The organism is uncultured Fibrella sp. (genome assembly GCF_964250085.1).
Lineage (GTDB): Bacteria > Bacteroidota > Bacteroidia > Cytophagales > Spirosomataceae > Fibrella.
Window position 1 is genome coordinate 922,747 of record NZ_CAXUEC010000001.1, and the last position, 57,671, is coordinate 980,417.

The window sequence follows — 57,671 nt, forward strand, 5'->3', positions numbered from 1 at the left end:
CCGATTTTACGCCGCCCTACGAAGGCGAACCCGAACGCGGTGGCTGGTATATGCAACTTCAGGAGCTGGGCTACAACTACCGCCTCACCGATATGCAGGCTGCGCTCGGCCTGAGTCAGCTAAAACGTGCCGATCAGATGCTGGATCGTCGCCGTGAAATTGCGGCCCGTTACAACGCTGCTTTTGCTGGCACCCCGGTGCAAATCATTGTACCGCCAAAAACGGTGGGGCACGCGTACCACCTGTATGTGGTGCAGGTCGATGATCGGAAAGGGCTTTACGACTATCTACGGGCTAAAAACATCTTTGCGCAGGTGCATTATATTCCGGTGCATACCATGCCGTATTACCAAGAGCAAGGCAATAAGCCGGGCGATTATCCGCTGGCCGAGCGTTACTACAGCCGCTGCCTGAGCCTGCCGATGTACCCCACGCTCACCGACGAGGAACAGCAATACGTAATCGACGAAGTGCTGACGTTTGTGGGCCAATGAAACGGTGGCTGCTCTGGATAGCCGGTGCTATTCCGGTGCTATACTACGTCGGCACGGTGCTGTGGTACGCGTATGATTTTCCGTACATGGATGATTACCCCGTAGTGGTCGACTTCCTGAACCGGCTGCCGGGTGCAGGTACGTTCAGCGAAAAAGCGGCCCTTTTACTCGAACAGAATAATTTTCACCGGCTGGTGCTGGCAAAGTTAATCGCCTGGCTCCATGTTGCACTAACGGGCTCGGTCGATTTTCGGGTTATGCAGTACGTTGGTCTGCTGGCCTTGCTGGGTACGTCCTGGCTGCTGTATCGTAGTGCCGAGTCGCCTGCTTCAGTCGTTAAACCCGCGCATTACCGGTTCACGACCGAAGCTGGCGCTTCGGTGCTGCAATTGCCCGTTTTCTTTCTGCTTTTCCAGTTTCAGGGTTGGAACATTGCGTTCTGGAGCATCGTGGCGGCCTCGAACGTGACGGCTCCGGCGCTGGCGCTGCTGGCCTTTTATCTGGCCAACCGTCGCCGCGAAGGGTGGGCCATTGTGGTAGCGCTCGTCGCGCTGTTTACGAACGGAAATGGCATTCTGGTGCTACCACTATTGGTAGTATGCTGGCTGTTGCAACAACGCTGGCGTTGGGCACTGGGAACATTGCTGATCACGATTCCGGCACTGCTTTACTATTTCCACGATTACCAAAATCCGGCCGGACCATCGCTAATGCAGCTTTTTAGTCCGGCTAAACTACCGCATCTGCTGGCGCTCGACACGGCTTTTCTCGGGGCGATTGTCTACCATCCGGCCGTGGCCTGGTTGCCCATTGTGTTGGGAAGCGTTACGGTGATCTGGGCAACGTACCTGGTCTGGATTCGCTACGACCGGATAAACCCGACATTGTTCTGGTTGCTCATCTTCCTGCACCTGACGGGACTGATGCTGGCCGTGAACCGGATTCAGAATGATACCAGCATCGTGTTTGCGTCGCGCTACCGCAATATCACGGCCCTGCACATGGCCGCAACGTACCTGAGCGCGCTCGACGTGCTGATTCGACGCGACCTGCGCTGGCGGAGTGTTCACCTGACCAACTGGTTTGCCGGACTTGTTCTGGTGGGAACGGTGGGGCTATGGGCGGTGTCGAACGTAACGTACCTGAGTAAGATCGAGCGATTTCGGGAATTGAAACAGACGGATAACCTGCTCTGGCAACGCTACGGGCAAATTCGCGCCTGTGCCCCGCAATACCAGCCTGCATCCAGATTAAGCGAACTGGCAAGCCGGGGTATCTTCCGGCCAGAACCCGTCTCGCTGGCTGCGTTTGATAGCAAACTGGTAACGGTTGCCGCCGTAGCTACGCCCGGCGACTCGCTGGCCTACGGAATTGATCTACGGCGGCTCGACCAGGGCTTTCTGGTTGTCAGCGGCTGGGCGAAAGTGGCGGGTCGAAAAGCTAATTTCAACGATACGTTTGTTGGCGTAAAAAGGGCAAAAGGCTGGCAGTACTATACAACGCTTTTCCACCAACGGCTTGATAAAGACGACTCGGCCAACGATAAAGACACCGGTTTTACGGCCATTATCCCCGCCGCTCAACCTGCCGACTCACTCGCTATCTTCGTCCGCTCAGGAAGATACGCTGCCCTTAAAAAGATGGTACGCTGATTATAATGAGTACGCAGATGTAAGAAATTAAAACGGATTGGCTCTGCTGGAGACCACGAATACAGTTGAATTTAACACAGGCACGGTTCGCCGCTGCGGTACTATTCATCATGAAGACACTCTGCATTATTCCGGCGCGTGGCGGTAGCAAACGCATTCCGAGGAAGAACATCCGCCCATTTCTGGGATCGCCCATCATTGCCTATTCTATCCGCGCGGCGCAGGAGTCTGGCCTGTTCGACGAGGTAATGGTCTCGACTGACGATGCCGAAATTGCCCGGATGGCGCAACTATACGGTGCATCGGTGCCGTTTGCGCGGTCGGCCGAAACGGCGGATGACCATGCCACTACCGCCGCCGTACTGACCGAAGTGCTGAACACCTACGCCCGGCATGGTCACCAGTTCGACCGGGCCTGTTGCCTGTATGCCACGGCACCTTTCGTTACGGCTGATACCCTTCGCGAGGCCTTCGGAAAGCTCGAAACGGGCGGCTTCGATACGGTATTCCCGGTGGTACGGTTCAGCTTTCCTGTGCAGCGTGCGGTCATTTTTCAGAACGACCGGCTGGCCTGGCTCGATCCCGAGTATGCCCTCACCCGATCGCAGGACCTTTCGCCTGCCTTTCATGATGCCGGTCAGTTCTATTTCTTCAACGTACCCAGTTTTCTGAAAACAGGTCAGCTACTGACCAGCAATACCAGCGGCATCGAAATTTCGGAACTGGAAGCCCAGGATATTGATAGCTTGACCGACTGGCAGCTCGCTGAACTGAAAATCAGGTTATTGCATCATAATTCAGGCAATGGCCAGTAGACAACCGGTTTATCATAGATTAGTATAAGGAGTAGCAGGGCGGCGTTCATGTTGTAGTTTTGTCGTTCCGACTATAGCTACCCTTCCTCATGAAACGAATTATTTTCCGCGCCGATGGTACCAGTCAAACAGGGATGGGCCATATCATGCGCAGTCTGGCACTCGCCGAGATGCTAAGCCCGCCTGACGATAGTGACAAGCCGGGTTTCGACCGCCATTTTGCCATCCGGCAACCGTCTGAGGCCGTGTTGAAAACCGTTGCCAAACTGGGTATCCCGGTCATCGCGCTACAGACAAACGAACTCGACGAGTTTCTCCGCCACGTGACGGCCGATGATGTAGTTGTGCTTGATGGCTATGCCTTTGACGAAGCGTTTCAGCAGGCCGTGCGGAAACAGACCCACAAACTTGTCTTTATCGACGATCTGATGCTGGGCAAACAGGTTGCCGATGTGGTCATCAACCATGCCGGCGATGTAACGCCCGCCGACTATCAGACCGAACCCTACACAAAACTGCTGTTGGGCGCTGGCTACGCGCTGGTGAATCCGGCTTTCCGGCAAAAAGCGCAGCCTAAAGATGGTGAGAACAAAGCCTTTGTGAACATGGGCGGAGCCGATCCGCATAACGTGAGCCGCGAGGTGGTTGAGCTGCTGTTGACCCAAAACGCTGAACTCCGCGTGACGGTGGTGCTTGGCTCGGCAAATCCACACGCCGATACCTTCGCCGACTTGCCGAAAGACCGCCTGAGCATCCAGCAAAATCTGTCGCCCAAGCAGATGGCCCGCGCCATTGGGGGCAGTGGCCTGAGCATTGTCGCTGCCAGCACTATTGCCTATGAAGTGGCCACCGTCAGCCGCCCGATGATCATCATCCAAACCGCCGATAATCAAAGCCGCCTCGTTTCGTTCATGCGCGACCGGCACCTGACGCTCGGTGCCCTAACGCTGCCCATCGCCCCCGACAAGTTCGAGACTGCCGTTGGTAAAGCCCGATTAACCCCAACCGTATTCAAGCAGCGCCTCGTTTTCGACGGTAAAGCCGCCGACCGCTACAGGCAGGTATTTCATGAGTTAGCCGTTTAGCCCGATGGATATCAAGTTGATAAACATAACGTCCGATGATATTGAGTTAATTCGGTCATGGCGCAACCAGCCGGAGGTGTCAAAATATATGTATACCGATGCTGCGATTACTGTCGAGCAGCAGGAAGCCTGGTATAGTCGGATAAAAGATGATCCATCGTGCCAATATTGGATTATCGAGTATAATGAGCAAAAAATCGGATTAGCCTCGTTGACGGGTATTAGTACGGCGTTAAGTAGCTGTTACTGGGCTTTTTATTTAGGCGATGTAAGCAATCAGGGGGCCGGTATAGGATCCAAAATTGAGTTCAATGTGATTGATTACGTCTTTAATACATTGAAGCTAAATAAGCTGCGCTGCGAGGTAATAACCTTCAATGAGAAGGTCATCACGATGCACGAGAAGTTTGGGTTTAGGCGGGAAGCTTATTACAGGCAACACGTTAAGAAAGAAGGGAGGTGGCAAGACGTAGTGGGGCTGGCTATGCTGCGTGACGAATGGAAAGTATATAGAGAAGGAATGATGGCTAAAATTTATAGACACTGATAAAGTGGCAGTTTGCCGAATAAGATATAGTATTGACTACCCAATTCAAGTCTTTACTGAATCTGATTTATGAAACCACTTTATTTTATTGCTTTAGGATTGATAGTATTAGCTACCAACTGCTTTGCACAGGATCCTTCAGTTGACCGCTGGGTAGATAGCGGTGATGCAACTGTAGTAGACATACCAGCGACGGGCAGTGGCAGAATCACCGTTTCAAAAGGGTTCTCAAACGCTACTACGTTTAACGAGTTGCTGCGCATAAGGGTGAACCACAGTGCAAATGATTATATCAGCTTCAGAAATGCGACAGGAACGAACAGCTTTGTACCCTCTATTTTCTCCTACAATGAAAGCGGAAATGGCTCTTCATTTATGTTGCTTGGGGTGACCAATTACTCAAATGATTTCGGAAATGATGCGCTCATAAACTTCAATGCCCGAAAATATTTTGATAACTCGCTCACTTCAGGAGGAGCTCCAATTGTAGGCAGACCGTTATTCTCCTGGAATAACTACACTACTGTTTATATGCAGATGCTGGCTAATGGTAACCTCGGCCTCGGTACAACATTTCCTCAAGCGCAACTGCATACGACGGGTAGTGTACGTTTTTCAGGGTTACCCGGCACTACTAGTGCAGCCTTGTCGGTGGTTGTAACCGATGAGAATGGCACTTTATCCCGGTATAACATACCCTTCAATTCAGCATTAGCTACCATAAGCAGTTCAACGACAAATGCATTGCCCAAATTTGGTAACTCAGGTACGTTGTCGGGCAGTCAGATCACGGATAATGGTACGGGTGTAGGTGTTGGTGGAGCACCCACGGCGGGGGCCAAACTTACGTTGTACGGAACGATCAGCCTGATGTCGGATGAACGGCAGAAAACAAATATTGTCCGTCTGGATCATGCGCTTGATAAAGTGAGCGCCCTAAACGGATACTACTACAACTGGCGTGAAGGAAGCGATACTAAGCAGGTTGGCTTTATGGCTCAGGAAGTAGAGCGGGTACTACCGGAAGTTGTCTCGCAAAATAGTGAAGGTACCCGGTTTGTGAACTACGACGGACTTGTTCCCCTCCTTACTGAAGCGATTAAAGAGCAGCGGGCGATGCTGGAAGTCCAAAGTCAACTGATTAAGGAACTACAACGCGAAGTGAGCTCGTTGACACGTAAAAAATAGGCAAGTGGCGTCTGTCACTTAGCCAATCTGAGCTGTAATGTCATTTCCTCCCATTCAGGTTGCCAATTATACCATCTCCCCGCAGCACCGGCCGTTTGTGATCGCCGAAATGTCGGGAAACCATAACCAGTCGCTCGACCGGGCGCTGGAACTTGTCGACGCGGCGGCGGCGGCGGGAGCACACGCGCTCAAACTTCAGACCTACACGCCCGATACGATCACGTTCAACGGGCAGTCGGATGAGTTTTTTATTCGGGATAACCAGTCGCTCTGGGCCGATAAGAATCTGTATAAGCTGTATCAGGATGCCTACACACCCTGGGAATGGCATGGACCTATTTTCGAGCGGGCAAAGCAGCATGGCATGGTTGCCTTCAGCTCGCCGTTTGATACCACGGCGGTCGATTTTCTGGAGTCGCTGAACGTACCGATCTACAAGATTGCGTCGTTCGAGAACACCGACCATATCCTGTTGAAGAAAGTGGCCGGTACCGGAAAGCCCGTCATCATGAGTACGGGCGTGGCCACGGTGGCCGACATTGCCGAGTCGGTGAAGGTGCTGCGTGATCATGGCTGCACGGAATTGATTCTGCTCAAATGCACAAGCACGTACCCAGCCACGCCCGAAAGCACCAACCTGGTCACGATTCCGCACATGAGCCAACTGTTTAACGTACTTGTGGGATTGTCTGACCATACGATGGGCATTGGCGCTTCTGTGGCGGCAACGGCACTGGGCGCGGTGGTACTCGAAAAGCACTTTACGCTCAGACGGGCCGATGGTGGTGTCGATTCGGCGTTTTCGCTGGAACCGGACGAACTGAAAAGCCTCGTAGTAGAGTCGGAGCAGGCATTTCTGGCGATGGGTCAGATCAGCTACATTCCCACGCCGAAAGAACAGAAAAGCCTGCAATTCAAACGGTCGCTCTATGTGGTACGCGACGTAGCCGCGGGCGAAGCGTTTACGCCGGCAAACGTACGCAGTATCCGTCCCGCCAATGGCCTTCACACCCGACATTACGACGAAGTGCTGACCAGAACGGCATCGCAAGCCATTTCTGCCGGCACCGCACTGGCATGGGAGTTAATGAACTGAGAAACGTAGCTGTAAACATGTTGCGGCTGAGTAGAGTTGACCAACTAGACCCCAACAACTAGACCTATATACGACTTTGGCAAAGAAGAAACCTACCCCCGCAAACCCCGATGAGCAGGAAAAGCCACGGGTGCACAAAGAACTCGAAGGGTTCAATATCGAGATTAACTCGTTTGGCGAGATTGTAACCAGCTTCGAGATCGACAAGATCAACCAGTTTCTGAACCGGACGGTCGACGATAAGAAACTACGCCACCGCGACGATCTGAAAACGCTCAAAGGCGAAGCTCCCGACGCGGATGCTGACGACGATATCACCGATGAAGATGATGACGAAAAACTCTTCGACGACACCGACGATATTCTGCCCGATCCAGAGAAATAAATTAACGGTTATCCTGAGCCTGACTGAACCAGTCAACAAAAGAGCTTCATTCATGCGAATGAAGCTCTTTTGCCGTTCAGGGGGAAATAATTAGGTAGCTTTTGCTGAGAAGTGGCCGGTTCGCCCACCCGATTCCCAGCTATTTACTGCCTGCACATGATGCTGATAAACCGAAAAAAATAACTTCATCAAAAGCCAATAGTTTATAGGCGATAATCTTTGATAATTTCTTGATTAATAGCAGTTTATTTAGTAAAAATAGCTTGCTGAATTGCCCCTTCTTTGCGATGAAAACACGTTTATTTACGTTATTAATACAGAACGTAAACAACAGGATTTTATACTATGGACTTATTGAAAATGCTCGACCCCGCAGTGCATCATACCACAACGACAGCCTCTATTGGTAAGCGAACCAAGACAAATGGACCGGCCACTGCCGCTGTGCTGATTCGCATTGCCAGCGAAATGCTGGAAACGTCGCCAACCCTGCGGAAGCGAATGGGAATTACGCTCAGCGACCTTGCCGCCGCTGATAAAGTTCGCAAAGAACTTGCCCGGCGAAGTATGTAACGCGGACTTCAGTCCGCTTTTCTCGCACAAACAGGCGGACTAAAATCTGCCTTACATACGCGTATGCCAAAACTGAATTGAATGAGGCGCATCGCAAATTGGCCGTGACGAATAAAATACTGACGCAGACGGTTGCTCAGCGGGTGCGCCGACTGGCTGACCAGCGCTCGCTCGATGCTCGTCAGCGGGCGGGCAAACGATTCGGTAACGGTCTTCAAAGCCAGTGTCGTCAACGTACCTGTGCCGTAATGGTAGCAGGCCGTTTTGTGGGCGTAGCCGTAGTCATAACTGCCGGAGGTTTCCTCGAAATTCGCTCAGCTTCCTTCGCCTTCTTTTTGGCGTTATAGTGATGGTTGCCATCCGGGTATACAAGCGCCTGCGAGAGCGATAACCAATGTGGGTTATGCCTCATATGAACGGAATTCGGATTTGAATAAAGTGCTGACTTTTACCAATATAACTAATAATTTTAGCGGTAGTCGGCCGGTGACTGCAACGATATACCCTCTTTGCTGCGTCATGTACAGCAACGGCAGTTACCAACTGGAAAGCCGACTATCTTAAGCAATCACTATCTGTAAAATATAATGGAACGTAAGGACTTTTTGAAACGAGGGTTCACCAGCTTATTAGGCATAGCGGCTATTAATCCGCTCGTGGCGGCTTGTAAAAGTTCAACGACCGTTGATCCAACTGTAACGACGGGCACCGAAACGGGGTCAACGAATGGGAGTTCGGCCAGTGATTGTGCGATAAGTCCCTCTGAAACAGAAGGTCCTTTTCCGACCAAAGTGCCAGCCAATTTCGTGCGTAAAGACATTCGGGACAACCGCACTGGTGTGATGATGACAATGAACATTACTATCAAGAACAAAAACACCAGTTGTGCGGCGCTGGCTGGCGCAATCGTTGACGTCTGGCACTGCGACAAAGACGGATATTATTCCGAATACGGTGGTTCGGGCATGCAAAGCGTCAACTTTCAGACGGTCGATTTTCTGCGCGGCCGGCAAACTACCGACGCAAGTGGTCTGGCAGCTTATACGTCGATTTTCCCTGGCTGGTATTCGGGGCGCGCTCCGCATATTCACGTGCATGTTTACAATGCGGCGGGGAAATCGTTGCTTGTTACGCAGATCGCTTTCCCGTACGCTATTGCCAACACGCTCTATACGACTGGGCAATCATATGGCTACACAAAAGGGGCGCAGGACACGCTTAACGAACGGGACAACGTGTTCTCCGACGGGTTTACTACCGAACTGGCAACCCTATCGGGCAGCCCCTCGGCCGGTTACACGCTAGCTCACACGATTGTGGTGAATGGGTAAGCGGATTTGGGATTTGGGATTTATTACTTGCGCTGGCGTCAGTAATAAATCCCAAATCCTTTTTTACTTCGATCGGATCGCATCGACGGGGTTCATACGGGCGGCCAGGGCGGCGGGCAAAATGCCAAACAGCATACCGATGGTTCCCGATACACCAAGACCTAATACTATGTTGCCCGTCGACAATTGGATGTCGAGGCTGCCCAGATTCATAAACGACATCAGGTAAACGAGCCCGATGCCTACCAGCCCGCCAACGACGGCCAGCAGCACAGCCTCGAACAGGAATTGCAGCAGGATCACGTAATTCTTGGCGCCGAGCGACTTCTGAATGCCGATAATGTTGGTGCGTTCTTTCACCGAAACAAACATGATGTTGGCAATGCCGAACCCACCGACGAGCATCGAAAAACCGCCAATAAACCAGCCGGCGATGGTCAGTACAGCAAAAATGCCGCTGATAAATTTGGCCAGCGCCTCGGGGCGGTTAATGGCGAAGTTATCTTCCTGAACCGGGCGCAGGCTCCGTCGTGCACGCAGAACACCCTTGATTTCACCTTCCAGGTTCTCCAGGCCAGCGTCTGTTTCGTATCCTTTTACGGCGATGGTCAGGCTGGGCTGTTTCGACGCGAACAGTTTGGCGAATGTGCCGTAGGGAATGATGCAGCGCAGGTCAGGGTTGCCGTTGATTTCCAGAATACTCGCCCCCTTTTTCTCGCCAACGCCAATCACAACGAATTTGATGCCTGCTATCTGCATCGATTGGCCCACAGCACTTTGCATGGGAAATAGCGTTTCGGCTACCTCAGAACCGATGATGACCACATTCCGTGACGATTCCACCTCCTGCGGCGCAAAGTAGCGGCCCTGCGCAATAGGTACGTCCGAGATCTTGTTGTAGTCGAAGGTTACGCCCGAGACGCGGGCTTTTAAGCTGTTGCTGCCGTTTTTAACGGTAACGCCGCCTCGGCCGCCCATCGCCACAACCGCCTGAGCGTTTTCGAGCCGTTCGCTGAGCAGGCGGTATTCGTTGTAGCTCGCTTCGGGTCGCTGAAAATACTTCCACCAGCGGTATTCACCCCCGAACTCAAACGGCCACTTCTGGACGTATATGACATTGCTGCCTAGTCCGCCGAGGGTGTCTTTGATGTTTCGTTGCAACGAATCGACGATGGTAAACACGGCGATGATAGCAAAAATACCGATGGTCACGCCCAATAGAGAGAGCGTGGTACGCAGTAGATTTGACCGAAGCGATTGCCAGGCGAAACGCAGGCTTTCAATAATTTGACGAACAACTTTCACCGGAAACGGGAGCTAAGCAACAGGTTGGGAACAACGCTAAAAGTACGGTTCGGATAACATTGGCTCAACCGCTTTCGGATAGAATACGGCCGGAGCGGGGTATCTGGCTTATTTCGGGGTTTAATGGCAACGGATATTCTTTTGGCGTACGTCCTGTTTTAATGCCGCCCCGTATAGCTCCGGTTCCCGCTGAATCCGTAGTTTAGCAGTAATAACCTGTTTTAGACACCTATGCACAACCGTTCTGTATTTCGACCAGCGTCGCTACTTCTCTGTTCAACCATCTATTTACTCCTTATTGGCTGTAAAACAACCCAACCCGTCCGTACCCAGGCGAGTGTACAAACGGGGCAGGGGGTGTACCAGTACAAAGAAGAAGACCCCACGCTGAAGCCGTTCTTCTCGGATCGGCAGGGTGTGATTGGCCGGAACGGAATGGTCGCCTCGGCTCATCCCGAAGCCTCGCAGGTGGGGCTGAATATCCTGAAGGCGGGGGGCAACGCCGTTGATGCGGCCGTGGCCATGCAGTTTGCGCTGGCGGTCGTGTATCCCGGTGCCGGTAACATTGGCGGCGGCGGGTTTATGGTCTACCGCGACAAAACGGGCAAAGCCAGCACCCTCGATTATCGCGAAAAAGCACCCGGAAAAGCCAGCCAGAACATGTACCTCGACTCGTTGGGTAATGTGCGGGCGGGTGGACTCAGTCTGAGTGGCCATTTAGCCAGCGGCGTGCCGGGTTCGGTAGCGGGGATGGTGCAGGCGCATGAGAAATTTGGCAAGCTAACCTGGGCGCAGGTACTGCAACCGGCCGTTGATCTGGCCGAGAAAGGGTTCGCGCTCACCGAACGCGACGCCACTGGCCTGAATCGCATCAAAACCGATCTGCTGAAATACAACCCCGGCAAAACCTACTTCATGCGTGCCGACGGCCGCGACTGGGCCAAGGGTGATGTGCTGGTGCAAACAGACCTTGGCAATACACTGCGCCGCATTCAGAACCAGGGGCGGGCTGGTTTTTATGCGGGCGAAACGGCCCAACTCGTGGCCGCTGAAATGCAGCGCGGTGGCGGGCTAATCTCCGAGGCTGATCTGGCTGCCTATCAGGCCATCTGGCGCGATCCGATCCAGCAGGGGTACAAAAATTTCAACGTCATAACTATGCCGCCCACCTCAAGCGGAGGTGTAGCGCTGGTGCAACTGTTGCGGTATATTGAACCATATCCGATTCGCCGCTGGGGCTGGAACCGCGACAGCACGGCGCAGGTGATGATCGAAGCTGAACGCCGGGTGTATGCCGACCGCGCTAAATTTCTGGGTGATCCTGACTTTATCAACGTACCCAGCGCTCAGCTAATGGACCGGACGTACCTGCAAAAACAATGGACCTCGTTTGACTTCAATAAAGCGACCGACAGCAAAGCTATTCGTGGCGGATCGCTGCCGGGTTACGAGAGCCTGGAAACAACCCATTTCTCAGTGGTCGATCGGGATGGAAACGCGGTCAGTATCACCACTACGCTCAACGGCGGTTACGGTAGCCGGGTGGTGGTTGGTGGCGCAGGGTTTTTCCTGAACAACGAGATGGACGACTTTAGCATCAAGCCCGGCACGCCGAATATGTACGGACTGATTGGTAGTCAGGCCAATGCCATTGCCCCCAACAAACGGATGTTATCGAGTATGACACCGACCATTCTGGAGCGCGACGGCAAGCTGTTTATGGTGGTTGGTACGCCCGGCGGCTCAACGATCATGACGTCTGTTTTTCAGACCGTTGTAAACGTGATCGAGCATGGTATGACTATGCAGCAGGCGGTAAACGCGTTGAAATTTCACCACCAGTGGCTTCCCGATAAAACCATTTTCGAGAACGGTGCTTTCACCGAAACAACCCAAAAAGCGCTGATCAGCCGTGGGTACGTCCTCGAGCAGTTGACCAACACGCTGGGCCGTATGGATTGCGTACTTGTTCGCCCCGACGGTAGCTACGAAGGCGCCTCCGACCCCCGCGCCGATAACACCGCGATGGGATTCTGATGTTGGGAGTCTGGAAAGTCGGAAGTCGATAGCCTGGAAGTCGAGAGTTGATAGCCTGGAAAGTCAGAAGTTGATGATTTGGAATTCGAGAGTCTGGAAAGTCTGGAGTTCACAGTTGTGGTTTAATAATGCTCACACAGGCAGAGTCCCATCGGGACGATCAATATTGTAGCGGCGGGTTTCAACCCGCCGAAGAAGGCGTGCCTCAACACAAGAGCCGTAGGCTCGGCCCATCTTAAACACAAATTCAATAATGGCTAACACCTATCATCAGGTTTACATCCACGCCATTTTCGCGGTAAAATACCGTAATGCTGTGATTGGGTCTGGGTGGAAGGATACGTTATACGGCGTGATTGGAAATCTAATTAATGAAACTTCTTGTAAAACGCTTATCGTCAATGGGATGCCTGACCATATTCATTGTTTGATCGGATTAAAGCCAGTCATTTCCATTTCAGAGTTGATGAAAGCAGTGAAAGCAAAATCATCGAAATATATAAACGATCATGGTTTGACAGCTAGCCGGTTCGAATGGCAAGACGGTTACGGTGGTTCTTCGTATGGACAGTCACAGCTAGATGCAGTTTACAGGTACATTCAAAATCAGGAGGCCCACCATAATAAGCAGTCATTCAGGGAGGAGTATGTGGAGTTTCTTCAGAAATTCAATGTGGCCCATGATGAGCAGTACATCTTTAGCGAACTGCAATAGGGGTAAACCCGATGGGCCGAGCCTACGGCTCTTTTGCTGCCCGTCTGCCTATTCCGGCGGGTTGAAACCCGCCGCTACAACATCGGTCGTCCCGATGGGACTCTGATTGTGTGAGCCTACCAGCTTTTTTGTTAATGAGGACGCTCTGTTCGGTGGGTTGAAACCGTCGCTACGACATCGGCTCCAGACTTTCCCGACTATCGACTCCCGACTATCGCCTTCTTCCGACTATTTGCCCTACTTTTGTAGCCAAATAAAATTTTGTTATCTCAGCAATGACGACGAACCGCACGTTCACCATGATTAAGCCCGATGCTGTAGCAGAGGGACATACCGGCGCTATTACCAAGATGATTGAGGAAGCAGGCTTTCGCATCGTGGCCATTAAAAAAACGTTACTTACTCCCGAACGGGCTGGCGAATTCTATGCTGTTCACAGCGAGCGGCCCTTCTACAACGACCTGAAGAGTTACATGTCGTCGGGTGCTATTGTGCCGATGATCTTGGAAAAAGAAAACGCCGTTGCTGACTTCCGTACATTGATTGGTGCGACCAATCCAGCTCAGGCTGCCGATGGAACGATCCGTAAACTGTTTGCCAAGTCGATTGAAGCCAACGCCATTCATGGCTCGGATTCAGACGAAAATGCCCAGATCGAAGGCTCGTTCTTCTTCGCCGGCACTGAACAGTACTAGGTTATTTTGTTAGTTATTGGTTACTAAGCTATTAGACTAATAGCTTAGTAACCAATAACTAAACCGTTTTCTGGTAGCGCCATGAGGCCAACAGGTTCACGGCTGCGGCGAGGCCGAGGAGCGCAAAAAACTGGGGTTGCATGTCGTGGAAATTGCTGCCTTTCAGCATAATATGCCGGCCCGCTTCGATGATGTATTTCAGTGGGTTGATATAGTCGACGATCTGCGCCCAGCGGGGCATGTTTTCAGTCGAGGAGAATAATCCGCTCAGCAGGATAAAGAAAACCAGGCAGAAAAAAGCCGCAAACATGGCCTGCTGCTGCGTTTCAGACAGGCTCGAAATGAGCAATCCCAACCCGACGCACAGGATTAGGAAGAGAAACGCAAAGGCGTATATCAGGGCAACGCTGCCCACCACCGGGATCCTGAACAGCAGTACGCCCACTAGTAGCCCCATCGTAAACTGCAGCAGACCGATCACAACGAAGGGAATCAGCTTGCCGAGAATGAATTCGTGCTTGCGGATCGGCGTTACGTTGAGCTGTTCCATAGTGCCGATTTCCTTCTCCCGCACAATATTCAGGGCCGCAATAAGCCCACCCACCAGAATCAGCAACTCGAACAGAATACCCGGCACCATAAACGTCCGGTATTCGAGGCGGGGGTTATACCAGTACTGATTCTCAACGGTAAGCTGCTGTCCTGTTCCCGGCGCAATCGGGAAGTTCTCGACGCGAATGTCGGCGTTAAAATCGTGCAGAATAGCATTAGCATACCCGCCCGCAATACCCGCTTTCGATCCGTCGATGGCATTGATCAGCAGTTGTACCGAGGCCTGATTCTCGCGGTATAAATCCCGCTCGAAATGAGGGGGAATCACCAGCACCAGATCGGCCGATCCGTTCAGAAGCTGTTGTCGGGCCAGCTTATAGGCGGGTAGATAGCCTATAAATCTGAAGTTGGGTACGTACCTGAACTTGCTAACCAGCCGCTGGGCGAATGTGCTATGATCCTGATCGACCACGGCGATGGTCAGGTTTTTTACCTCGAAATTAGCGGCATACGACAGCAGAATTAACTGCATTACCGGCGCGGCAATCATCATCCGAAGCAGCACCGTGTTCCGGACTATTTGCTTGAACTCTTTCTCGATCAAAAAACGAATTCGTCTCATCAGTAATTAGTTATCGGGTATCAGTTTCATTGTTACTCGCCACAAGCAAGTGACAACGGGGCTGATACTTGTTTTTCACCCCAGCCTTGGTTTTAGATTCTTCAATGTGAAGCCAAGTAGTACGATCGTCATTAGCGCCAGAACCGCCGTTTCTTTCCAGAGGTAGCGTAAGCCAATGCCCTTGATCATCACGCCTTTTACGATGTTGATGAAGTATTTGGCGGGAATGATGTTTGAGACAAGCTGAAGCGGTCGCGGCATACTTTCAATGGGAAAGATAAAGCCGGATAAAAAAATCGTCGGCATCAGCAGTACAACCAGCGACACGAACATAGCCACCAGTTGCGAATCAGCTAATGACGAAATCAAGAGGCCAAGCGAGAGCGAAAGCAGGATGAACAGCAATGTTTCGGCCAACAATAAAGGCAGACTGCCATTCAGTGGAATGCCCAACAGCCACACGCCAAGGGCGATGATGAGGCAGCCGTTGAGGAAAGAAAGTAGCAGATAGGGCAGCACTTTGCCAAACAGAATCTGCCCCTGATTCAGTGGCGACACCAGCAGCACATCCATTGTGCCGGTTTCTTTTTCGCGTGCAATGGTCACAGACGTCATCATGGCCGATACCAGCAGCAACACCATTGCCATCACGCCCGGCACAAATACAAACGCCCCTTTCAAATCAGGGTTAAATACCATCCGCGATGCCACATTGACCGTCATAGGCAACGTACCCGACTGCCCTATCTGCTCGCCCGCGTACCCTTGGATGATGGCCGTGGCGTAGTTGGTCAGGCTAATGGCCGTATTCTGCTCCGACGCGTCGGCCAGTAACTGGACCTGCCCCTGCCGACCGTGGGCGTAATCGTCGGTAAAGCGGGCCGGGAACACCACAACCATCTTGACCGTGCCTGACCGGAAAGCCGGTTCAATGTCGTGGTAGGAACGTAGGTTTTCGCGCAACTGAAAATAACCCGACGATAGGAGCCGGTTCGTAATCTGCTGCGAATAAGCGCCGTGGTCGTTATCCAGCACGGCGATAGTCGCGTTTTTGATCTCGTTGGTCAGCGCGAAACCGAACAGCAGCACCTGCACAAAAGGCAACCCAAACAGGATCAGCAACGTCCGCTGATCGCGCAGGATATGCAGGAATTCTTTTTTGACGAAAGCGAAGAAGCGATCCATAGAAGGGCGTTTTCCGTTTACTGTTGCTTGCTCAACACTGGCGTGGTTGGTCACTGGCAGCGCAACAGCAAACAGCAATCTTATTTTGTTGAGGTTCCTCGGGCCAGGATTTGGAAAACGCCGTCCATTGAGTCGACAGCGTACTGTTTTTTGAGGGTAGCGGGCGTGTCCAGCGCCTCTATTTTCCCATCGACCATAATCGAAACGCGGTTACAGTATTCGGCCTCATCCATGTAGTGCGTGGTGACGAAGATGGTGGTTCCCCGGTCGGCGGCTTCGTAGATCATATCCCAGAATTGCCGGCGCGTAATCGGGTCTACCCCGCCCGTTGGCTCGTCGAGAAATACGATTTTAGGCTCGTGGAGTAAGGCTACTGAAAACGCCAGCTTCTGTTTCCAGCCCAATGGCAACGCTACCACCAGTGTGTCGGCCACGCTTGTCAGTTCCAGCGTCTGCAATACCTGCGTTGTTTTCTGGCGGATGCTGGCGAGGCTCAGGCCATAGATGCCGCCAAACAGCCGGATATTCTCGCGGACGGTCAGGTCTTCATACAACGAGAACCGCTGACTCATGTAGCCAATCTGCTGCTTGATCTTTTCGGTTTCCCGATACACATCGAACCCCGCCACAGTCGCCTCACCTGATGTGGGTTTCAGCAGGCCGCACAGCATCCGAATAGCCGTAGTTTTCCCGGCTCCGTTGGCACCCAGAAAGCCGAATATCTCGCCTTGCGCCACCTCAAAGGTGATGGCATTCGTGGCCACAAAATCGCCGAAGCGTTTGGTCAGGTTTTTTGTTACTACAGCGTTCATGGGTCAGTTATCAGTGAGCAGTTAACAGGTATCAGGGTATCCGTATATCAACGTACCTGAGCGTCATCCATGCTTCATCAATTCCATGAATGTATCTTCAATGCCAGCGGTAATCGGTTGAACATCAGCGTTGTCGTGGCCTTGCTGGTGCAGATACGTTGCTACAGATGCCGCCTCGGTGCCTGGCTTTGCGGTCAGATGAAGCGAATCACCGAAGGCGTAACAGGCGTCTGTAAAATCGGCTTGCCGTAAGTCCTGAATCAGGCGATAGGTGGCCTGCCCGCGGATGGCAAACAGGGGCTTTTTAAACCGGGTGGTAATACCCGTTGGCGTATCGACGGCCAGAATGCGTCCTGCCTGAATGAAGGCGACCCGGTCACAGCGGTCGGCTTCGTCCATGTAGGGCGTAGAAACCAGCACCGTTAGTCCCCGGTTGCGAAGTTGTCGGAGCATCTCCCAAAATTCGCGCCGCGACACCGCATCGACGCCCGTGGTAGGCTCATCCAGAAAGAGCACGTCGGGTTTGTGGATCAACGCGCAGCAGAGGGCCAGTTTCTGTTTCATTCCCCCCGATAATTTGCCCGCCCGGCGGTCTTTGAACGGCGCCAGTTGATCGTAAATATCCTTGACCAGTTCGTAGTTGGTCTGCACGTCGGTGCCAAAAACGGTAGCGAAGAACGTCAGGTTTTCTTCCACCGTCAGATCGGGATAAAGCGAAAACCGGCCCGCCATGTAGCCAATCCGATGGCGCAACGCCTGGAAGTCACGCACTACGTCGAGGTCGATAACCGTCGCGTGGCCCGAATTGGGCAGGAGCAGGGTGACCAGAATTTTGAACAGCGTGGTTTTACCCGCACCATCGGGGCCAATCAGCCCAAATAGCTCGCCCGAACGGACCGAAAACGATACGTCGGTCAGCGCTTTGGTGTTCCCGAAGCTATGTGAGATCGAATCAACGGTGATGGTGCTCATGGTGCTTAAAACCGAACTTCGCCTGGCATACCAATTTTCAGGCTGCCGTCATTGTTGACCATCACTTTCATGGCATAGACCAGGTTAACGCGCTCCTCTTTCGTCTGAATCACCTTGGGCGTAAACTCCGCTTTCCCGGAAATAAAGTTGACCGTGCCCTCATACGTTTTGTACTGCTCGTTGGGGGAATCGACCAGCACCTTCACGCGCTGCCCCACTTTCACGCTCGTCAGTTGGTCGCCCGCCACATAGGCGCGGAGCGTGATCGTAGTCATATCGGCAATTTTGTAGAGCGGCTTTCCGTAGCTGACCACCTCGCCCGGCTCGGCAAATTTCACCGTTACCGTACCCGCCAGCGGATTCACCACCGCCGACTTCCTGATCTGATCGTCGATCTGTTTGACCTGCTCGGCAAGCGGTGCCGTTTCGGCCACAATACCACCCCGTTGCGTACTCAAGGCCGACGCCTGCGCTGTGCGCTGCTGCCGGGTCAGGGCAATCTGGCGGTCAACCAGGGCAATTTGCGCGTTGATATCGTCGAGCTGTTTAGTCGTGGCGGCCCCATCCGCAACCAGGTTCTGGGTACGTTGCTTCTCGCGCCGCAGCGTAGCCAGTTGTTGTTCCTGCACGGCAATCTGTTCGGCAAAGGCCGATAACTGCGCTGGTATGTTGGGCACTTTCTGCGTTAGCGCCCGCTCACTGGCCCGAAGCTGCGCCTTACGAAGGGCAAGCTGCTGGGTGTCGATCTGCCCAACAGCCTGGCCGACCTGTAGGGTTTGTCCTTCTTCTACCGAAAAGCGTTGCAAAGCGCCGGTCGCCTCCGCTGATACAATCGTTTCTACGGCCTCAAAATTGCCATATGCGTCTGACTGTTCGGCCTCTTTTCCGCAGCCAGCCAGCAGTAGTACCAACAGGCAACAGGCTGATTTTTGTGGTTTATTCATTTGGCATATACCGGTTAAGGAGGTACGTTGGCTGGCGTTGAAATAGCGTTCAAAAAGGCGTTTTAAATAGACGTTTAATTCGCGGATAAAAAAAATCAGCGCTTTCGCAGGAAGGTCATCAACATGTCGGGGATCAGCGTTCGGCGTTCGTTGATGAATTCACGAAATCCTGTTTCGTCCAGGTCTCCGATAAACGAAACGATGGACCGGGCTATAAAAGGAAACACAAGATTACCCATCATCAGAATGATAAACTGTGTTGGTTTTATCGGGCGAATGTTCCCTTTTTCCGCTTCTTCGACCAGTTGCTTTGCCAGCCTAGATGAGCCAATCATGCTTTTTACGCCTAGTTTAGTAAAAAAATCAGTTCCTTTTTTGCCCTGCTGTGCCATGATAAAGCTAGGCATCATGGGGTTATCTATCAGAAAATCAAGGTACTTATCCGTAATCTGCCAGATTTTAACTTCCAGCGGTGTCTCTTCATTAACCAGTTTCATCATAGTACCGAAAAACGAATGGAATGCTTCGGCGTAGATACTGTCAAACAACTGCTCTTTGCTTCGGAAGTAATAGTTCAGCAACGCAATGTTCACGCCTGCTTCCTCGGCAATCTGCCGCACTTTAGCGCCTTCGTATCCATACTCCACGAACACTTTCCTGGCCGCTTCTTTAATTTTTGTCTCGGTGTCTACTGTCTCTTCGGCCATAACGCTGTTCACTTTGCAAACTTAAGTAGTTACGGTTGCAAAACAAGAGAATTTAAACAGATGTTTAAATTTGTGTAATCGGTTCTTTTACCTTCTCGTAGGTAAGTATAAACAGGCGATAATGGAGCTTTCGCAGTGATGATGGTGTAAGCAAATTGCTTTCGCGGTTCCCTGAGCCGGGGCGCGAACACGCCTCAGCAACGTACCCACGTCGGCACTAACGAATCAACAACGCCAACACACGCTTAAGTCGTTTTGCGGCTCAACGCAGCCGGTGCTGTTACTTTCTCATAATACTTGCAGGCGTCGCGGAGGGCGCATTCGCCGCATTTGGGAGAACGTGCTATGCAGATATAGCGGCCGTGTAGAATGAGCCAGTGATGGGCCTTGGGTACGTATTGCTTCGGGATATGGGCCATCAGCGCCTTCTCAACAGCGAGTGGTGTGGTGGCCGTCAACGGAGCCAGGCCAATCCGGTGCGATACCCGAAACACGTGGGTGTCGACGGCCATCGTGGGCTGGTTGAACACGATGGAGAGAATGACGTGCGCTGTTTTCCGGCCCACGCCCGGTAACCGTTGTAGCTCTTCGACGGTGCCAGGTACGTCGCCGCCGAAATCACTCATCAGCATTCGCGCCATGCCCACCAGGTGCTTGGCCTTGTTGTTGGGGTACGATACCGACCTGATGTAGGTAAATACTTCCTCGACAGAGGCGGCAGCCAGCGATTCGGCTTCCGGGAAACGGGCAAATAGCGCGGGCGTAATCTGGTTGATCCGTTTGTCGGTACATTGCGCCGACAGGATCACGGCCACCAGCAATTCGTAGGAATTGCCGAACTGAAGCTCTGTTTCCGGCTCGGGAAAATGGGTGGTAAAATAGTCGATAAACCGGCGGAAACGCTCTTTCTTCAGCATCCCCAAATTTACGGACTTTACTGTTTCAGCGAACCATAGATCACATCCTGAATGCGGCGGCGCAGGCGGGTGGTGTTGATGGCGTTATTGCCGCCGGTGGGGAAAAGGCGATTCGAGAGGAACACGAAAACCAGTTCCTGCTCGGGGTCTACCCAAACCATGTTACCCGTAAAACCCGTATGGCCAAACGACTGGGCGGGGGCCTGCGTGGAGAGGTAACTGCTGGTGGTGCTTTCCGGATTGGGCTTATCCCAACCCAGCGACCGGATGCTGCGCGTACTGATCGTCTGCGTGAAAAACGGCACTGTCATGGGTTGCAGAATGCGCTGACCGCCGTAGACGCCGCGTTGCAGGTTCATTTGCAGCAGTTTGGCAATGTCGTGGGCATTGCCAAACAGACCCGCATGACCGGAAACACCACCCTGCACCGCCGCCATCTGGTCGTGAACGGTGCCTACCAGCAACTGATTCCGGTAGTAGGTATCCTGTTCGGTGGGAGCGCAATGTGGGTTGGTTAATTTCTGTAAAGGTGTAAAGGTCAACGATTTGATGCCCAGCGGCTGGTACACCTCCCGCTCCAGAAACCGGTCGAGCGGCTGCTTGCCGACGCGTTCCACTACCTTTTGCAACATCAGGAAACTCAGGTCGCTGTAGACGAACGAGGGTTTACCGTCGGCATCGACTTTGCGCGAAAGCGGCGACTGAATGACCCATTTCCAGACAGAGTCTTTCAACGCGGGTTTTGCCCACAGCGTCGGCGCGATCTGCAACGTATGCAATGAATCATTTTTGTTGCTGTAGTAAGCCGGATTGAGGCTGCCCGACGGGGTGCGGGTGCGGTCCCAAAGGGTGGGGTAGAAGGAAATGAGGCCCGCCTGATGCCAGAGCAGGTCCTGCAAGGTCATGTTCTGCTTGTTGGTACCGCGCAGCTCGGGCAGATAGAAGGATGCTTTCTGGCCCAGGTCAATCTCTTTCCGGTCATACAGTACCATCACAGCCTGCAACGTACCCAGCACTTTGGTGAGTGAGGCCAGATCGTAGAGCGTGTTATCGCTTACCTTTTCGCCGGTACTGCTGTAGGTGAGCGCCCCGAAATTTTTGTCGTAAACGATCTTACCCTTCCGCGCCACCAACACCTGGCAACCCGGTATTACCCGGTCGTGAACCGCCAGTTCAACCATTTTGTCGATCTTGGCCAGTTCAGATGCTTTCATGCCAACGCTCTCGGGCAAAGCCGGCACCAGCCGACCCGATGGATCGACGCTGACGTTCTGGCCCGCCCTGAAATCACCGGTCGAGACAGGCAGGGTGCCGTTGGACGGTGAAAGGCCAAAAAGCGCTTTGGCCGTTGCCTCCTGGGTTTCGCTAAACTCCTGGTAGCCGCAAATGAGCGCGTCGGCATCGGTGAGCAGGTTCAGGCTGTAGGCCGATCCGAAAGCTACGGCAATTACTTTTTTGCCCTGCTGTTTCAGGCGCTGGATCAGCGTAATCGATGGCAGGTTGATGCTGTATCGCCGGAACGACGACTGGCTCATGTTATGGAAACTGACCACAACCAGATTGGCATCGCCGATACTGGCCATGAGATTCGTTACGTCCTCATCGGTCTGCGGGCGGTCAAATGAAGCTACCTGTTTGATTGGGGCCAGCCCTGCCAGCGACTTCTGAAACACGTTGCCCGCCGTAGTGCCAATGGCAATTGACGCAATTCGGTTGGTATCCAGCGAACTCAGAGGCAGTAGCTTGTTGTCGTCACTCACCACCGTAACCGCGTTCTCGCAAAGTTCGCGCTTCAGGTCTTTGGCTTCGACCGAGTTCAGATCGCTGATCAGGTTGGGCAGCGCAATGGGCTTGTACTGACTGAGCCCGGCCCAATATTTGGCCCGTAAAATCTTTTTTACCTTTTCGTCGATAAAGGCCTGCGGCAACGTACCTGACACGATCGCCTCCTTGATGACGCGGGTGGCTTCACGAATGTTTTCGGGATAGAGCAGGATGTCGTTTCCGGCAATCAGGGCTTTCAGGTTCACCACTTCCGCCTTATTAGACCGGCTTACGCCACCCATGTTCAGCGCGTCGGTGAAGACCAGCCCGCGAAAGCCTAACTCTTTCTTTAGCAGATCGGTAACAATTTTTTCAGACAACGTAGCGGCCACGGCGGGCGACTGATTATCCATCACAGGTACGTGTAGATGTCCCGTCACCACGCCCATCAGGCTATCGGCAATGAGCTTACGAAACGGGTACAGGTCGATGTTGTGCATCTGCTCTGACGACCGGCTGATGACCGGCATCGAGTGGTGCGAGTCGACGTTGGAGTCGCCATGACCGGGAAAATGTTTGGCCGTGGCAATGACGTGTTGCTGTTGCAGGCCCTTCATGTAGGCCGATGCTTTACTGGCCACGTTTTCTTTGCCTTCGCCAAACGACCGGATTCCGATAACCGGATTCTGCGGATTGCTGTTGATGTCGGAAACGGGCGCAAAGTTGATGTGAATTCCCAGCCGACTGCATTGCCGACCAATTTCGACGCCCATCCGGTAAATCAGTTCGTTATCCTGAATGGCGCCCAGCGTCATTTGCCGGGGAAACTCCATCGTGCTGTCGAGGCGCATACCCAGGCCCCATTCGCCGTCGATGCCAACCAGCAACGGGATTTTAGACAGGCTCTGGTATTTGTTGGTCAGAACGGCCTGGCGATGTGGTCCGCCCTGAAAGAAAATGACGCCGCCAATGTGGTAGGTCTGAACAAGGTGTTCGATGTAAACGCGGTGGTTTTCGCTGTGGTTGGAAAACGCCGCCACCATAAAAAACTGCCCGATCTTCTCGTCGGGCGTCATCGTCTGGAATACGCTGTCGACCCAACTTTCAGCGTTGCCAGCCGTTGGCAGCACGTCTACGCCCTGATAACCGGCGAGTTGTTCAGACTCAAGCCGGGCCGTGGAGTAGACTACAGGCTTTGCCGGAGCCGCTACTTTTACCACTTTTGCTACCTTCGCCGCCTTCTTCTTCGTGTGTTTTTTCGAAGCAGCACGGTGCGACCGGGAAACCCGCCGGGGTCGTCCAGAACCTGATTCAAACGCGGCCAGCAACAGTACGATGGCAATCGTTAGCAGAACAAAACGCTTCCGCATGAACTCAAACATAGGTTAGAAAACGTCGTACAAGTGAGCGGTGGTAACTGGTTCATGAAAAGGTTGGGAACCCTAAAATTAGCCAAATGACCGTTTAAACCATAGTCTCACTAGAAATTAAGTCGAAATTCTTATACTACGCCCGGTCTTTACCCCCTGCGCCAGCCACGTCAAAGCAGTCTGCGGGGGGCAATTTCCATCCAGAAATGGGGTTCCTGGCGTACATTCGTGAAAACGAATTCCATGAAATACGCACTCTTGTCGGCGCTGTTCATCACCAGTATTCCTGCCGTAGCGCAACGCACAATCAGCAAGCCATTTGGTATAATGGTCGATGCACTGATTAAAGAATCGGTGCCGGTGGTAACCTGCAATGAGTTGAAGCAGATGCCTGATGCCGTGCTGTTCGATGCGCGCGAGAAGCGGGAATACGCCGTTAGCCACCTGCCCAAAGCGCGATGGGTTGGCTACGATGATTTTGAATTGAGCCGCGTGGCCGACGTACCCAAGGCCGCACCAGTCGTGGTGTATTGCTCGGTCGGATACCGGAGCGAAAAAGTAGGGGAGAAGCTCAAAGCCGCCGGGTTCACCAACGTGCGAAACCTGTACGGGAGCTTATTCGAGTGGGTAAATCAGGGAAATCCGGTTGTCGACAGCACCGGCAAGCCGACCCGTCGCGTACATGCCTATTCGCGTACGTGGGGCATCTGGCTAAACCGGGGCGAGAAAGTGTACGAATAGCGCTTCGCTAGCGGTGATTCCCGCTGTACCGCCGATGATTTGGTTCGCTGATGACCGGCCTGCCATTCCAGCATTGCTTTCCGGGCCGCGAATAGATTGTGAGGATGACCAATACCATAACTCACCTGCGAAATAGCCAGTAAAACCAGAAGCGTGATACCTGTTTTCATGGTTGTCATCGGGCTAATTGGAACGTACCATTCCCGACACAACAAAGATAGGGGTTTAAGACTGTACTATGCAATACAAAGTACCTGCTTTTGTAAAATTTATTTTCTCCCCAAACCTATAGTGTCTTTTGAGACGGGGTCGCCCAGACCTTATAGGTTTAAAAATTGTGCGTAGCGTTTCACCACCGTCGGCGTTAGCAACGGCTCATCCTGAATACGGACCAGGCAGGGCAAACCCGTATAACTGAGCAGCACCGATTCAGTAGCCGGTACGCTGGGACCGTTGATAATCAGACCCTGAATTGGAATATTGCGTCGGCGCAAAGCCTCGACCGACAATAGCGTGTGGTTGATGCTGCCAAGGTAATTCCGCGTTACCAGGATGACCGGCCAGCCTAGTTGCGCCACAAAATCAATGTTCAGGTACGTATCCGTTATCGGCACCATCAGCCCACCGGCCAGTTCAACCACCAGTGAATTGGTTGTCTGGGGAGCAACCAGCCGGGCCGGATCAATGGTGATGCCTTCAGCGGCGGCGGCGGCGTGGGGAGAAAGCGGTTCACGCAGCAGGTACGTTTCGGCGTGAAACTGCGAACGCGGGTTGCTGATCAGGCTGCGAACGGTGTTCGTGTCAGAGTCGGGTGGATAGCCTGACTGAATGGGTTTCCAGTAATCAGCTTGCAGGGCCTCGACCACCACAGCCGAGGCAACCGTTTTACCAACTTCGGTGCCAATGCCGGCGACAATTAGATGCATAGAAACTTGAGTGAATGAGTAAAAGAGCGACTAGTCAGGAATAAAGGAATTTATTGTTGCTTGCCCGTGGCGAGCGACAACGGGAGTCGAGGCACTAACGTGAGCAATGCAGCAGTATGCTAGCGTATAACCGAATCACTTACCACCACCGTTTCGTGCAGGGCTCTTGTTAGTGCCAGTAACAGCCCGTCGATTTCGGCTTCGGTATTGTACGTATGCAGGCAGATACGGATGCGTTCCTGCCCAACCGCTACCGTTGGACTAACAATCGGCCGCACATCGAAACCCGCCGCCTGTGCCGCCGCTGCTACCCGTCTCACCGCCGCATTGCCCGCCACCACCAGTCCCTGAATGGGTGATGAACTGGCGAGCCAAACCGCCTCAGGGGCTACCCGACGGCTTTTTTCGCGGAAATAAGCTACCCGCTCGTGCAGTATACGGGCGCGTTCGGGTTCGGCCGATACCAGTGCATGCGCCAGTTGAATAGCCAGCAGGTCATGCGGGGGCAAGGCAGTGGCGTAAATGAACGAGCGGGCCGTGTTGATCAGGTACGTTCGCAGCAGGGCCGATCCCAGCACGGCGGCACCATGTACACCCAGCGCTTTCCCGAACGTATGGACACGGGCCAGCACCTGCTCCTGTAGCCCATGCGCCACCACCAGACCCGCGCCATTGGGGCCATATACGCCCGACGCGTGCGCTTCGTCGACGATCAGGGCGGCATCGAAGAAACGGCAAAGGGCCGCGATCTGCGGAAGCGGGGCCTCATCGCCATCCATCGAGTAGAGCGACTCAATGACAACGAACACCTGCCCACCCTGCGCGCATGCCTCATGGAGTTTCGCTTCCAGATCGGTCAGGTTATTATGCGCAAACCGCAAGCGGTTGGCCTTCGAGAGCCTTGCCCCATCAATCAGGCTGGCGTGAATCAGCTCGTCGGTTATCAGCGTATCGCCGCGTTGGGGGAGGCAGGACAACAGCCCCAGGTTAGCCATGTAGCCTGCGTTGAAGAGCAATGCCGTTTCGGCGCTATAAAAATTGGCCAGATCGGCTTCGACCGCATCGGCCAGGTACGTATGCCCGGCCAGTAAGCGCGAGCCGGTGGCCCCGTTGCGCGTTAGCGAGGTACTTGCCTGCGCCAGTTGATCATGCAACGTACCTGAGCGACCAATGCCCAGGTAATCGTTCGACGTAAAATCAATCGCCGATTCAGCCACTGTCAACGACCGGAACAGACCAAGCTGTTTGCGCTCAACAATGTCAGTTTCGAGCCTTTCTGTTAGCCAGTTGAGCATTTTTGAGGGAGCTACGTTTGAAAATTAATAGCTAAGGTCTACTGTTCAATGTTCAACATTTAACGTCCAAAGTCGCTTTGCAGATCAGCAGGGCTACTTTAGACCATTCCATACCCCTTAAACATCCGCCATCATCGCCAGATAGACCCCGTTTGTCCAGCCGAAGCCGTCCTGATTGGGGTATTCGCCGCCGCCGGTTGTCAACGCGGCATCGACTACGTTGTATTTCTCCATCATTTTTCCCGTTGCCTTAAACACTTTGTCGTTATGGTTCAGCCACTGGTCGCGGCCCTGGCAGGCTGTGGCTGTGTAGCCGTACTGCATCAGCCCCTTATAAACGATCCATTGCAAGGGAGCCCATCCATTGGGCCAATCCCACTGCTGACCCGTCTGTTGCAGCGTAGTGACCCAGCCCCCTGCCTGAAGGAACTCCGCTTTCAGGCAATCATGCACGCGTGTGGCCTGTTCGGGCGTGGCGATGGTCATAAACAACGGAAACGCCCCGGCCAGTGTTAGGGCTGGCGTGTACGCAGTGGCGTGGAAATCATAATCATGAAAAAATCCGGTCTCTTCGTTCCAGAACGTAGCCAGCATCGTTATTTTTCGTTGTTCGGCCAGGCGGGCAAATTCATCCGATCTGGCCTGATCCTTTGCCTGGGCATATGCTGCCTGCAACGTTTTTTCAAGCGTATACAGCAGGCAGTTCAAATCGACCGGAACAATATCGGTGGCATGTATGGTGGCCAGCGTATGGGCATCGGCAAACCAGCGGCTGCTAAAATCCCAGCCCGACTCGCAGGCCGCCCGAATGTGTTTATACATGACTGTGGGCTCGATGCCGTGCTGCTCGGCGGCGGGGGTCAACGCCAGTTCCTGCCGGTAAGCTTCGGGACGGGGCGTGGCCAGATCGTCCCAGTAGCGGTTCATGAGCTGGCCATCTGGCAGGCGCACCACGCGTTTTTGGGCTGGTTGTTCCGCCGTCAGCGTATCGGCTCCTTCCATCCAGAAATCATACTCTTTCTGCAATTGCGGCAGGTACGTTGCCAATACAGCCGGCCCGTCGATATCGGCCAGTATATTGACCATCAACGCAAAAAACGGCGGTTGCGACCGGCTTAGAAAATAAGTACGATTGCCGTTGGGAATAAACCCGACCGTGTCGATCAGGTAGGCGAAGTTGTCGAGCATACTACGAATCAGGTCAGTCTTGCCCGATTTGCGGAGGCCCAGCATCGTGAAGTAGCTATCCCAGTAAAAGATTTCGCGGAACCGCCCGCCCGGCACCACATACGCATGTGGGAGCGCCACCCGCGAGCTGTTGGGAACGGCGGCGTCGGCGGCCCGCGTCAGGTGTTTCCAGAGGGTGTTGATGTGCGTAGATGTACTGACGGAGGTATCGCTAACGTACCCGGAGGCAACGGCTAGCGGGCGGTTGAAATGAACATCGACAAACGTACCCAGATCGAATTTGGGCTGGGTACGTTCAGCCGCGTAAGCCGCCAGAATAACGCCGGGGTCTTGATTTGGCGTGCAGTCGACAAATGTTTTTGAGTCGGCGAAGAGGCCGCTTAACTGAACATCGCGGAAAAGGTCACCGAAAAGGAGGTCAGGAGATAACATAATGAGACGATGAATAACGGCTATTTGACCGCAAAGGCATAAGGCTTCTGATAAAGGGTGCAAAGAAATGCATACTTTCGGCACCACTCATGTAATTGTACTTATTCAATCGCTATTCCTTTCGTTAACATGCGTCTAAAAATCTCGCTCTTTCTGAATTACATCGTTTTTGCCATCCTGCTCAACAGCGTGGGCACCGTAATTCTACAGGTACAAAATAACTATGGTGTGTCGGCAGTCGGGGCCAGTGCGCTGGAAGCATTCAAAGACCTGAGCATTGCCGTTGTATCGTTTCTGGTGGCTTCTTATGCCACCCGGATCGGCTACAAACGGGCGATGCTCATTGCGCTGGGCACCGTAACGGTGGCCTGCCTGCTGATGCCGCAACTCCCCGCCTTCTGGACAACAAAACTGCTTTTTGCGGCTACTGGTGCCAGTTTCGCACTAATAAAAGTATCGGTTTTCGCCACGATTGGCCTCATTACCAAAAATGCCGACGACCACGCCAGCTTCATGAATTTCCTGGAGGCTATGTTTATGGTCGGGGTGTTATCCGGCTATTTCCTGTTCAGCGCGTTTGTCGACGATCAGAATCTCCAGTCAACCGCCTGGCTGCGAGTCTACTATGTGCTGGCGGCCATTGCCGGGGCGGCGTTCCTGCTGTTGCTGACTACCCCGCTGAACGAATCGGCCGTTCAAACGGCCGACAAGACCCTACAGGTTGGCAACCTGGCCGGTATGCTGCGCCTTGCCGTAACGCCCGTCGTGCTGGTGTTTATTCTCACGGCCTTCACCTATGTGCTTATGGAACAGGGTATTATGAGCTGGCTGCCTACGTTCAATAGTCAGTACCTGAAGTTGCCTACCTCGCTAAGTATTCAGATGGCCAGTATTCTGGCTGCCAGTACTGCACTGGGGCGACTGGGAGCGGGCTTTGCCCTGAAACGGATTCCGTGGTACGGCTTGTTGATGGCCTGTCTGATCATTGCCGGTAGCCTGGTGCTGGTGGCACTGCCGCTGGCCGAAAAAGCGTCGCAGAACACAGTCGCGCTGGCGGCGGGGGCGGGCTATGGCTGGGCCAATGCACCACTGGCGGCGTTTATTTTTCCGCTGATCGGGCTGTTCATCGCACCTATTTACCCAGCCATCAACTCGGCCATTCTAAGCAGTTTGCCGCTTCGGCAACACGGGCCAATGGCGGGCCTGATCGTGGTGTTTTCGGCCCTCGGCGGCACAACCGGCTCGCTCATCACCGGGCGGATTTTTGAAACCTACGGTGGTCAAACGGCTTTTTACGCCTCGCTGGTGCCCATTACGTTGCTGCTGCTATTGCTGACGGTGTTTAAACGAATGCAGGGTAAGGCCGTGAAAACCCCCGAACTCGTTACTGTATAAGTGGCTGGTCGGACGGTCAACGCATTCAGGTCAACCGCTCTGGATGCTATACGGTCCTATAAGTAAAAAGTCGACTTTACGCCTACAGAATTCAATCCAGAAAGCTAACTTTCACCGTATATATGCCTGAGGTTGAGTAGTTATCAGTTTGTGTATTGGGTAGGTTTTGTTAAGTTAAAATAGATAGTATAGCAAAAGCCCCGACTCGCTGAGTCGGGGCTTTTTTGTGTGCGCTATTGACTGCTCCGCAATTCAGCGCAACGCAGACGTACCTGACGGAATTTTCTGGGGGGTAGTGGTAGGGCCAGAGACCGTAATTTTTCCATTGGTCACCTGCATGCGATCAATAAAGACAACCCGTTCATCGCCCGTTTTAGCCGTCCGGCCATGATAGACGCAAAACATCTCTTTGCCATCGGGCGAGTACGCGATGCTGTTGTGCCCCGTGCCGGTTACCGAGCCGCCCCGATCGGTGTTGCGTTGCAGAACCGGGTTATTTACCGCTTTGATATAAGGCCCCAAAGGAGACCTGGCGGTGGCATAGCCGATGGCATAATACTGGCCACCAAAATGATTGGCCGAATACATGATGTAATACGTGTTGTCTTTTTTGAACGTCACCGACCCCTCTGTCCAGCGCCGGTTGACTTCGCGGGCTGTTACCGATCGGCTCTCCCAGTCGGCCTGCTTATCGCTCAGGCTAACCGGAGGCCGCAGCACTAAAACGGGTTCGCCGACAACGCCCGAGAAATCGGGTTTGAGTTCAACCCCGTACACCCAGCTTTCTTCGATCTGGCTGAACCACCCTTTCTGACGGGCTAAATCGGCCACTTCGCTCTCTACCGGATGCTTGTAGCAGCATCGTGAAAAATACAGATAGGCTTTTCCGTTGGTATCCATAAACAGGTTGGCGTCAATGATCGGATAGCCAGGGTCGAAGATGGGTTTGCTGGCCAGATCGACGAACGGGCCAGTCGGTTTATCGGCCACGGCCACCCCAATCCTGAAATTTTCTGTTTCATTGGTAGGATTCACCCGCCACTGGGCACTGTAGAAGAGGTAGTATTTGCCCTTCACTTCATATACTTCCGGTGCCCAGTAGGCCCCACCCCAGGCCGCATTGGGGTCACTCCAGCCATTTTTGTTGTCATAGAAGTAGACCTGTCCTTCCGGCCTCCAGTTCACCATATCTTTCGACGAGTAAGCCGCAAAGCCTCTGGTTGCTCCTCCACCTGTGCCGTAGAGGTAATAAGTGCCCTGAGTATATAACACATAAGGATCGCCAAACTGAACCGGTAAAGGATTGGTGTAGGTGGTTTTCGTTCCGGCAGGACGTTGTGTGGTTTGCGCCCAGTGGCGGTGTACTCCCAAAACAGTGAGCAAGAGAACCAGCAGCAGTGCTTTTTTCATCATAACGATCGTTTCTTTGGTCAGACAAAGATAACCGTGAACGTCGCTGAGTTTATATCGTCAGGTTAGTCAGCCGTTAAAACGCGGATGGTGCGGCTTTGCGTGGGGGTTCTCACCTGCAACAGGAACAGGCCGGACCCCTGTTCGCCCAGCACGAGTTGATGCTGCTCGGTAGGTTGCGGGTTGGCTACATGCCGCTGGTTAATGATCCGGCCCTGCGCATTGGCCACCTGCACCTGCAAAGGCTCTGAACCTGCGCTCTTGATCTGCACCGACACCACGCCGCCCCGCACCGGGTTACCCAGCACCACCACCTCTAGCTGACTGCCCGGCTCCGTGGCCACCATACGCGCTGAAGCGCCCGGTTCCTGGCCCCACAGCCGATCAGTACCTGCGTAAACCAACACGCGGTTGTTGGAACTCAACTCGGTGGGTTGTTCCTGATACGAGTAGTCGTTTCGCTGGTTGAAGCGGCCCCCGTCGGGTTTCGAGATGCGGTAACGGATTTGGCCCGTGCTGGCTCCGGCAGCCAGTTGTCCGCCTTGCAGAAAGCTCAGTTCCAGGTACGTGTCGGCGTTGGCCAAAGGCGGATCAATCTTTACCAATTGGACCTGCACGTTGCCCTCGTCTACCGCTAGCTGTAGGCGTTCCGGCCCATCGGCGGTGAAGTAGTAACGCGCTTTCAGGTCACTGTAATTGACAGGTACGTTACCCTCGTTGCGCACAGTCAGGTACGTGTTGATCTGGGTGGCCGAGGGGCCGTTCTTGCTTTCGGTCAACGCCCTGAGCGCCCGCACCGGTGTGCTGACGCCGGGTTCGACGCCCGCGATGAGCACCCCATTGTAGTAAGCCGTGATGCGCAGATTACCCACCAACTGATCGCGCACCGTAGCGTATGAATAATCATCCCGCTCGTTCAGTCCTGCGTAGTCGCTCCTGGCAACGTAGCTCTGAATAGGTCCCGAGCTGGCGCCTGGGGCCAGACTGCCTGCGGCGGGGGTGAAACTGTATTCTACATACCCCGACGCGCCCGGTTGCGTGGGCTGTAGGGGTACGTAGCGCAGCCGCACGTTCTGGTTGCCCACCTGCGCGTAGTTGACCGACAGGTTACTCAGGGCGGCGGCTCCTTCCACAGTCAGGTAGTAACGCAGGGTCAGGTTAGCGAGCGGCAACGTACCCGCGCCCTGATTTTGCAGCACGAGCAGGGGCTGAATGGCGTTGTTGTCTGCGTAGTTGTCTACGTCGCGGTGCAGCACCGTTAGCCCGGTATTACTGCCGGCAACAAAGCCGCTCACCGCAACAGGGTAGATAAGATGACTTGAATGGAAATACGTGTTCTGAGTAATCGTACCCGACACCGGCCCCGTTCTGTCGCCGATCAGACGCACATCGACTGGCGTGTTGACAAAGGAGGGGCTCGTGCCAATAACCAGCGACGAACTGAATGGACTGTTACCGGACCGAATCTCAAATCCGGCCGGTGCGCCGACATAAACCGGTAAGCCGCCCCGCGTTGTAACCGTGTAGGACTGGCTGGCAGACGGCGTGCCAAACGTTGTGGTGAAGTTGCTCAATGCTGTGGGGCTAACCGTCACGGACTGGGCAAGAGCGGTGCCGCTCAGGGGAATAGTAGCCGTTGTTGCCCCACTCCGACTGACGAGAGTACCCGCATAGACACCCGGCGATGAAGCGATCAGGGCGATAGAAACAGAAGTAGGAGGGACCGCGCCACCCGAAGCCGGAATAAGCAGCGCAGGACCATACCGGCCATTGGCGCTAAGCAGGTAGTAGGGTGGCGCTACGATCTCCAGATCGGCGGTTAACCCGCTGGCAGAGACGGTGAATGAAGCCGGGAAACTGCCCGGATATTCGCTGTAATCGGCCACCGTCAACGACGAAGGCGTAACGGAGATCGTTGGCACGGCGGGGTCAGACACGGTACCGCTGACGGCCACGTTGGCTACCGACTGGTTTGAACTGTTGTTTAACCGGTGGGTAATCGATCCAGAAACTTGTGTTGCTGTGGTCCCCGTCAACCGTACGTCTACGGAAATAGTGGCGGTTGATAAACTGCCCGGAATGGTTAAGGAAGAACCGAAGGCACCACTGCCCGTACGGATTTCTACCCCTGCCGGGGCCGTGACCACTCCTCCCGTCTGGCTCAGCGCCGTTATGGTGTAGGTCTGAACGGCCGATGCGGTTCCGGTGGTGGTCGAAAAGTTGTTCAGCACTGGTGGACTAACGCTCAGCGAGGGGCTTACGGTAGTGCCACTAACGGCCACTGTCGCCGTAGTGGAGCCGCTGATGTTGGAAATCGTTCCCGCGAACGTACCTGGCGAAGACGAAAGCAGGGCCACGGTGATGGTTGTCTGGTTCAGCGTACCGTCGCTGTTGACGGGTAGCGTTATACCGCCGGGGTACGTGCCGCCGTTGGGGGCACTCACCACAAAAGGGGATGGAACGGTGACGCGGAAATCCGACGTAGTTAAGCCGGTGGCCGAAACTGTGTATGTCTTTGACAGGCTGCCGGGCAGTTGAGTTGAATTAAGAAAGGTCAGCGACGAAGGCATAACCGTGATCACCGGCGCAACGCGGGCAGCTAGCCAGGTACGTCGGTTGCCTCGATCAGGCAGGTCGATTTTTGGGTCTGTAAGTCGGTTGCGGCGGCTAGTAAAAGCTTGCCTGGAGTTAACCGTTACGTTATTCCGTTTCCCGTCGAAGCGATGACGGACTGTGTCGGCATTGCTGTTATGCGCCAGTAGGCTAACCAGCAGCCAAAGCCATATTTGTCTTGTTACACGTAGTTGAGTACTCATTGTCCATGCGGTTTAGGTGTATTTTATACCTGGGTTCACAGCCCTCCTTTTGAAAACCAGACTGACAAATAGGAGCAGCTTTAGAGTGGAACTAAATATATAGACTTAGTATTATTTGAATTATCAATTAAGTTATATAATTATTATAAGGTCATATTAACATTAATACATAAACAGGATAGACAGTTGCCGGTCATCTGCCCGTAATAGCCCTTGAACCTGAAAATTTGGTAACATTGCCACTGAGTAGCAAGCCAATCGCTGTAGAAAGTATGGGGGAGCTATGGACGAGCTAGGTACGTTGGGTTACCCCCCAATGCCGGGCTCTCTGATAAATTGTTCGTATATAGTAACTGCTGTCAATACATTCGCTGTAAACCATGAAAAAAATAGTCTATTTTTCTTTAGCCCTACTACTGGTAGGCGCCTGTAGGCGTGCCCCTGTTACAAACATGAAACGGGTGGTGATAACGGGTGTAAATGCCGCTCAAAAACCGGGCGATGATTTTTTTAGATACGCGAATGGCATCTGGTACGACACCGCCCAGATTGCGGCCAGTCAAACAGGAGTAGGCTCCTATTCTTTTCTGAATTATCCGCAGCGAATCCGGTTGCAGGCAATTCTGGACAGCATCTCGGCTGTTACTAATCCGGTAGGAAGTATTGAACGGAAAGTAGGCGATTTTTATGCCTCGGGAATGGATACGTCTGCCATTAATAAACGGGGTTACGAACCCATAAAACTCCTGCTCGCCCGCATTGATGCTGTGACCGACGCTACTTCATTGCTGGCGTTGGCGGCCAACGAACAGAAAGTGGGCAACGGGTCGATCATTGGTTTTACGGTTGGTCCCGATAATAAACAGAGCTCGATCAATATTGCTCAATTTTATCAAACCGGCCTTGGTTTGCCGGAGAGAGATTATTATTTTAAAACTGATTCGTCGACCACCGCGATTCAATCGGCGTATAAAAATTACCTTGCCCGACTGTTCGAACTTGTTGGTAATGAGCCATCTACTGCTGGGAAAAATGCGGCGATCGCTTATGAAATCGAGAAACAATTAGCTGCTGCCCACCGAACAAATATCGAACGTAGAGATGTAAAGGCGAATTACAATAAACTGGCGGTCACTGCTCTGGCAGAAAAACAGCCTACCCTGAACTGGCCTGCGTTGTTGGCTACGTTGGGTGTAAAAGTCGATTCGGTTAACGTCGGTCAGCCTGCTTATTATGACAAGCTAAATGCCCTGCTAACCTCGGTGCCCATTGAGGAGTGGAAAGTTTATTTAAAAGCACATGCACTCACTAATTATTCTGGTTATTTGAGTCAGCCATTTACGGAAGCCTCTTTTGCGTATGCCAAAGTTTTGACCGGACAAGCCGTTAAAAAAACGCGGGCCGAAGAAATGACGCAGGTTATTGATGGTTCACTGGGTGATGCGTTGGCCCAGATATATGTGAAAAAATATTTCCCGGAAGAGGCAAAGAAAAAGATAGCCGCCCTGGTCGATAACCTTAAAAAAGCCTTTGAAGCGCGCATCAATAAATTGGATTGGATGAGCGATTCGACGAAGACAAAAGCGAAAGAAAAATTATATGCCTTCAATCAGAAAATTGGTTACCCGGATAAATGGCGGGATTACTCGAATGTAGATGTGAAAAGAGATGCTTACTTCGAGAATCGGCTGGCGGCCATTAAAAATGAGTACCTCTACCGTCTGGCTAAAGTGGGACAGCCTGTCGACAGAACCGAATGGCATACGACCCCGCCTACGGTAACGGCCTATAATAATCCTCCGCTCAATGAAATCGTTTTTCCGGCTGGCATCCTACAGTCGCCTTATTTCGATGTGAACGCCGATGATGCGCTTAATTATGGCGGCATCGGCATGGTGATTGGCCACGAAATCACGCACTCGTTCGACGATCAGGGAGCCCAGTATGATAAAGTCGGCAACGTGACAAACTGGTGGACCAAAACCGATTACGCTAAATTCAAAGCGCGAACCCAGCAGGTCATTGATCAGTACAATATGTTTACCGTTCTGAATGGTGTGCACGTAAAGGGAGCCTTGACTGTGGGCGAAAACACCGCCGATATTGCCGGTGTTGCCATTGCCTACGACGCCTTTAAACTGACTAAGCAAGGCCAGGACACCACGAAACTGGACGGCTTTACCCCTGATCAACGGTTCTTTATTTCGATAGCCAGAATCTGGCGGGTAAAAACCAGAGATGCGTATATGGGCATGTATGTGAACACCAATCCGCACTCTCCGGCTAAATGGCGTGTGAACGGACCATTGATGAATTTTACGCCTTTCTACAAAGCCTTCAATGTGCAACCAGGCGACAAAATGTACAAACCCGAGGCGGAAAGAATAACCGTTTGGTAGGCCCTGGTCCTGACCCGTTGCGTGCAATACTGTAGAAGAGAATAACAGGACCGGCTGAAATGCCGATGCCGATATACAATCTGAAAAGGCTAATCCGTTGATTTTGAGTTGGTTTAACTCTAATCTGGATTAGCCTTTATACTATTCTGGAGCCTCCTATGGGACTCGAACCTACGACCTACGCATTACGAATGCGTTGCTCTACCAACTGAGCTAAGGAGGCAACTCAATGAACAGTTATCAACAATCAATTAACGCCTGCTTCGGATAGCCCAGGCAATTAGATAATCGTTAATTGACGACTGATAATTGCAATTGCGGGTGCAAATATAGCTTTTTCGTAAAATCGAACGCAAGTATCGTGCCGTGAATTTGGTAAATTTGCGGTATGATTTCCATTACGAACCTATCGTATTTCCTCGGCAGCCGTGCGCTTTATGATAACGCATCGCTGCATATAAAGCCTGCTCAGAAAATCGGTCTTATCGGCCTGAACGGCACGGGTAAGTCTACACTGCTCCGCATTATCGATGGTGAGTACCAGCCTGATGGCGGTATCATATCCAAGGCGGGCGACGTGACAATCGGTTTCCTGAACCAGGATCTGCTCTCTTACCAAACCGACGATTCTATTCTGGCAGTGGCCATGCAGGCTTTTGATCGGCAAAATGCGCTCCAGAAAAAAATTGACGAGTTACTCCACGAAATGGAGACTAACTATACCGATGACCTGGTGGATAAGCTTGGGAAAGCGCAGGAAGAATTCGAAGCCCTCGACGGGTACTCGGTTCAGGCGCGGGCTGAAGAGATTATGGAGGGCCTGGGTTTCAGCACCGAAGAACTGCAACGGCCCCTCCGCACGTTCTCGGGCGGCTGGCGAATGCGCGTGATGCTGGCAAAGCTCCTATTGCAAAAGCCATCGCTGCTGATGCTCGATGAACCAACCAACCACCTGGACTTACCGTCGATCCAGTGGGTGGAAAAGTATATTCAGAACTACGAAGGTGCTGTAATTGTGGTATCGCACGACCGGGAATTCCTGGATAACGTCATCGACGTGACAGTGGAAGTGTCGAACGGGAAACTGAATTATTATCCCGGTAATTACTCGTTTTACCTGGAAGAAAAAGCCCAGCGCAACGAAATCCAGAAAGGCACCTACGAAAACCAGCAGGCTAAAATCCGTCAGACCGAGCGGTTCATCGAGCGATTTAAAGCTACGGCGTCGAAGGCCAAGCAAGCCCAAAGTCGGGTGAAGCAACTGGCCCGGATGGAAACGGTTGACGCTGTCATTGACGAGTCGGCCCGGGTAAATTTTAAGTTTCAATTCACCACCCAGCCAGGGCGGCACATCCTGCATCTGGATGACATCTCGAAGGCGTATGGTCCCAAGAAAATTCTGACCCACGCCGACATTCGCCTCGAACGGGGCGACAAAGTAGCGCTCATCGGGGCCAACGGACGGGGTAAATCCACCCTGCTGCGGATCATCTCCGGTTCTGAACCGGTCAATGAGGGGCGGCGGCAACTGGGGCATAATGTGTCGTTCAGTTTCTACGCCCAGCACCAACTGGAGTCATTGAACGTAGACGATAATATGCTGGAAGAGCTGAAATCGGCTAACCCGTACAAAAGCGAAGGTGAGCTGCGCGGCGTACTGGGCTGCTTCCTGTTCTCAGGCGACGAGGTGTTCAAGAAGATCAAGGTGCTGTCGGGCGGTGAAAAATCACGGGTGGCGCTGGCGAAGGTGCTGCTGTCGCAGGCGAACTTTCTGCTGCTCGATGAACCGACCAACCACCTGGACATGCAGTCGGTGAATATCCTGATTCAGGCGCTTGATCAGTATGAAGGTACGTATGTGGTGGTATCCCATGACCGGTTCTTCGTGTCGCAGATTGCCAACAAAATCTGGTACATCGAAGATGAGCAGATCAAGCAGTATCCAGGTACGTATGACGAATACGAATGGTGGATGGCTGAGCGGAAGGCAACTGGCGAACTGGATGCTCCCCAGGCACCCGCCGCGCCAACCCCAAAGCCCCAGGCTCCAAGCGCGAAGCCCAACGATACCCAGCGGAAGGAACTGCAAAATGCTCTGAAAAAGGCCAACCAGCAGGCTGAAGAAGCTGAAGCGAAAATAGGTTTGCTGGAAGGACAGAAGAAGAAACTCGAAGCCGAACTGGCCGACCCGGCAACATACGGCACCAACGGGGCGTTACAAACCCGACAGGCCGATTATCAACGCCTGACCAAAGACCTCAACACGCTCCAGCAGCAGTGGGAAACCGCTATGATGGACGTCGAGGAACTGGAAGAAAAACTGAAACAATGATCAGTTATCAATTACCAATTATCAATAAACAGCGGGTCACGTCTCTGTTGCCTGGCCAGTTCAGGGCCACGTGGATTTTGATCTGCCTGACCTGTTGTTCATTGATAATCGGTCATTGTTCATTGACTCTTGCTCAAACCACCGACACAATTATTGACCCCAAAATTGCGACGGTACTGTTGTATCCGCAGGTGGGAAGCACGCAGGGTAGTTCGGCGCAGACACTGAATATACCGTTGGTGAAACTCGATGATCAGGCGCAGTCACCACTGCAACTGGAGTTCGACGACCTGACGGCCAATTACCGGAATTTTCGGTCGAAGATCATTCACTGTAATGCCAACTGGGTACGTTCGGTGCTCAACGATATCGAGTACACCTATGAGTATAATGACGTACCCATTACCGACTACCAGGTCTCAGTTGGTACAAAAGTGCCGTACTACCATTATAAGTACAGTGTTCCGCGCCTGAAACTGCCGGGCAACTACGTACTGGTAGTCTATAACGAACAGAATCGGAATCAGATTCTGTTTACGCGTCGGTTTCGGGTTTATGCAAACTTGCTGAGTATCAACGCTGGCGTGCGCTTTTCGACGGACGTTAGTCGGCAATTCAATGATCAGCAGGTCGATCTGACGATTGGCTACCGGGCTTATCAGAGTCAGGTAAATTCGCCGCAGGACGATTTTAAAGTCGTGATCCGGCAAAATTTCCGCGACGACCGGACGGTAACCGACCTGCGTCCGTCTAACGTGCGCTCCTTTGATCAGGTGCTGGAATACAACGCCATCGACTTGCGGAATACGTTTCCAGGCGGCAACGAATACCGGTTTTTCGACACCCGAACCGTGCTGTCGCGGGGCAATTACGTCGAGCGCGTTGATCGTAAAGCAGACCGGACCACGGCCTACGTGCAAACCGACCGGCCACGCAGCGGGTTTGCCTACACGCAGTTCGATGATTTCAACGGCTTGTTCGTAATCGATCATCGCGAAACCGGCGACGGCGCCACCGGGGCCGATTATATCGAGACGGTGTTTACCCTGCTTGTCGACGAGCTGCCGAATGCATCGGTTTATGCCAATGGGGCGTTTAATTTCTGGTCGCTGGATGATCGTAACCGGCTGAGTTATGATTCCGCTCTGGGTGGTTACCGGGGCCGAATCTGGCTGAAGCAGGGCGTATACAACTACAACTATGCGATAACAGGAATTGCACCGCCTGTTACCCGCTCGGGTATCCGGGTCGATGGCAACGAAACGCTGATTGAAGGTGATTTCTCGCAGACGGAAAACGTGTACGAAGTCTTCGTCTATACTCGCCCGCCCGCCGCCCGCGCCGATCAGCTTATCGGCTACTATATGCTTGATTTCGGTCAGCGGAAATAAGGCTTCGCTGTCATTAGATGGTCATTTGTAGTCATTAGTCAGACAACAAGCAATGACCATCTAATGACAGCGAAGCATAATGACCACCCAAAAACTCCGCAAGAATCGGGTTGGGTTCGGCTGGTATTGTGGTGATTTTTGTCTCCGTAAATAACCAACGCCAGCTACGATGAATACGAATAGGGAGTACACATATGAGCAGGTTGCCCGCGCTATAACGTACCTGACAGCCAACTATCAGGAGCAGCCCCCATTAAGCCAGTTGGCCGAAACGGTTAATCTGAGCGAGTTCCACTTTCAACGCCTTTTCACGGAATGGGCGGGCGTGAGCCCCAAAAAATTTAGTCAGTACCTCACGCTCGAACACGCCAAAGCGCAACTGCGGAACGGTGCTCCACTTGCTGTTGCTGCGCAGGATGCGGGCCTGTCGGGAACAGGCCGATTGCATGACCTTTTTGTGACAATCGAAGGCATTACACCAGGGCAATTCAAACAGGCCGGGCTCGGGTTGGTATTGACCTATGGTACATTCGAAAGTCCGTTTGGGACCTACGTACTGGGCGTTATCAATGAAAAAATCGCCCTGCTCCAGTTTGTCGCCGGCAACGTACCTGACGCCCTAATTCAGTCTGAAATGCTCGTTGCCGCCACCTGGCCCGAAGCCCGGCTGGTGCATGATTCGGCGGCGATCAGGCACATTGCTGATCAGGTATTTCCCGTCGGTGATCCAACTACACGGCCACAGCAACGGCTGTCGGTATTCCTGCGCGGGTCGGCGTTTCAATTAAAGGTGTGGGAGGCGCTGCTTAAAATTCCGGAAGGCCGGTTGGTGAGTTATGACCAGATTGCGGAGGCTATTGGCCAGCCCACGGCGTCGCGTGCCGTTGGAACGGCCATCGGAAGCAACCCAATCGGTTACCTGATTCCTTGTCACCGGGTCATCAAAAAGACTGGTCTTTTTGGCGGCTACCGCTGGGGGGCGGGTCGCAAGCAGGCAATACTTGGTTGGGAAGCGGCCCGCGTCAATGGCTGATCTTTAGCGTATTCAACATGTCTGGAACTCATCAACTCACGAACATCGACTGGCCTACCTATCAGGCTACGCTGGCAGAAACCGGCTTCGCGCTGCTTCCGTCTATCCTGTCGCCCAATGCCTGTCGGGAACTGGCCGACCTCTACAACGTACCTGGCCTCTATCGTAAAACGATCGTTATGCAGCGTCATGGGTATGGTAGTGGCGAATACAAATACTTCAACTACCCTTTGCCGCCTGTAGTAGAGCAACTTCGGCACGTTGTCTACGCCCAACTGGCACCAGTGGCCAATGCCTGGAATGATCAACTGAGTATTGGCCAGCAATACCCTGCCGATCTGGGTACGTGGCTAACTACCTGCCACGCCGCCGGACAAACTCGTCCAACACCACTGATTCTGCGTTACGGCCCCGGCGACTGGAACGCCCTGCATCAGGACTTGTACGGCGATCTGCACTTTCCATTTCAGGCCGTGCTATGTCTGACCCAACCCGGCCTTGACTATACGGGTGGTGAGTTTGTCATGCTCGAACAGCGGCCCCGCAGGCAGTCCAAAGCAACGGTGCTGCAACCCGAACAAGGCCAGTTAGTACTCTTCACAACCCGGTATCGACCCGCAAAAGGCGCGCGGGGTCATTATCGGGTAACCATGCGGCACGGTGTCAGTGACGTTCGAACGGGCAACCGGGTCAACATTGGCCTGATCTTTCACGATGCCGCCTGAACGGGCTTCTAATGATTCATCAGACAAGACTTGGCGCCACGCGGTTTTCCCAACTTCGTGAGTTAGTACGGCTTGTTGGAAACGACGCTGTTACGTTAGCAGGAAATCGCCCCGGTAAAATTTACGGACAACTCAACTGCCGGGCGGGTAAGCGCATGAATGCCCGCAACCGTGTATTCTTCCAGAACCAGATCGAGGCAGTTGACGCTGGATTTCGTCCCTGTGCGGTCTGTTTGCCGGAGGCGTATAAACGCTGGAAAGCAAGTCAGGAGGACAAACGTACCTGATCAAAAATTAGACGTACCTTTGCGGCCTTTTTCCACTAAAGTCGGGTAGGGTGCCGGAAGGCCGCTGCCCGATGAATCAGCGCCACACCGGTATGAGAACACTGTCCTGCGGAATCGATTTTGGTACCTCAAATTCAAGCATCGCCATTGACTGCAACGGAGATATTAAGCTGGTACCCGTTGAAAATGCCTCTGTCACCATTCCCAGCGCCATCTTTTTTCAGCAACGCGATAATAAGGCGTTCTACGGCCGTAAGGCGATCAACCTGTTTTTTGATCGGGAGCCGGGGCGGTTCATGCGGAGCCTGAAGCGGGTGCTGGGTACGTCGCTGATGAATCAGGGAACCCTGGTGAACGGCTCGTCGATGAATTTCTCCACTATCATTGCCTCTTTTCTGACTCAGTTGAAGGAAAAAGCCGACGCGATGGCCGGTCAGCAGATCGACAGCGTTGTGATGGGACGGCCCGTTCATTTTGTCGATAATGACCCGGCGGCCGACGCACGGGCGCAAGCCGAATTGCACGCCATTGCCCAACGAATTGGCTTCAAACAGATCGACTTTCAGTTTGAACCCATCGCTGCCGCTTTCGCGCATGAAGCCCGCCTGACGAGTGAAAAGCTAGCCATCGTAGCCGATTTGGGCGGTGGTACGTCCGATTTTACGGTGATCAGGCTCTCTAACAAATCCATTCATAAACCCGACCGTTCGTCGGACATTCTGGCAAATACCGGCGTTCGCATTGGCGGTAATGATTTTGATAAAGACCTGAGTCTGGCTGCCATCATGCCCGAACTGGGGTACCGGAGCACCTACGGTGATAAAGGGCTGGAAGTGCCGCTGAAACCCTACCACGATCTGGCTGAATGGAGCAAGGTAAACTTTCTGTACACGCCTAAATTGATCATGCAAATGAAGCAGTTACTCCATCAATCGCATGACAAAAAACGGTTCAAACGGCTGGTGCAGGTGCTCGAAGACGAGACTGGTCACACGTTGCTGGCCGCCGCCGAAGGAACAAAAATTGCCCTTACCGATGAGCAACGACATAACGCTACCCTCGACTTTATCGAAGAAGGTTTCTTCATTCCTGTAGAGCGCGCGCTCTTTGAGCAGGCTATTCAGGAGGAAGTCGAAAAAATTTCGGCTTCGGCCCGGCAGTGTCTCCGGGAGGCCGGCGTCACCAACGAAGCCATCGAACTGGTTATTCTGACCGGCGGCTCCACCGAAGTGCATTCTATTCAAACCGAATTCAGACGACTATTCCCCAACGCCGCCATTGCCGACGAAAATAAGCTGTCCAGCGTTGGCCTGGGGTTAGCGTATGCTAGTCGAAACAAGTTTAATTAAGTTCTACAAGGCTGGTGCTTTAAGAACTTAATTAGGCCAGTACCACCGATAGCAACTGCTCCAGAATGAGGCGACCGTCGGTATTGCCCAGCGATGGGTCGGCGGCGCGTTCGGGGTGGGGCATCATGCCAAATACGTTGCGCCGTTCATTGCAAACACCCGCAATGTTGACCAAGCTTCCGTTGTAGTTGGATTCGTTGGTGATGGCACCCGTTTCATCGCAGTAACGGAACAGAACCTGGTCATTATCCTGAATACGGGCCAGCGTATCGGCATCGGCAAAGTAGCGGCCATCACCATGGGCGATGGGGATTTTGTAGGCCCGATTGTGATCGAGGCCCGCCGTCAGCAAGGCGCTCTTCGACTCCGGTTTCAGGTAAATATTTTTGCAGATATACTGCTGGCTGGTGTTGCGCAACAACACGCCCGGCACCAGTTGGGCTTCGGCCAGAATCTGGAATCCGTTGCAGATACCCATCAGGTAACCACCCGCGTTGGCGTGGGCAATCACTTCGTTCATGATCGGCGAAAACCGCGCTACGGCACCTGTACGCAGGTAATCACCGTACGAGAAGCCGCCGGGCAGAATAATAAGGTCGCAGCCCTGCAGGTCATGGTCTTTATGCCAGAGTTTTATAACTGACTGACCGCTCAGCGGCGAGGCAAGCAGTTCAAACGCGTCAACTGCGTCCTGATCGCAGTTGGAACCGGGGAATACTACAACACCAACTTTCATAGGACAAAAATAATTGATAGTACGCGGATAATGGCAAGCGGATTAACAATGGTACGCGGATTAAACAGCAAGAGCCGTATACCATCAGGTCACCCCACCGATACGGCCTGACCGTTGGTGACGGTGGCTTTCCCTTTTTCGAAGGTAAGGTCGATGCGGCCCAAGTTGATACCGCCGAACCCAACCTGATTCACCCAGATGGGTTGTTCGCTGGCATTTTTCACCGAAACCGGAGCGTCCAGGAACGTGTGCGTATGCCCGCCAATGATGAGGTCGATATCCTGGCTTTTTGCGGCCAGCACAAGGTCTGATACTGTACTGTCCTGGTATTTATAGCCCAGGTGCGACAGACAGATCACGTAGTCGCAGTGTTCGTCAGTACGGAGTTTTCGGGCAATAGCGGCGCTGGTTTCGATCGGTTCGATGTAGCGCATTTCTTTGTACAGGTTGTCGGGAATGAGCCCGTTTGGCTGAATGCCTAAACCAAACACGCCGATGCGGACACCCGCTTTTTTGAAGACACGATAGGGCTGGGTACGTCCCTCCATTACCGTGTTTTTGAAGTCGTAATTGGCAATCAGAAACGGGAACGTAGCCTTGTTGAACTGATCGCGCATGTTGTCGATACCACCGTCGAAATCGTGGTTGCCGATGGTGCCCGCGTCGTAGCCGAGGCGATTCATGGCCAGAATCTCCGGCTCGCCTTTATAGAGGTTGAAATACGGCGTTCCCTGAAAAATGTCGCCTGCATCGAACAGGAGTACGTTGGGGTTCTGGGTACGTATCTGCTGAATGAGCGTCATACGGCGGGCAATACCCCCACGCCCGGCGTTACGCCCACCATCCATTGGAAACGGGTCGAGGCGACTGTGAACGTCGTTGGTGTGCAGAATGGTAATCGAAGTGGGTCCGCTGGCGGCCAGCAAGTCGGGGAGGGGTAGCGCACCCACCACGGCTGCGGCACCCACATGTTTCAGAAACTGGCGTCTAGTCGAGTGTAATGCGTCCATCTGCTTTGGGAGTTATGGGTTGACCGGCTTTGCCCTGTTCGCGGAAATACTCGATGAGGGCATCGCGAATGAGGTAGTTCACGTTGTCGCGGGCAGTAATCGTTTTCAGGAAATCGGCACCACTGCCGCCGTTGGCGATGTAATCGCTCATGGCTACCGTATAGGTTTCGCCGGGAACAATGGCCCGCCCGTTGCCGAGGGTAGCGCTGGTGACCGTTTTGTTGGCAATCCGTACCCGAACGCCACCCACAACGAGGGCGTCATCATTGGCCGCAAAATGATTCAGGAACTGCATCAATTGGGTGCCGGTGAGGGTAAGCACGACCAACTGATTATCGAAGGGCATAACCTCAAAAACATTACCTGTAGTAACCGCCCCGGCGGGTAATCCGTTGCGAATACCGCCGTAGTTGAGGTGCGATACATCGATAGCTTTGCCGTACCGTTTACCCGCCTGAATCAGCAACGCATCGGCCAGGATATCGTCCAGTGCCGACTCGGGTGCTTTTTTTTCAAGCCGTTCGGTAAACGTCACCAGCGTTTCGTTCATGCTCTTGTCGAGGTTCTGCTTATAGGGCATCAGCCACCGAACCATACTGCTGTCGGCCGCAACGGTACCATCAACCGAAAGCCGGTTATTTTGTTGCCTGGTCAGGTGGTAACTGGGTTGGCAACCAGCCAGCAACAGGGCAAGGAAGAGGAGTTTTTTCATGGATGAAAATAGTTTACCGTTTGCTGTCTTCTAGTACACCGCTTATCAGCAGACTCACGACTAAAGCGGCGTAATAGAAGACAGCAAACGGTAAACTCATTGATTCGGAAGTACGACGGTTTCCCACCAGTAGCGCCGGATGGTTTCGAAGTAGTTGAGCCATTGTGCTTCGCCGATCGGTTTGGAGATAAAAGAGCTGGCGCCTAACTGGTAGGCCTGTGCAATATCGTCTTCTTCACGCGAGATGCTCAGTACCACCACTGGCGGACGTACCTGAGCGGGCATTTGCTTAACCTGCCGCAAAAATTGCCAGCCATATTCGGCTTTAGGGAGATACAAATCCAGTAGAATCAGCTTGGGGGGAGTAACTTTATTAGCGATACATTCATTCAGATAGGCCAGTGCCTGATCGGCTGAATCAGTGAAAATAGGCGTTGTGTTGGCTAAGCTTCGTTGAATAACATATCGTAGAAGCACCTGATGATCAGGGTTATCTTCAACAACTAATAAAGTCTGGTTACGATTGGTTGAATTCACAGATATTGATACTCGTTAAAACTAGTGGAGATGGTTTCGATAAAAAGCAGCCATCAGGTAGTACGGTAGTCAAGCAAAGATAACGGGTCTTTGTTAGCTTTGAGTACTCTAAACCGGGTAGGTTGGGGATAAGAGCAACGTATAAAGTGGCAGATTTAGCCTGGGTTCCTTACCAAATGCCAAGTGTGTTGAGTACTTTCGCTTATTGCACTACTTAACGGTTCATAAACTATAGTGCGTGCGTTTAGCCGTTTCATTTACAACTATTACACTTTACTATAAATGCCCCACGAAGCACCTGCGCAGGGTACACAGTTGGCGCAACTGGCGACGTTTTTATTTAGCCGACGGGAGGCGATCCTTACCAACTGGCGAACGATTTGTGAAGAAGACGCCAGTCTCAACATTGTAGATGGGTTAACTCGGGAAGAGTTCACCGATCAGGTTCCGTCTATGCTCGACGCGCTGGAAAAGCGCCTTCGGATGGATGCCGAATTGTTATCGCCTTACCAGATTGCCAGAGAACATGGCCTTCACCGATGGCATAAAGGGTACTCGCTTCATGAGATACTTATCGAAATCGCTCACCTTCACGAAAACCTGCTGGCCGAACTTCGCCTGTTCTGGGGACAGTACCCGACTGTAGATAACGACGTGATGCTTACCGCGCATCAACGGCTAAGTGCGCTGATGCACGAAGCTATTGGCGGAAGTATTGCCCAGTACGACGAGTTTCAGAAAGCAGAGGCGATTGAACGGGCCGTGAACCTGCAACGGGCGCTCGATAACGTGAACGAAATGGTACGGCAGCGGGGCGCCATGCTCCGGGTAGCCTCGCATGATCTGCGCAGTAGTTTCAGCGTTATTCAGGGGGCTGCTTCGTTGCTCGATATGCCCGATAATACCGAGCAGGAACGCACCGAAATGCTTCAGATCCTGCACCGTAACTTTCCCCGGCTGGCAACTATGCTCACCGAACTGATGGACCTGGCCCGTCTCGAAGCAGGCCGGGAAGCGTTGCAGATAAAACCGTTCGATGCCGCCGCCCTGCTTCGTAACCTGGTCGACGCCGCCCAGCCAATGGCACAGGAACGCGGGCTATTTCTGCATGGCGATGGCCCCGAGCAGTTGCTCGTCATGGGCGACCCAACCAAGATTGACCGAATTGTGCAGAACCTGTTGACCAACTCCCTGAAAAGCACTACTGAAGGTCAGGTGTCGGTGTCGTGGTCGCGGGAGAATCAGTTTCGGTGGTTACTGAGCATTCAGGATACCGGACCGGGTTTGTCGGCGGGGTCGGCCCTATGGCTGTCCGATCAGCTACGCCCATCCGTTGAATCGGCGGCGGTATTTAGCGAAAACACGCCGGACGGTACGCCTGGGCCTAAGTCGGCCAACGCCATTGGACCGATCTCGGCTCAGGCAGGCGAGGGGGAGGGCATTGGCCTGTACATTGTCAAACGCCTCTGCGAACTGCTCAGCGCCAGCCTGGACGTTGAAACCCGACTCGGCACCGGAACTATCATTCGAATCCGAATTCCTATTCAGTACACGCAGTAAATTGTCATTGTGCTGCGCTGTCATTGGCCTTCGGCGTCATTTGTGGTCATTAATCGCAAAAGCAACGACTGACAATCAATGACGCCGAGGGCTAATGACAGCGCAGCCTAATGACCACCTGAATTATAACGTATACCACTTAACGTTCTGAAGCGGTGCACGGCGACCCTGTGCTTTTGCGGGTACGGGGCCGTAATGGGTGGAGAGGTAGTCGAGCACCGGTTTTTCCGCTTCACCGAGATTCCAGAGCTTGTGGTATTTCTGCATCCAGCGAATGCGCTCGGTCCAGCCTGCACGGGTGAAGCGGTGCTGTATAATCAGTTTGGTTGAATGGCAGGATGTACACTGAGCCTTCACCATCATCAGGTTCGGGTCGGCGATCAGGCCGCTTTCCGGGTCGATCTTTACCGTGTCAGCGGCAATCGTTGGCCGGATACGTTCTGGCTTAGGCACGTCCCGAAAGCTGGCTAAGCTGATGAGCAGCAGGGAAAAGGGAACGGCAAGGTGGAAGAGTTTCATAGTAGATGAGGAGTCAGTTGGCTTTACCCGCAGTCTGGCGTAACCCCCAACCCCCTGAAGGGGGCTAAAGCTTCGCAATGCTATAAAGCAGCGCATTAGTCCCCTTCAGGGGTTGGGGGTTACGCCAGCCTGAAGACAAAATTTCTACACTGCTTTCACAGCAATGCGGTGGCACGCGTTGTTGAGGTAGCCGCCGGGGTTCCACTGTGGAATAACCATCGGCTGAGTAATGCCTGCACTGTCGGTGGCACGTACCCAGACTTCGTAGTACCCGGCTTTGGGAAACGGCACCTCAGCCGTCCACCGTTGCCAGGCCAGTCTGTTTTTGGCGGGTTGCAACGTACCCGGCTGCCAACTTGCTCCAAAATCGATGGATGTCTGGATGCTGGCTACCGACCGGTCACCAGCCCAGGCGTGCCCCCGCAACGATATCGGTTTTTTGGCGTCGAAGATCGCGCCGGTGGCCGGAGCCGTGATGAGCGACTTCACGGGCATCGACTCGATGATGCGGAAGTTTTCGGGCGTTTCGGCGATCTTCTCGCCGGGCTGTACCGGGTGAATCGGTACTTTGTAGCTATGCCCTTCCATTTTGGCTCCGTCGTGAATTTTATTACGTATGGCGATGGTATGCAGCCATTTGCCCGATACTGAGGCAGGCCACCCCCCGATAACCAACCGCAACGGATAGCCGTGGGCCAGCGGAATATCCTGCCCATTCACGGCCCAGGCAATCAGCGTTTCGTCTTCGAGGGCTTTCTTGATGGGTACCCCCCGCGAAATGGCTACTTTGGCCGGGTCGAGGCTCAGGTGCGGGTCTTTTCCGTAATAACCGATATAAACGGCATCACTTTTCAGGCCCGCATCGGCCAGAATATCCTTGAGCCGAACGCCCGTCCATTCCGCGCAACTAACCGCACCCTGATCCCAGGGGTTGCCCGTCGTCTGTGGTTCGAAACCCGACCGTCCATTGCCACCGCATTCCAGCACCAGTTGGTATGTGTGGGGTTTAAACCGTTTTTTCAGCTCGGCAAGCGTGTATGTTTTCGGGGCCTTCACCGATTCGCCGTTGATGGTCAGCGTCCAGGCGTTCGCGTCGGTGGTTGCTTCGGGAATAAGGCCATTGTTGCGAATAAACATTTTGCTGGTTGGCGTTACGGCATCATCCAGCAGGTGAATAGGCGTTTCCACATTCCACGGCTTGTCGCCAAGCACCTTCATATCGGGGCTTTTACCGTCCAGCGGGTTATAATCAAATCCTAGCGGGCGATAATGCCGGGGCATCTTATTGGCAAAAACAACCTCGGCACCAACCAGTGTGGTTAAAGTAGCGAGGGCACTTTTCCGGAGGAACCCCCGCCGGTTATGTACGTCATTTTTCATAGCAGTATGAGTGCTGGCTTGTCATGTGCTCAACTACCTGAAGCCACCCCCCTTCGTAAAACGATGAACATGGCTTTTTCTCATTGTTTCATCACTTTAAATGTAGTTCGCCGGTCGTCAGCTTCTACGATCAACACGTATATACCGGCCGCATAGCCGCTCAGATCCAGGTCGTGGCCCAGTTCGCTGAGCAGGCCGGGCGTATGGGTTTGCAGCGTTCGCCCGGTGACATCGGTAAGGCGAATGGTAACAGCGCGGGGTGTTGGCAATGTCCCCTCCAGCCGAATTCGTCCCAGCGTTGGATTCGGCATCACCCGAATCGAAACGGGTAGTGCCGGGTCGATCGCCAGCGGGTCGGTGGTGGTCAGCACAACCTGCCCGGATACACGTCCGTTGCCGCATTGCAGGTTGAAAATACCCAGCAGCGTGTAGGTCGTCGTGGCGTCGGGACGTACCTGATACAGAAACGGCGATGTATTGATTACCGTCGTTTCAAAGCCGTAGATGCTGTTGTTGAGCGATACCGACCAGGGTCCTGTGTTGTTGGCCGTGATAATGATGGGCACCAACTGCCCGCGTAACAGGCTGGTACTGCCCGAAATACTCGCCTGCAAGCCAGGATGAATGGTCAGGAACGTACCTGAAGCCGCACCCAGTAATTCGGGATTCGTGGCCCCGACACGTACCCGATACCCGGTGCCGGCCTGTATATCGGCGGGGAGTGGTGCCGATAAGGTCGTATGGTCCAGGGCCTGGGTGGTCAGCGGGCGGTAATTCTGCCCCGTACTGTCGGAGAGGTAGATAGTAAACCGGTTGTCGGTCGCAAACTGGCCTTTCAGCGTGAGGCCCACCCGGATAGTGCCGCCCTGGCAAATGGCTGTTATGCCGCCCTGCGGCCCTATCGAAGCTACCCGGACTTCATGCGTTAAAGGGGGTAATACTGTCACAGATACAACGCCGCCCGACTGGCCCGTTCCGCATACATTGGCCACCCGGGCAATCTGGTAAGTTGTATTTTGCTGGGGCGAAAAGGTGAGCACGTTGTCGTTATCAAACAGCGTTTGTGTAATGCCGTTGGTCAGCGTCATCGACACCGGCAGATAACCCGTCAGCACCCGAATACCTACCGACACGGTCTGATCGCTATACTGCACACTGTTTCCGCCCGCAATCACGACGGTGGGCCGATCGCCGATGGTAATGCTCGGGAACGCGTCGTAGGGCGGAAGGGTGGGCGGCAACGAGACCGACACCTGATACGTACCTAGCGCCAGCGAACTGTCGATGGGTATGGTCAGCCTGTCGACCTGTTTGGGCGATTCGCCTATCCGGGTACGTACTCCGGCGGCGTTGGTCAGGTAAATAGTAAACCGGGTATCAGCCGAAAAATCGCCCGCAATTTCATAGGTAAGCGTGATCTGATCGGAACCCCGGCAAAACTGGGTTTTATTCACCGCCAGCGACCGAAGGCCCGGCCGGTACGAAATACGCACGGCACCGGTTCCCGTACCAAATCCACAATAGGCGTCGTACACTCCCGAAATACTGTACGAAGCCGGAATTGTACTGGTGGCATACAGTGGCACAGACGCAGGTACGTTGTCTATGCTGCTATACGGCTGGTCGTTGATCCGGTAGCTATAGCGGGTTGGCAGCAGCGTAGCCGTAGGGTCGTTGGGGCTGGTTAATTGCACCGTCAGGCTCGACTGTTTGGCGTCGAGCACCACCGCCGTCTGGTTGTTGGGGGGAGTTAGTTGCAGTCGTGGCAGGCGATATGTTCGGAAACTGGTTGTGGTGGGCAGGCTGTAAAACTGGTCGTTACCTACCGTCGATAAGATACGAACGCTATAAAACGTAACCGCCGATAGTGAGGTGGGCAAGCTCGCCGTCAGCCGGTTGTCGGTCAGGCGGGCGGGTATGGTTTGCGCGACATTTCCGTTCAGCAGAACCTGGAGTGCGTGAGTTGCCTGCGCCGGCATGTCGCCCTGCACAATCAGGTGCGCCTCCAGCGAATCGCCCTCGCAGTAGGTTCGTTTCAGAAGCAGAGGTTGCATACTAAACGGCTGTACACGTACAGTAACGGTACCCGTTCCGGCCGCCGTACCGCAACTATTCTGTACCGAGCGAATGGTGTAGGTGGTGGTCTGTGTAGGCCGCACAGGTACGTCGGTGCCAATGGCGTTGAACGAAATAACCTGCCCATCAGAGAGTATAACCCGCGTGGGTGTTGCCACACTGTTGCCTCCCGAGAGAAGGCGCAACTGCGCCGTTTCGCCGGGGCGAATAACGGTTTCGGTGTTGCCTGTTCCGGCTGCCGACAGCCGAACCAGTTGGGCAGCATCCAGGTACGTAAACGCCCGGGCCGCGCTTTGCCAGACCACCGTTCCCGAAGCCGGGCTGCTGACTACCCGCAACTGAAGCCGGTTGTAAACGGTAAACCCGGCCGGAATGGTCACGGTAAGGGGGCTACCGGTGCCACTGGCCAGGTACTTTCCCCGAAACAGGCCGTCATCGTCCATAAGTTCAACGCGGTAATTTGCTACGGTGCCAATGTCGCCCGCTGCTGCGAATGCGACAGATATCGTCGAGCCGGCGCAAAGCAAATCGGGAACAGGCCGCATAAATAAACCGGCAGTATCGCTGCGTACCTGCACCGGCGCCGTGCCTTGTGCCACGCCGACACCGCAACTATTCTGCACCGATACCACCCGGAACGTACCTGACTGGCTGGCGAGAGCTTCGAGCAGGACAGTGCTGGCTTTTTGGCCAAAACTAAGTTCACTACGGACGGTCATGCGGGTTCCATCGGAAAGAAGCACGTCGGTAAAAGGCGTGTGACTTACCAGTTGAGCGGGTAGTGACACCACCTGGGGGCGGGTTACGGTCAACGGCGTTTCCCGGAGTGCTAGTTGCGGTTTATCAGCTACGGCCAGCGGCTTTTCGTAAGCGTTTCCAAACCGGCCACCTCCCCCCAACTGGGTATAAAACCACCCCGCTCCCAGCGATCCCGACGCGTTATAAGCCCCGTTGGTGAGGTAATCGGCGGGCAGCGAACGGGCCACCGCCGTAAGAATCCCTGTACCTGGCCGACTGCCTGCTACAACCTGTTGTACTGTGAAATCGATCAACGCGCCGCTCAACTGACTGGTATTGAGCGACGTGCCACCTCGAAAACTGTAGCTTCCCGCGTCGGTAGAGAGTGTTTCATTGGTTGAAAAGTACACCTGAACCGGCTGCCCCGCGCAGATCGACAGGCTCGATAACGAGTCGATTCGGTAGCCAGTCTGAACCGTTACCGTTGCACTGCCACTACCCGCTTCGGGTCCGTACAGTCCGCAACTGGAACTGATTGACCGAACGGTGTAGGTCGTGGTTTGGGTGGGGCGAACGGGCAGCAGGCGCTCCCCATCCTGATCCAGTGTCGACAGCGTACTTACGGTGCCATCGCTGAGTGTGACAACGCCACTGCCCAGTCCGGTTACGGTAGCCGTCAACTGGCCCACCTGCCCAAAGCCGACCGACGTAGTACCCGACAGCCGGACACTGGGCGCACGCCGCAGGATGAGCTGGCTGGCCGCATCACCCAGCGCGTTGCGGTAATAAGCAGAGATATTGGCCCCGTCGGAGTATAACCGGAGCTGGTATGCCCCACTCGTTGCTACACTCGCAGGCACCTGGATGCGCAACGGGCTGGTGTTACCGGTGGCGGTAATCGTATAGGCAGCGGCCTGGGGCGTCAGGGGCAGGAGGTCTACTTTGAAAGTCGTATTAGCGGGCAACGGCCGGTCGGTCGAGAAGAAAATGTCGAGCGATTTGCCCGCACAAGGCTCTGTCGTCGAGAGTCGGGTAACCAGTAGCCCCCCCGACCGTACCGTGGCACTAACGGTTCCGCTGGCTCTACCGGTGCCGCACCGGTTTGTGACGGAGGTAAGTTGATACGTCCTGCTTTGGTCAGGATACAAGGGCAGGATCGCCTGATTCAGGTCGTCTATGTCGTGGGTAGAACCGTCGGCGAAGCCTACTGAGTATGGCCCTCCTCCCGTCAACGTCACAGGTACGTTGAGTGGGTCGCCAGGGTTAATCGAAGCATTGGCGGCAACGGGTTGTTGCAACGTAGCCGAGGGGATACCGTTGAAAATCAACAGCACATCGTTACTAACGGCAATGGGTCTCGTCCCTACGACATGAATCGCGTATTCAAAGGGGGTCGGCGCCAGGGTGGATGGAATCTGGATCACTGAACCATTCGGCTGTATATTTTCAGTAGCCGTGGCCACTACCTGCTGAAACTGATTGACAATCTCGATTCGGAAGGTGTTGCCCGCCTCAAAAGCGCTATTGACGGTAAAGCTGATGGGGATAGTGGCACCTGCACAGAGTGTTTGCGGAATGCTACCCAACTGAATGCGTTGGCCAATAAGCCATTGGGGAGCTAACCAGATAAGGAGAAAGAGCCAACTAGACAAGCTCCTTTTCAGACGTTGATTCACAGGAGTGGGTAGTATAAGAAAGGCGAAAATTAGCTGTTTAAGCTTACAACCCGGTTTGCGTCGGCAAACAATACATCGTACTACTTACTTTACGAGCTATGTCTGATGATCTTCTTTTATGAAATTGTTATTTATCTCTAAGTTATTGCATTTTTTCATTTATACTGTACTCATTTAGTACAAAAATTCAGTCTCAATGGCAGTTAACCTACTCGAAATGGCTAAAGGTTATTTAACCGATGCCGTAATCAGCCGCGTAAGTGGTTCGTTGAATGAAAGCCCCGAAGGAGTTCAGAAAGCTCTGACGGGCGCGTTGCCTGTTTTTCTGGGTGGCCTGATTTCCCGCAGCAGCAGCCCCGATGGCCCCAGTATGCTGACCGGCCTGATTCAACAGTTTATGACTGGCGATTCAGGAACAGCCGCGGCAACCGTTGCCAATCAGAATGACCCTGACACCCTGATGAGCAAAGGCAGTGGCCTGCTCAGTTCAGTTTTCGGTTCCGGGTCGAGCCTCATCACCGGTGCGCTCTCGCAATATGCAGGCGTAAAATCATCGTCAGCTTCCGGGCTGATGGGCATGGCCGGGTCAATCATAACGGGCCTCTTGGGGCAGCAGTTGATGAGCGGAGGCAATGGTATAAATGCCGGTAGTCTGTTGAGTCTGCTGGGCAGTCAGCGCGAGGCGGTGGCATCAGCCATGCCGTCGGGCTTGTCGGCACTGATGGGTAATATACCGGGTATGGGTGCTCTGGGTGGTGTGTTGGGCGGCCTGTCGGGTGCGGCTGGTTCGGCCGTAACTGGTGCAACCGGAGCAATGGGGTCAGCCCTGGCCGGTGCCACAGGCGCTGCTTCATCGAGGTTGGGTGGTGGTAATACAGCACGCACCGCAACCCCCGCCTACACGACCGATGCAACTAAAGAGCCTAAAGGCTTTAATTTCTGGCCGTGGCTGCTGGCTGCGCTGGCGGCTGGTCTGTTATTTTATTTTATGCGCGGATGTGGCGATAAAACAGATTCCGCTACCATCTCAACCACCAACGATACCACGTCGGCGTCGGTACAGGATGCCACGGCCAACCTGGATTCGACCGCTACGACTGCCGGTGCTATGGTCGATTCGGCGAGTAGCTCTATGGCTGCCGCCGTCGACAGTGCGGGTGCTATGCTGGCCAACGCAACGGCGTTGCTGGGTGCGTTTGGTGCCAGGAAACTACCCGATGGCGTTGAATTGAATATCCCCGCCAATGGCATCGAAAATAAACTGATTGCCTTCATCGAAGACCAGTCGAAGGTGGTTGACAAGACGACCTGGTTCAACTTCGACCGGCTTCTATACGAAACGGGCAGTGCAAAACTGAAGCCTGAATCGCGCGAACAATTGCAGAATATCGCCGCAATTCTGAAAGCCTATCCGGCGGTAAATCTGAAAGTTGGTGGGTATACAGATAACACAGGCAACGCAGCAGCCAACAAAAAACTGTCGCAAAGCCGCGCTGAAGCAGCCGTGACAGAACTCGTTCGCCTTGGGGTTAACCAGAGTCGTCTGGAAGCCGAGGGATATGGGCAGGAGCACCCCGTTGCCTCGAACAAGACCGAAGAAGGCCGTGCCCAAAACCGCCGCACCGCCGTTCGGGTAACGAAAAAATAAGCTGATAAGTAAGGGCGACCACGACCGATTCGGCCAGGGGTCGCCCCTACTTATCAACGTTTTTCAATCGCTGCCATCATTTGGTCCGCGACAAATTGATTGCCGGCTTCGTTAAGGTGTACCCGGTCGGTGGTCAGAATACCCCGGTCTTTATTGGTCGGGTTATTCTGAAGATTATAGTCGATAAACGCTTTTCGCAGGTCGACGAGAGGCAGGTTCTGTTTGGTGGCCAGCTCGCGGATCATCGTGCTATAGGCGTTGAGGTCGCCGTCCTGTTCGTTTGAGTTGTCGGTCCGTTCGCCAATGACAGCGGGCGTACACAGGATCACTTTACTGCCGCCCGCCTGTATTTTGCGGATCAGGGCTTCATAGAACTTCACGAATTTAGGGGCGTCGGTTCCGGTGCCGCTGCTGCTTTTGTGCCACACATCGTTGACGCCGATGTAAATCACCACCACGTCGGGTTTCAGGGCCAGCACATCGTCTTCCAGGCGCAGGTACAGGTCATACACCTTGTTGCCGCCAATGCCTTTTCCAATCAATTCGTAATCGGCGGCGCGGTTTTGTTTGGCCAGCATCTCCTGCATTTTAACGATGTAGCCACCTGGCTTAACGCCCGCTTCGGTGATGGAATCGCCGAAGAAGATGACACGCGTTGGTTTGGTAGGGGCGGTAAACGCCAGTAAAAGAGGCAATAACAGGAATAAAGGTTTCATCAGTAGAGGTTGATAGGTAGGGATAGCCCGCTATGGGCTACCCCTGACATGCCAGCGATTTACTGGTAAAACAGCCTGGCCAGATTGAACTACTTGTTTGCCGATCCCCTCTGACGTGGCTAAACGCACCAAAAGGAAGCTACCTCCTCTTTGCAGGCCATATACGGTAAGTACACACAGTACAGGTCGAAATCCCTTCCATAGGCACATGTTCGGTTGGAAATGCACCGCCCGGCAGGCTCGCTTACTGCCGTACTTTCGGGGCTACTGCTGGTTTTGGCGCAATAGCCGGTACCACAGCGGGACTTGGTGCGGCGGGCGATGGGGGAACTGCCTTCACCGCTGGTCGTGGCGCTCTCGGCGCGCTGGCTGGCCGTGGTAGAGGGGCAGGGCGAGGTGGGCGAGGTGGGCGAGGTGGTCGGGTCGGCCGGTCTTCTGCACTCAGACGCTTCAGTGATTCTTCTGCCTGGTGAATCGCTTCGTCAGCCTGTTTTTCGGCTTGTTCAGCGAACTGCTCCGACAGGGCACCCATCTGTTCCGACAGCGCATTGGTTGGCTCGTATAACTTCTCGATTGAATCGGCAAGCACTTCCATCCGTTGCTGATACGGTTCCAGGCGCGCGTTCAATGGCTCCAGTTTGGTGTCGAGCTTTTCCAGTTGCGCGTCCAACTCATCCATCTGCTTCTCCAGTTGGTCAGCCTGTGCTTCTTTCTGCTGGAGCAACGCCTTTGCTTTCGCCGAATTCTGCCGGGACAGCGTTTGAGTTTCCCGCTGCAACGCGAGCATTTTCGCGGCCAGTGCCCGTTGCTGCTTCGCCAACTGGCCAATCTGACCCCTGTATGGGTTTAACTGCTTCTGATAATCGCCGTTTTTTGCTGCC

49 protein-coding genes and 1 tRNA gene (2 of these 50 only partly in view) are annotated in these 57,671 nt (G+C 53.6%); 25 read left to right on the top strand and 25 right to left on the bottom strand.

The features are described 5' to 3' along the window. From pseC to ACFE8Q_RS03705, 11 genes are all read left to right on the top strand, one after another. Nucleotides 1-494, top strand: partial view of a UDP-4-amino-4,6-dideoxy-N-acetyl-beta-L-altrosamine transaminase gene (gene pseC, locus ACFE8Q_RS03655; RefSeq protein WP_375443997.1) — the end only. The gene continues 700 nt to the left of window position 1, outside the view; 494 of the gene's 1,194 nt are visible here — the last part of the coding sequence; the start codon falls outside the window, past its left edge; the stop codon is at nt 492-494. Next, entirely contained in the window at nt 491-2,146 is a 1,656-nt protein-coding gene (locus ACFE8Q_RS03660; protein WP_375443998.1) for a hypothetical protein, read from the top strand. The genes pseC and ACFE8Q_RS03660 overlap by 4 nt, the downstream gene beginning before the upstream one ends. A 110-nt stretch (nt 2,147-2,256) precedes the next feature. Then, nucleotides 2,257-2,961, top strand: a complete 705-nt coding sequence (gene pseF / locus ACFE8Q_RS03665; protein ID WP_375443999.1) for a pseudaminic acid cytidylyltransferase — start codon at nt 2,257-2,259, stop codon at nt 2,959-2,961. Nucleotides 2,962-3,050: 89 nt separating this feature from the next. Further along, a complete protein-coding gene (pseG, locus tag ACFE8Q_RS03670; RefSeq protein WP_375444000.1) occupies nt 3,051-4,046 on the top strand; it encodes a UDP-2,4-diacetamido-2,4,6-trideoxy-beta-L-altropyranose hydrolase in 996 nt (331 codons plus the stop codon). 4 nt (nt 4,047-4,050) lie between these two features. Beyond that, on the top strand, nt 4,051-4,593 hold the full coding sequence (gene pseH / locus ACFE8Q_RS03675) for a UDP-4-amino-4,6-dideoxy-N-acetyl-beta-L-altrosamine N-acetyltransferase (RefSeq protein ID WP_375444001.1): 543 nt from the start codon (nt 4,051-4,053) through the stop codon (nt 4,591-4,593). A 69-nt stretch (nt 4,594-4,662) separates the two neighbouring features. Next, nucleotides 4,663-5,781: a tail fiber domain-containing protein gene (locus tag ACFE8Q_RS03680; RefSeq protein WP_375444002.1), complete on the top strand. Its 1,119-nt coding sequence runs from the start codon at nt 4,663-4,665 to the stop codon at nt 5,779-5,781. Between the two features lie 37 nt (nt 5,782-5,818). Further along, a complete protein-coding gene (gene pseI / locus ACFE8Q_RS03685; RefSeq protein WP_375444003.1) occupies nt 5,819-6,877 on the top strand; it encodes a pseudaminic acid synthase in 1,059 nt (352 codons plus the stop codon). 76 nt (nt 6,878-6,953) lie between these two features. After that, complete coding sequence (locus ACFE8Q_RS03690; RefSeq protein WP_375444004.1) at nt 6,954-7,262, top strand: hypothetical protein; 309 nt, start codon at nt 6,954-6,956, stop codon at nt 7,260-7,262. Between the two features lie 345 nt (nt 7,263-7,607). After that, the gene (locus ACFE8Q_RS03695; protein WP_375444005.1) at nt 7,608-7,835 is read left to right on the top strand and encodes a hypothetical protein; all 228 of its coding nucleotides are present in this window, start codon (nt 7,608-7,610) and stop codon (nt 7,833-7,835) included. A 104-nt stretch (nt 7,836-7,939) separates the two neighbouring features. After that, nucleotides 7,940-8,182: a hypothetical protein gene (locus tag ACFE8Q_RS03700; protein ID WP_375444006.1), complete on the top strand. Its 243-nt coding sequence runs from the start codon at nt 7,940-7,942 to the stop codon at nt 8,180-8,182. 240 nt (nt 8,183-8,422) lie between these two features. Beyond that, on the top strand, nt 8,423-9,166 hold the full coding sequence (locus ACFE8Q_RS03705) for an intradiol ring-cleavage dioxygenase (protein WP_375444007.1): 744 nt from the start codon (nt 8,423-8,425) through the stop codon (nt 9,164-9,166). Between the two features lie 63 nt (nt 9,167-9,229). On the opposite strand, the gene ACFE8Q_RS03710 is transcribed toward ACFE8Q_RS03705, so the two are convergent. Next, the gene (locus ACFE8Q_RS03710; protein WP_375444008.1) at nt 9,230-10,471 is read right to left on the bottom strand and encodes an ABC transporter permease; all 1,242 of its coding nucleotides are present in this window, start codon (nt 10,469-10,471) and stop codon (nt 9,230-9,232) included. Between the two features lie 231 nt (nt 10,472-10,702). Between ACFE8Q_RS03710 and ggt the strand changes: the two genes are divergently transcribed. The 3 genes from ggt to ACFE8Q_RS03725 all read left to right on the top strand — a co-directional run bounded on the left by ggt (nt 10,703) and on the right by ACFE8Q_RS03725 (nt 13,918). Next, a complete protein-coding gene (gene ggt / locus ACFE8Q_RS03715) occupies nt 10,703-12,508 on the top strand; it encodes a gamma-glutamyltransferase (RefSeq protein ID WP_375444009.1) in 1,806 nt (601 codons plus the stop codon). Between the two features lie 253 nt (nt 12,509-12,761). Then, nucleotides 12,762-13,223 (top strand): IS200/IS605 family transposase, encoded by a 462-nt coding sequence (tnpA, locus tag ACFE8Q_RS03720; RefSeq protein ID WP_375444010.1) that lies wholly within the window; start codon nt 12,762-12,764, stop codon nt 13,221-13,223. A 275-nt stretch (nt 13,224-13,498) separates the two neighbouring features. Further along, the gene (locus ACFE8Q_RS03725) at nt 13,499-13,918 is read left to right on the top strand and encodes a nucleoside-diphosphate kinase (protein ID WP_375444011.1); all 420 of its coding nucleotides are present in this window, start codon (nt 13,499-13,501) and stop codon (nt 13,916-13,918) included. A gap of 58 nt (nt 13,919-13,976) precedes the next feature. On the opposite strand, the gene ACFE8Q_RS03730 is transcribed toward ACFE8Q_RS03725, so the two are convergent. The 8 genes from ACFE8Q_RS03730 to ACFE8Q_RS03765 all read right to left on the bottom strand — a co-directional run bounded on the left by ACFE8Q_RS03730 (nt 13,977) and on the right by ACFE8Q_RS03765 (nt 23,775). Then, nucleotides 13,977-15,092, bottom strand: coding sequence for an ABC transporter permease (locus ACFE8Q_RS03730; RefSeq protein ID WP_375444012.1), 1,116 nt, complete (start codon nt 15,090-15,092; stop codon nt 13,977-13,979). A 75-nt stretch (nt 15,093-15,167) separates the two neighbouring features. Then, the gene (locus tag ACFE8Q_RS03735) at nt 15,168-16,277 is read right to left on the bottom strand and encodes an ABC transporter permease (protein ID WP_375444013.1); all 1,110 of its coding nucleotides are present in this window, start codon (nt 16,275-16,277) and stop codon (nt 15,168-15,170) included. An 80-nt stretch (nt 16,278-16,357) separates the two neighbouring features. Further along, a complete protein-coding gene (locus ACFE8Q_RS03740) occupies nt 16,358-17,089 on the bottom strand; it encodes an ABC transporter ATP-binding protein (RefSeq protein ID WP_375444014.1) in 732 nt (243 codons plus the stop codon). Nucleotides 17,090-17,152: 63 nt separating this feature from the next. Beyond that, nucleotides 17,153-18,061 (bottom strand): ABC transporter ATP-binding protein, encoded by a 909-nt coding sequence (locus tag ACFE8Q_RS03745; RefSeq protein WP_375444015.1) that lies wholly within the window; start codon nt 18,059-18,061, stop codon nt 17,153-17,155. Nucleotides 18,062-18,066: 5 nt separating this feature from the next. After that, nucleotides 18,067-19,005, bottom strand: coding sequence for an HlyD family secretion protein (locus ACFE8Q_RS03750; protein WP_375444016.1), 939 nt, complete (start codon nt 19,003-19,005; stop codon nt 18,067-18,069). Nucleotides 19,006-19,100: 95 nt separating this feature from the next. Then, nucleotides 19,101-19,712: a TetR/AcrR family transcriptional regulator gene (locus ACFE8Q_RS03755; RefSeq protein WP_375444017.1), complete on the bottom strand. Its 612-nt coding sequence runs from the start codon at nt 19,710-19,712 to the stop codon at nt 19,101-19,103. 245 nt (nt 19,713-19,957) lie between these two features. Beyond that, nucleotides 19,958-20,629 (bottom strand): endonuclease III, encoded by a 672-nt coding sequence (nth, locus tag ACFE8Q_RS03760; protein ID WP_375444018.1) that lies wholly within the window; start codon nt 20,627-20,629, stop codon nt 19,958-19,960. A 17-nt stretch (nt 20,630-20,646) separates the two neighbouring features. Further along, nucleotides 20,647-23,775, bottom strand: coding sequence for a glycoside hydrolase family 3 N-terminal domain-containing protein (locus ACFE8Q_RS03765; protein ID WP_375444019.1), 3,129 nt, complete (start codon nt 23,773-23,775; stop codon nt 20,647-20,649). A gap of 231 nt (nt 23,776-24,006) precedes the next feature. Here ACFE8Q_RS03765 and ACFE8Q_RS03770 point away from each other — a divergent pair, with 231 nt between their 5' ends. After that, nucleotides 24,007-24,504 carry a rhodanese-like domain-containing protein gene (locus ACFE8Q_RS03770; protein ID WP_375444020.1) on the top strand — a complete coding sequence of 166 codons (498 nt, stop codon included), beginning with the start codon at nt 24,007-24,009 and terminating at the stop codon, nt 24,502-24,504. Here ACFE8Q_RS03770 and ACFE8Q_RS03775 read toward each other — a convergent pair. From ACFE8Q_RS03775 to treA, 4 genes are all read right to left on the bottom strand, one after another. Beyond that, a complete protein-coding gene (locus tag ACFE8Q_RS03775; protein WP_375444021.1) occupies nt 24,450-24,674 on the bottom strand; it encodes a hypothetical protein in 225 nt (74 codons plus the stop codon). The two genes, ACFE8Q_RS03770 and ACFE8Q_RS03775, sit on opposite strands and share 55 nt — an antisense overlap. A 150-nt stretch (nt 24,675-24,824) precedes the next feature. Next, nucleotides 24,825-25,430, bottom strand: coding sequence for a dethiobiotin synthase (bioD, locus tag ACFE8Q_RS03780; RefSeq protein ID WP_375444022.1), 606 nt, complete (start codon nt 25,428-25,430; stop codon nt 24,825-24,827). 119 nt (nt 25,431-25,549) lie between these two features. Beyond that, nucleotides 25,550-26,725 carry an aminotransferase class I/II-fold pyridoxal phosphate-dependent enzyme gene (locus ACFE8Q_RS03785; protein ID WP_375444023.1) on the bottom strand — a complete coding sequence of 392 codons (1,176 nt, stop codon included), beginning with the start codon at nt 26,723-26,725 and terminating at the stop codon, nt 25,550-25,552. Nucleotides 26,726-26,842: 117 nt separating this feature from the next. Further along, complete coding sequence (treA, locus tag ACFE8Q_RS03790; protein WP_375444024.1) at nt 26,843-28,345, bottom strand: alpha,alpha-trehalase TreA; 1,503 nt, start codon at nt 28,343-28,345, stop codon at nt 26,843-26,845. 129 nt (nt 28,346-28,474) lie between these two features. Here treA and ACFE8Q_RS03795 point away from each other — a divergent pair, with 129 nt between their 5' ends. After that, on the top strand, nt 28,475-29,740 hold the full coding sequence (locus tag ACFE8Q_RS03795; RefSeq protein ID WP_375444025.1) for a sugar MFS transporter: 1,266 nt from the start codon (nt 28,475-28,477) through the stop codon (nt 29,738-29,740). Between the two features lie 252 nt (nt 29,741-29,992). Here the strand turns inward: ACFE8Q_RS03795 and ACFE8Q_RS03800 are convergent, their stop codons facing one another. Together ACFE8Q_RS03800 and ACFE8Q_RS03805 are read right to left on the bottom strand one after the other, a co-directional pair. Continuing rightward, nucleotides 29,993-31,150 (bottom strand): glycoside hydrolase family 43 protein, encoded by a 1,158-nt coding sequence (locus ACFE8Q_RS03800; RefSeq protein WP_375444354.1) that lies wholly within the window; start codon nt 31,148-31,150, stop codon nt 29,993-29,995. Between the two features lie 65 nt (nt 31,151-31,215). Then, the gene (locus ACFE8Q_RS03805) at nt 31,216-33,966 is read right to left on the bottom strand and encodes a cellulose binding domain-containing protein (protein ID WP_375444026.1); all 2,751 of its coding nucleotides are present in this window, start codon (nt 33,964-33,966) and stop codon (nt 31,216-31,218) included. Nucleotides 33,967-34,346: 380 nt separating this feature from the next. Here ACFE8Q_RS03805 and ACFE8Q_RS03810 point away from each other — a divergent pair, with 380 nt between their 5' ends. Further along, the gene (locus ACFE8Q_RS03810; RefSeq protein WP_375444027.1) at nt 34,347-36,365 is read left to right on the top strand and encodes a M13 family metallopeptidase; all 2,019 of its coding nucleotides are present in this window, start codon (nt 34,347-34,349) and stop codon (nt 36,363-36,365) included. Nucleotides 36,366-36,512: 147 nt separating this feature from the next. Here ACFE8Q_RS03810 and ACFE8Q_RS03815 read toward each other — a convergent pair. Continuing rightward, nucleotides 36,513-36,588 (bottom strand) — tRNA-Thr (locus ACFE8Q_RS03815). Nucleotides 36,589-36,753: 165 nt separating this feature from the next. Between ACFE8Q_RS03815 and ACFE8Q_RS03820 the strand changes: the two genes are divergently transcribed. From ACFE8Q_RS03820 to ACFE8Q_RS03845, 6 genes are all read left to right on the top strand, one after another. After that, complete coding sequence (locus ACFE8Q_RS03820; protein WP_375444028.1) at nt 36,754-38,697, top strand: ABC-F family ATP-binding cassette domain-containing protein; 1,944 nt, start codon at nt 36,754-36,756, stop codon at nt 38,695-38,697. Nucleotides 38,698-38,819: 122 nt separating this feature from the next. Further along, nucleotides 38,820-40,088: a DUF5103 domain-containing protein gene (locus tag ACFE8Q_RS03825; RefSeq protein WP_375444029.1), complete on the top strand. Its 1,269-nt coding sequence runs from the start codon at nt 38,820-38,822 to the stop codon at nt 40,086-40,088. 169 nt (nt 40,089-40,257) lie between these two features. Beyond that, nucleotides 40,258-41,121: a methylated-DNA--[protein]-cysteine S-methyltransferase gene (locus tag ACFE8Q_RS03830; protein WP_375444030.1), complete on the top strand. Its 864-nt coding sequence runs from the start codon at nt 40,258-40,260 to the stop codon at nt 41,119-41,121. 17 nt (nt 41,122-41,138) lie between these two features. Then, the gene (locus ACFE8Q_RS03835; RefSeq protein ID WP_375444031.1) at nt 41,139-41,846 is read left to right on the top strand and encodes a 2OG-Fe(II) oxygenase; all 708 of its coding nucleotides are present in this window, start codon (nt 41,139-41,141) and stop codon (nt 41,844-41,846) included. Nucleotides 41,847-41,857: 11 nt separating this feature from the next. After that, nucleotides 41,858-42,133, top strand: a complete 276-nt coding sequence (locus tag ACFE8Q_RS03840) for an Ada metal-binding domain-containing protein (protein WP_375444032.1) — start codon at nt 41,858-41,860, stop codon at nt 42,131-42,133. A gap of 92 nt (nt 42,134-42,225) precedes the next feature. After that, nucleotides 42,226-43,482: an Hsp70 family protein gene (locus ACFE8Q_RS03845; RefSeq protein ID WP_375444033.1), complete on the top strand. Its 1,257-nt coding sequence runs from the start codon at nt 42,226-42,228 to the stop codon at nt 43,480-43,482. Nucleotides 43,483-43,513: 31 nt separating this feature from the next. Here the strand turns inward: ACFE8Q_RS03845 and purQ are convergent, their stop codons facing one another. The 4 genes from purQ to ACFE8Q_RS03865 form a co-directional block, all read right to left on the bottom strand. Then, a complete protein-coding gene (gene purQ, locus ACFE8Q_RS03850) occupies nt 43,514-44,218 on the bottom strand; it encodes a phosphoribosylformylglycinamidine synthase subunit PurQ (protein WP_375444034.1) in 705 nt (234 codons plus the stop codon). 89 nt (nt 44,219-44,307) lie between these two features. Further along, nucleotides 44,308-45,228 (bottom strand): metallophosphoesterase, encoded by a 921-nt coding sequence (locus ACFE8Q_RS03855; protein ID WP_375444035.1) that lies wholly within the window; start codon nt 45,226-45,228, stop codon nt 44,308-44,310. Then, entirely contained in the window at nt 45,206-45,940 is a 735-nt protein-coding gene (locus ACFE8Q_RS03860) for a 5'-nucleotidase C-terminal domain-containing protein (protein ID WP_375444036.1), read from the bottom strand. Before ACFE8Q_RS03860 ends, ACFE8Q_RS03855 begins: the two co-directional genes overlap by 23 nt. A gap of 96 nt (nt 45,941-46,036) precedes the next feature. After that, on the bottom strand, nt 46,037-46,477 hold the full coding sequence (locus ACFE8Q_RS03865; protein ID WP_375444037.1) for a response regulator: 441 nt from the start codon (nt 46,475-46,477) through the stop codon (nt 46,037-46,039). A 282-nt stretch (nt 46,478-46,759) separates the two neighbouring features. On the opposite strand from ACFE8Q_RS03865, the gene ACFE8Q_RS03870 reads away from it, so the two are divergent. After that, nucleotides 46,760-48,037, top strand: coding sequence for an ATP-binding protein (locus ACFE8Q_RS03870; RefSeq protein ID WP_375444038.1), 1,278 nt, complete (start codon nt 46,760-46,762; stop codon nt 48,035-48,037). Between the two features lie 123 nt (nt 48,038-48,160). On the opposite strand, the gene ACFE8Q_RS03875 is transcribed toward ACFE8Q_RS03870, so the two are convergent. From ACFE8Q_RS03875 to ACFE8Q_RS03885, 3 genes are all read right to left on the bottom strand, one after another. Next, nucleotides 48,161-48,556, bottom strand: coding sequence for a hypothetical protein (locus tag ACFE8Q_RS03875; RefSeq protein WP_375444039.1), 396 nt, complete (start codon nt 48,554-48,556; stop codon nt 48,161-48,163). Nucleotides 48,557-48,700: 144 nt separating this feature from the next. After that, complete coding sequence (locus tag ACFE8Q_RS03880) at nt 48,701-49,936, bottom strand: sulfite oxidase (RefSeq protein WP_375444040.1); 1,236 nt, start codon at nt 49,934-49,936, stop codon at nt 48,701-48,703. An 80-nt stretch (nt 49,937-50,016) separates the two neighbouring features. Continuing rightward, on the bottom strand, nt 50,017-54,426 hold the full coding sequence (locus ACFE8Q_RS03885; RefSeq protein WP_375444041.1) for a T9SS type A sorting domain-containing protein: 4,410 nt from the start codon (nt 54,424-54,426) through the stop codon (nt 50,017-50,019). A 196-nt stretch (nt 54,427-54,622) separates the two neighbouring features. On the opposite strand from ACFE8Q_RS03885, the gene ACFE8Q_RS03890 reads away from it, so the two are divergent. Beyond that, on the top strand, nt 54,623-56,074 hold the full coding sequence (locus tag ACFE8Q_RS03890; RefSeq protein ID WP_375444042.1) for an OmpA family protein: 1,452 nt from the start codon (nt 54,623-54,625) through the stop codon (nt 56,072-56,074). 53 nt (nt 56,075-56,127) lie between these two features. Here ACFE8Q_RS03890 and ACFE8Q_RS03895 read toward each other — a convergent pair whose 3' ends face one another. Continuing rightward, the gene (locus tag ACFE8Q_RS03895) at nt 56,128-56,790 is read right to left on the bottom strand and encodes an SGNH/GDSL hydrolase family protein (RefSeq protein ID WP_375444043.1); all 663 of its coding nucleotides are present in this window, start codon (nt 56,788-56,790) and stop codon (nt 56,128-56,130) included. Nucleotides 56,791-57,034: 244 nt separating this feature from the next. After that, a protein-coding gene (locus tag ACFE8Q_RS03900; protein ID WP_375444044.1) for a M56 family metallopeptidase crosses the window boundary here: on the bottom strand, nt 57,035-57,671 show its 3' end. 1,592 nt of this gene lie beyond the right edge of the window; the window shows 637 of its 2,229 coding nt (coding positions 1,593-2,229); its start codon lies off the right edge, out of view; its stop codon occupies nt 57,035-57,037.

Bases quoted from the DNA above. Each gene is read 5' to 3' on its own strand.
- ACFE8Q_RS03660 (WP_375443998.1), top strand. From the start codon at position 491: ATGAAACGGTGGCTGCTCTGGATAGCCGGTGCTATTCCGGTGCTATAC.
- pseF (WP_375443999.1), top strand. From the start codon at position 2,257: ATGAAGACACTCTGCATTATTCCGGCGCGTGGCGGTAGCAAACGCATT.
- pseG (WP_375444000.1), top strand. From the start codon at position 3,051: ATGAAACGAATTATTTTCCGCGCCGATGGTACCAGTCAAACAGGGATG.
- pseH (WP_375444001.1), top strand. From the start codon at position 4,051: ATGGATATCAAGTTGATAAACATAACGTCCGATGATATTGAGTTAATT.
- ACFE8Q_RS03680 (WP_375444002.1), top strand. From the start codon at position 4,663: ATGAAACCACTTTATTTTATTGCTTTAGGATTGATAGTATTAGCTACC.
- pseI (WP_375444003.1), top strand. From the start codon at position 5,819: ATGTCATTTCCTCCCATTCAGGTTGCCAATTATACCATCTCCCCGCAG.
- ACFE8Q_RS03695 (WP_375444005.1), top strand. From the start codon at position 7,608: ATGGACTTATTGAAAATGCTCGACCCCGCAGTGCATCATACCACAACG.
- ACFE8Q_RS03705 (WP_375444007.1), top strand. From the start codon at position 8,423: ATGGAACGTAAGGACTTTTTGAAACGAGGGTTCACCAGCTTATTAGGC.
- ggt (WP_375444009.1), top strand. From the start codon at position 10,703: ATGCACAACCGTTCTGTATTTCGACCAGCGTCGCTACTTCTCTGTTCA.
- tnpA (WP_375444010.1), top strand. From the start codon at position 12,762: ATGGCTAACACCTATCATCAGGTTTACATCCACGCCATTTTCGCGGTA.
- ACFE8Q_RS03725 (WP_375444011.1), top strand. From the start codon at position 13,499: ATGACGACGAACCGCACGTTCACCATGATTAAGCCCGATGCTGTAGCA.
- ACFE8Q_RS03730 (WP_375444012.1), bottom strand. From the start codon at position 15,092: ATGAGACGAATTCGTTTTTTGATCGAGAAAGAGTTCAAGCAAATAGTC.
- ACFE8Q_RS03735 (WP_375444013.1), bottom strand. From the start codon at position 16,277: ATGGATCGCTTCTTCGCTTTCGTCAAAAAAGAATTCCTGCATATCCTG.
- ACFE8Q_RS03740 (WP_375444014.1), bottom strand. From the start codon at position 17,089: ATGAACGCTGTAGTAACAAAAAACCTGACCAAACGCTTCGGCGATTTT.
- ACFE8Q_RS03745 (WP_375444015.1), bottom strand. From the start codon at position 18,061: ATGAGCACCATCACCGTTGATTCGATCTCACATAGCTTCGGGAACACC.
- ACFE8Q_RS03750 (WP_375444016.1), bottom strand. From the start codon at position 19,005: ATGAATAAACCACAAAAATCAGCCTGTTGCCTGTTGGTACTACTGCTG.
- ACFE8Q_RS03755 (WP_375444017.1), bottom strand. From the start codon at position 19,712: ATGGCCGAAGAGACAGTAGACACCGAGACAAAAATTAAAGAAGCGGCC.
- nth (WP_375444018.1), bottom strand. From the start codon at position 20,629: ATGCTGAAGAAAGAGCGTTTCCGCCGGTTTATCGACTATTTTACCACC.
- ACFE8Q_RS03765 (WP_375444019.1), bottom strand. From the start codon at position 23,775: ATGTTTGAGTTCATGCGGAAGCGTTTTGTTCTGCTAACGATTGCCATC.
- ACFE8Q_RS03770 (WP_375444020.1), top strand. From the start codon at position 24,007: ATGAAATACGCACTCTTGTCGGCGCTGTTCATCACCAGTATTCCTGCC.
- ACFE8Q_RS03775 (WP_375444021.1), bottom strand. From the start codon at position 24,674: ATGAAAACAGGTATCACGCTTCTGGTTTTACTGGCTATTTCGCAGGTG.
- bioD (WP_375444022.1), bottom strand. From the start codon at position 25,430: ATGCATCTAATTGTCGCCGGCATTGGCACCGAAGTTGGTAAAACGGTT.
- ACFE8Q_RS03785 (WP_375444023.1), bottom strand. From the start codon at position 26,725: ATGCTCAACTGGCTAACAGAAAGGCTCGAAACTGACATTGTTGAGCGC.
- treA (WP_375444024.1), bottom strand. From the start codon at position 28,345: ATGTTATCTCCTGACCTCCTTTTCGGTGACCTTTTCCGCGATGTTCAG.
- ACFE8Q_RS03795 (WP_375444025.1), top strand. From the start codon at position 28,475: ATGCGTCTAAAAATCTCGCTCTTTCTGAATTACATCGTTTTTGCCATC.
- ACFE8Q_RS03800 (WP_375444354.1), bottom strand. From the start codon at position 31,150: ATGAAAAAAGCACTGCTGCTGGTTCTCTTGCTCACTGTTTTGGGAGTA.
- ACFE8Q_RS03805 (WP_375444026.1), bottom strand. From the start codon at position 33,966: ATGAGTACTCAACTACGTGTAACAAGACAAATATGGCTTTGGCTGCTG.
- ACFE8Q_RS03810 (WP_375444027.1), top strand. From the start codon at position 34,347: ATGAAAAAAATAGTCTATTTTTCTTTAGCCCTACTACTGGTAGGCGCC.
- ACFE8Q_RS03820 (WP_375444028.1), top strand. From the start codon at position 36,754: ATGATTTCCATTACGAACCTATCGTATTTCCTCGGCAGCCGTGCGCTT.
- ACFE8Q_RS03830 (WP_375444030.1), top strand. From the start codon at position 40,258: ATGAATACGAATAGGGAGTACACATATGAGCAGGTTGCCCGCGCTATA.
- ACFE8Q_RS03835 (WP_375444031.1), top strand. From the start codon at position 41,139: ATGTCTGGAACTCATCAACTCACGAACATCGACTGGCCTACCTATCAG.
- ACFE8Q_RS03840 (WP_375444032.1), top strand. From the start codon at position 41,858: ATGATTCATCAGACAAGACTTGGCGCCACGCGGTTTTCCCAACTTCGT.
- ACFE8Q_RS03845 (WP_375444033.1), top strand. From the start codon at position 42,226: ATGAGAACACTGTCCTGCGGAATCGATTTTGGTACCTCAAATTCAAGC.
- purQ (WP_375444034.1), bottom strand. From the start codon at position 44,218: ATGAAAGTTGGTGTTGTAGTATTCCCCGGTTCCAACTGCGATCAGGAC.
- ACFE8Q_RS03855 (WP_375444035.1), bottom strand. From the start codon at position 45,228: ATGGACGCATTACACTCGACTAGACGCCAGTTTCTGAAACATGTGGGT.
- ACFE8Q_RS03860 (WP_375444036.1), bottom strand. From the start codon at position 45,940: ATGAAAAAACTCCTCTTCCTTGCCCTGTTGCTGGCTGGTTGCCAACCC.
- ACFE8Q_RS03870 (WP_375444038.1), top strand. From the start codon at position 46,760: ATGCCCCACGAAGCACCTGCGCAGGGTACACAGTTGGCGCAACTGGCG.
- ACFE8Q_RS03875 (WP_375444039.1), bottom strand. From the start codon at position 48,556: ATGAAACTCTTCCACCTTGCCGTTCCCTTTTCCCTGCTGCTCATCAGC.
- ACFE8Q_RS03880 (WP_375444040.1), bottom strand. From the start codon at position 49,936: ATGAAAAATGACGTACATAACCGGCGGGGGTTCCTCCGGAAAAGTGCC.
- ACFE8Q_RS03890 (WP_375444042.1), top strand. From the start codon at position 54,623: ATGGCAGTTAACCTACTCGAAATGGCTAAAGGTTATTTAACCGATGCC.
- ACFE8Q_RS03895 (WP_375444043.1), bottom strand. From the start codon at position 56,790: ATGAAACCTTTATTCCTGTTATTGCCTCTTTTACTGGCGTTTACCGCC.